The organism is Pseudomonas coleopterorum, from assembly GCF_900105555.1.
Lineage (GTDB): Bacteria > Pseudomonadota > Gammaproteobacteria > Pseudomonadales > Pseudomonadaceae > Aquipseudomonas > Aquipseudomonas coleopterorum.
In genome coordinates, this window is record NZ_FNTZ01000001.1 from 1,207,003 (window position 1) to 1,263,475 (window position 56,473).

Annotated in this window: 53 protein-coding genes, 5 tRNA genes and 1 pseudogene (2 of these 59 running past the window's edge); 31 read left to right on the forward strand and 28 right to left on the reverse strand. The window is 61.0% G+C overall.

The genetic code is table 11. The features are described 5' to 3' along the window. Positions 1-834: the final stretch of a Tc toxin subunit A-related protein gene (locus tag BLV18_RS05340; protein WP_090356816.1), read on the forward strand. The gene continues 3,261 nt to the left of window position 1, outside the view; the window shows 834 of its 4,095 coding nt (coding positions 3,262-4,095); the start codon falls outside the window, past its left edge; it ends in the stop codon at positions 832-834. Positions 835-916: 82 nt separating this feature from the next. Here BLV18_RS05340 and BLV18_RS05345 read toward each other — a convergent pair whose 3' ends face one another. Both BLV18_RS05345 and BLV18_RS05350 read right to left on the reverse strand, forming a co-directional pair. After that, on the reverse strand, positions 917-1,327 hold the full coding sequence (locus BLV18_RS05345) for a PA2817 family protein (RefSeq protein ID WP_090356818.1): 411 nt from the start codon (positions 1,325-1,327) through the stop codon (positions 917-919). A gap of 72 nt (positions 1,328-1,399) precedes the next feature. Next, positions 1,400-3,847 carry an acyl-CoA dehydrogenase gene (locus tag BLV18_RS05350; RefSeq protein WP_090356820.1) on the reverse strand — a complete coding sequence of 816 codons (2,448 nt, stop codon included), beginning with the start codon at positions 3,845-3,847 and terminating at the stop codon, positions 1,400-1,402. Positions 3,848-4,230: 383 nt separating this feature from the next. On the opposite strand from BLV18_RS05350, the gene BLV18_RS05355 reads away from it, so the two are divergent. The 5 genes from BLV18_RS05355 to BLV18_RS05375 all read left to right on the forward strand — a co-directional run bounded on the left by BLV18_RS05355 (position 4,231) and on the right by BLV18_RS05375 (position 9,075). Next, positions 4,231-5,163: an ABC transporter ATP-binding protein gene (locus tag BLV18_RS05355; protein WP_049861483.1), complete on the forward strand. Its 933-nt coding sequence runs from the start codon at positions 4,231-4,233 to the stop codon at positions 5,161-5,163. Next, positions 5,160-5,939: an ABC transporter permease gene (locus BLV18_RS05360; RefSeq protein ID WP_090356823.1), complete on the forward strand. Its 780-nt coding sequence runs from the start codon at positions 5,160-5,162 to the stop codon at positions 5,937-5,939. Before BLV18_RS05355 ends, BLV18_RS05360 begins: the two co-directional genes overlap by 4 nt. Positions 5,940-6,093: 154 nt before the next feature. Next, entirely contained in the window at positions 6,094-6,948 is an 855-nt protein-coding gene (locus tag BLV18_RS05365; RefSeq protein ID WP_090356825.1) for a glycine betaine ABC transporter substrate-binding protein, read from the forward strand. 160 nt (positions 6,949-7,108) lie between these two features. Beyond that, the gene (locus tag BLV18_RS05370) at positions 7,109-7,420 is read left to right on the forward strand and encodes a DUF485 domain-containing protein (protein ID WP_049861480.1); all 312 of its coding nucleotides are present in this window, start codon (positions 7,109-7,111) and stop codon (positions 7,418-7,420) included. Beyond that, complete coding sequence (locus tag BLV18_RS05375) at positions 7,417-9,075, forward strand: cation acetate symporter (protein WP_056843331.1); 1,659 nt, start codon at positions 7,417-7,419, stop codon at positions 9,073-9,075. Before BLV18_RS05370 ends, BLV18_RS05375 begins: the two co-directional genes overlap by 4 nt. A gap of 101 nt (positions 9,076-9,176) precedes the next feature. Here BLV18_RS05375 and BLV18_RS05380 read toward each other — a convergent pair whose 3' ends face one another. Beyond that, complete coding sequence (locus BLV18_RS05380; RefSeq protein WP_090356827.1) at positions 9,177-9,335, reverse strand: DUF3309 family protein; 159 nt, start codon at positions 9,333-9,335, stop codon at positions 9,177-9,179. 169 nt (positions 9,336-9,504) lie between these two features. Between BLV18_RS05380 and BLV18_RS05385 the strand changes: the two genes are divergently transcribed. After that, positions 9,505-9,837, forward strand: a complete 333-nt coding sequence (locus BLV18_RS05385; RefSeq protein ID WP_090356830.1) for a YnfA family protein — start codon at positions 9,505-9,507, stop codon at positions 9,835-9,837. Between the two features lie 227 nt (positions 9,838-10,064). Continuing rightward, entirely contained in the window at positions 10,065-10,262 is a 198-nt protein-coding gene (gene csrA, locus BLV18_RS05390; protein ID WP_049861478.1) for a carbon storage regulator CsrA, read from the forward strand. Positions 10,263-10,265: 3 nt separating this feature from the next. On the opposite strand, the gene BLV18_RS05395 is transcribed toward csrA, so the two are convergent. The 11 genes from BLV18_RS05395 to BLV18_RS05445 all read right to left on the reverse strand — a co-directional run bounded on the left by BLV18_RS05395 (position 10,266) and on the right by BLV18_RS05445 (position 22,752). Then, positions 10,266-10,493, reverse strand: a complete 228-nt coding sequence (locus tag BLV18_RS05395) for a YheU family protein (RefSeq protein ID WP_043187253.1) — start codon at positions 10,491-10,493, stop codon at positions 10,266-10,268. A gap of 111 nt (positions 10,494-10,604) precedes the next feature. Then, complete coding sequence (locus BLV18_RS05400; RefSeq protein ID WP_056843330.1) at positions 10,605-11,795, reverse strand: osmoprotectant NAGGN system M42 family peptidase; 1,191 nt, start codon at positions 11,793-11,795, stop codon at positions 10,605-10,607. 105 nt (positions 11,796-11,900) lie between these two features. After that, positions 11,901-13,643, reverse strand: a complete 1,743-nt coding sequence (gene ngg / locus BLV18_RS05405) for an N-acetylglutaminylglutamine synthetase (protein ID WP_090356833.1) — start codon at positions 13,641-13,643, stop codon at positions 11,901-11,903. Positions 13,644-13,646: 3 nt separating this feature from the next. After that, the gene (locus BLV18_RS05410; RefSeq protein WP_090356835.1) at positions 13,647-15,419 is read right to left on the reverse strand and encodes an N-acetylglutaminylglutamine amidotransferase; all 1,773 of its coding nucleotides are present in this window, start codon (positions 15,417-15,419) and stop codon (positions 13,647-13,649) included. A gap of 170 nt (positions 15,420-15,589) precedes the next feature. After that, complete coding sequence (locus BLV18_RS05415) at positions 15,590-16,354, reverse strand: ABC transporter ATP-binding protein (protein WP_049861474.1); 765 nt, start codon at positions 16,352-16,354, stop codon at positions 15,590-15,592. A gap of 13 nt (positions 16,355-16,367) precedes the next feature. Next, entirely contained in the window at positions 16,368-17,483 is a 1,116-nt protein-coding gene (locus BLV18_RS05420; RefSeq protein WP_090356837.1) for a succinylglutamate desuccinylase/aspartoacylase family protein, read from the reverse strand. 9 nt (positions 17,484-17,492) lie between these two features. Next, entirely contained in the window at positions 17,493-18,203 is a 711-nt protein-coding gene (locus tag BLV18_RS05425) for an ABC transporter permease (RefSeq protein ID WP_090356839.1), read from the reverse strand. After that, entirely contained in the window at positions 18,200-18,928 is a 729-nt protein-coding gene (locus BLV18_RS05430; RefSeq protein ID WP_090356840.1) for an ABC transporter permease, read from the reverse strand. The genes BLV18_RS05425 and BLV18_RS05430 overlap by 4 nt, the downstream gene beginning before the upstream one ends. Before the next feature lie 68 nt (positions 18,929-18,996). Continuing rightward, positions 18,997-19,779: a transporter substrate-binding domain-containing protein gene (locus tag BLV18_RS05435; protein ID WP_049861470.1), complete on the reverse strand. Its 783-nt coding sequence runs from the start codon at positions 19,777-19,779 to the stop codon at positions 18,997-18,999. Positions 19,780-20,035: 256 nt separating this feature from the next. Beyond that, positions 20,036-21,745, reverse strand: a complete 1,710-nt coding sequence (locus BLV18_RS05440) for an ATP-dependent DNA ligase (RefSeq protein ID WP_090356841.1) — start codon at positions 21,743-21,745, stop codon at positions 20,036-20,038. After that, positions 21,742-22,752 (reverse strand): ligase-associated DNA damage response exonuclease, encoded by a 1,011-nt coding sequence (locus tag BLV18_RS05445; RefSeq protein ID WP_090356843.1) that lies wholly within the window; start codon positions 22,750-22,752, stop codon positions 21,742-21,744. Before BLV18_RS05445 ends, BLV18_RS05440 begins: the two co-directional genes overlap by 4 nt. 285 nt (positions 22,753-23,037) lie before the next feature. On the opposite strand from BLV18_RS05445, the gene BLV18_RS05450 reads away from it, so the two are divergent. The 3 genes from BLV18_RS05450 to BLV18_RS05460 all read left to right on the forward strand — a co-directional run bounded on the left by BLV18_RS05450 (position 23,038) and on the right by BLV18_RS05460 (position 27,040). Next, positions 23,038-23,547 carry a sigma-70 family RNA polymerase sigma factor gene (locus BLV18_RS05450; protein ID WP_090356845.1) on the forward strand — a complete coding sequence of 170 codons (510 nt, stop codon included), beginning with the start codon at positions 23,038-23,040 and terminating at the stop codon, positions 23,545-23,547. A gap of 3 nt (positions 23,548-23,550) precedes the next feature. Beyond that, positions 23,551-24,489 (forward strand): FecR domain-containing protein, encoded by a 939-nt coding sequence (locus tag BLV18_RS05455; protein WP_090356847.1) that lies wholly within the window; start codon positions 23,551-23,553, stop codon positions 24,487-24,489. Positions 24,490-24,610: 121 nt separating this feature from the next. After that, positions 24,611-27,040 (forward strand): TonB-dependent siderophore receptor, encoded by a 2,430-nt coding sequence (locus BLV18_RS05460; RefSeq protein ID WP_090356849.1) that lies wholly within the window; start codon positions 24,611-24,613, stop codon positions 27,038-27,040. Between the two features lie 119 nt (positions 27,041-27,159). Here the strand turns inward: BLV18_RS05460 and BLV18_RS05465 are convergent. Further along, a tRNA-Asn gene (locus BLV18_RS05465) sits at positions 27,160-27,235 on the reverse strand. Positions 27,236-27,294: 59 nt separating this feature from the next. Beyond that, positions 27,295-28,491, reverse strand: a complete 1,197-nt coding sequence (locus tag BLV18_RS05470; protein WP_090356851.1) for an amino acid aminotransferase — start codon at positions 28,489-28,491, stop codon at positions 27,295-27,297. Positions 28,492-28,777: 286 nt separating this feature from the next. On the opposite strand from BLV18_RS05470, the gene uvrB reads away from it, so the two are divergent. The 9 genes from uvrB (at position 28,778) to BLV18_RS05515 (ending at position 35,635) form a co-directional block, all read left to right on the forward strand. Beyond that, complete coding sequence (uvrB, locus tag BLV18_RS05475) at positions 28,778-30,793, forward strand: excinuclease ABC subunit UvrB (protein ID WP_090356853.1); 2,016 nt, start codon at positions 28,778-28,780, stop codon at positions 30,791-30,793. Between the two features lie 202 nt (positions 30,794-30,995). Further along, positions 30,996-32,474 (forward strand): glutamate--tRNA ligase, encoded by a 1,479-nt coding sequence (gltX, locus tag BLV18_RS05480; protein ID WP_090356854.1) that lies wholly within the window; start codon positions 30,996-30,998, stop codon positions 32,472-32,474. 390 nt (positions 32,475-32,864) lie between these two features. After that, a tRNA-Ala gene (locus tag BLV18_RS05485) sits at positions 32,865-32,940 on the forward strand. A gap of 69 nt (positions 32,941-33,009) precedes the next feature. Continuing rightward, positions 33,010-33,085 (forward strand) — tRNA-Glu (locus BLV18_RS05490). Positions 33,086-33,138: 53 nt separating this feature from the next. After that, positions 33,139-33,214 (forward strand) — tRNA-Ala (locus BLV18_RS05495). Between the two features lie 43 nt (positions 33,215-33,257). After that, positions 33,258-33,333 (forward strand) — tRNA-Glu (locus tag BLV18_RS05500). A 107-nt stretch (positions 33,334-33,440) separates the two neighbouring features. Beyond that, positions 33,441-33,878, forward strand: a complete 438-nt coding sequence (locus BLV18_RS05505; RefSeq protein WP_090356856.1) for an acyl-CoA thioesterase — start codon at positions 33,441-33,443, stop codon at positions 33,876-33,878. Between the two features lie 213 nt (positions 33,879-34,091). After that, positions 34,092-35,036, forward strand: coding sequence for a tRNA dihydrouridine synthase (locus tag BLV18_RS05510; protein ID WP_090356858.1), 945 nt, complete (start codon positions 34,092-34,094; stop codon positions 35,034-35,036). Positions 35,037-35,188: 152 nt separating this feature from the next. Beyond that, the gene (locus BLV18_RS05515) at positions 35,189-35,635 is read left to right on the forward strand and encodes an Hsp20 family protein (protein ID WP_049861126.1); all 447 of its coding nucleotides are present in this window, start codon (positions 35,189-35,191) and stop codon (positions 35,633-35,635) included. Between the two features lie 70 nt (positions 35,636-35,705). On the opposite strand, the gene BLV18_RS05520 is transcribed toward BLV18_RS05515, so the two are convergent. Together BLV18_RS05520 and argF are read right to left on the reverse strand one after the other, a co-directional pair. Then, the gene (locus BLV18_RS05520; RefSeq protein WP_167375912.1) at positions 35,706-36,791 is read right to left on the reverse strand and encodes an ABC transporter ATP-binding protein; all 1,086 of its coding nucleotides are present in this window, start codon (positions 36,789-36,791) and stop codon (positions 35,706-35,708) included. Further along, on the reverse strand, positions 36,788-37,708 hold the full coding sequence (gene argF / locus BLV18_RS05525; RefSeq protein ID WP_056843315.1) for an ornithine carbamoyltransferase: 921 nt from the start codon (positions 37,706-37,708) through the stop codon (positions 36,788-36,790). The genes BLV18_RS05520 and argF overlap by 4 nt, the downstream gene beginning before the upstream one ends. Before the next feature lie 279 nt (positions 37,709-37,987). Between argF and BLV18_RS05530 the strand changes: the two genes are divergently transcribed. Together BLV18_RS05530 and grxD are read left to right on the forward strand one after the other, a co-directional pair. Beyond that, on the forward strand, positions 37,988-38,281 hold the full coding sequence (locus BLV18_RS05530) for a PlzR type 4 pili assembly inhibitor (protein ID WP_049861123.1): 294 nt from the start codon (positions 37,988-37,990) through the stop codon (positions 38,279-38,281). Between the two features lie 133 nt (positions 38,282-38,414). Beyond that, positions 38,415-38,756: a Grx4 family monothiol glutaredoxin gene (gene grxD, locus BLV18_RS05535; RefSeq protein WP_049861122.1), complete on the forward strand. Its 342-nt coding sequence runs from the start codon at positions 38,415-38,417 to the stop codon at positions 38,754-38,756. A gap of 104 nt (positions 38,757-38,860) precedes the next feature. Here grxD and bfr read toward each other — a convergent pair whose 3' ends face one another. The 4 genes from bfr to pyrC form a co-directional block, all read right to left on the reverse strand. Next, the gene (gene bfr, locus BLV18_RS05540) at positions 38,861-39,337 is read right to left on the reverse strand and encodes a bacterioferritin (protein ID WP_049861121.1); all 477 of its coding nucleotides are present in this window, start codon (positions 39,335-39,337) and stop codon (positions 38,861-38,863) included. A 198-nt stretch (positions 39,338-39,535) separates the two neighbouring features. Continuing rightward, a complete protein-coding gene (locus BLV18_RS05545) occupies positions 39,536-39,757 on the reverse strand; it encodes a bacterioferritin-associated ferredoxin (protein ID WP_043187308.1) in 222 nt (73 codons plus the stop codon). A gap of 147 nt (positions 39,758-39,904) precedes the next feature. After that, positions 39,905-40,579 (reverse strand): ribonuclease T, encoded by a 675-nt coding sequence (rnt, locus tag BLV18_RS05550; protein WP_049861119.1) that lies wholly within the window; start codon positions 40,577-40,579, stop codon positions 39,905-39,907. Continuing rightward, positions 40,576-41,622, reverse strand: a complete 1,047-nt coding sequence (gene pyrC, locus BLV18_RS05555) for a dihydroorotase (protein ID WP_090356860.1) — start codon at positions 41,620-41,622, stop codon at positions 40,576-40,578. Before pyrC ends, rnt begins: the two co-directional genes overlap by 4 nt. Before the next feature lie 130 nt (positions 41,623-41,752). Between pyrC and BLV18_RS05560 the strand changes: the two genes are divergently transcribed. Continuing rightward, the gene (locus BLV18_RS05560; RefSeq protein ID WP_090356862.1) at positions 41,753-42,673 is read left to right on the forward strand and encodes a flagellar protein MotY; all 921 of its coding nucleotides are present in this window, start codon (positions 41,753-41,755) and stop codon (positions 42,671-42,673) included. Between the two features lie 97 nt (positions 42,674-42,770). Beyond that, positions 42,771-43,988 carry an argininosuccinate synthase gene (locus BLV18_RS05565; RefSeq protein ID WP_090356864.1) on the forward strand — a complete coding sequence of 406 codons (1,218 nt, stop codon included), beginning with the start codon at positions 42,771-42,773 and terminating at the stop codon, positions 43,986-43,988. Between the two features lie 76 nt (positions 43,989-44,064). On the opposite strand, the gene BLV18_RS05570 is transcribed toward BLV18_RS05565, so the two are convergent. Beyond that, positions 44,065-44,613: a hypothetical protein gene (locus tag BLV18_RS05570; RefSeq protein ID WP_139211006.1), complete on the reverse strand. Its 549-nt coding sequence runs from the start codon at positions 44,611-44,613 to the stop codon at positions 44,065-44,067. Positions 44,614-45,084: 471 nt separating this feature from the next. Here BLV18_RS05570 and BLV18_RS05575 point away from each other — a divergent pair, with 471 nt between their 5' ends. Further along, positions 45,085-45,711, forward strand: a complete 627-nt coding sequence (locus BLV18_RS05575) for a response regulator transcription factor (RefSeq protein WP_049861113.1) — start codon at positions 45,085-45,087, stop codon at positions 45,709-45,711. A gap of 21 nt (positions 45,712-45,732) precedes the next feature. Here the strand turns inward: BLV18_RS05575 and BLV18_RS05580 are convergent, their stop codons facing one another. The 4 genes and pseudogenes from BLV18_RS05580 to metG all read right to left on the reverse strand — a co-directional run bounded on the left by BLV18_RS05580 (position 45,733) and on the right by metG (position 49,654). Continuing rightward, on the reverse strand, positions 45,733-45,912 hold the full coding sequence (locus BLV18_RS05580; protein ID WP_090356868.1) for a PA3496 family putative envelope integrity protein: 180 nt from the start codon (positions 45,910-45,912) through the stop codon (positions 45,733-45,735). 106 nt (positions 45,913-46,018) lie between these two features. After that, positions 46,019-46,657 carry an endonuclease III gene (nth, locus tag BLV18_RS05585; protein ID WP_090356870.1) on the reverse strand — a complete coding sequence of 213 codons (639 nt, stop codon included), beginning with the start codon at positions 46,655-46,657 and terminating at the stop codon, positions 46,019-46,021. A gap of 34 nt (positions 46,658-46,691) precedes the next feature. Next, a pseudogene (locus BLV18_RS05590) lies at positions 46,692-47,510 on the reverse strand (RnfABCDGE type electron transport complex subunit B); the annotation flags it as partial. A gap of 98 nt (positions 47,511-47,608) precedes the next feature. Beyond that, the gene (gene metG / locus BLV18_RS05595; protein WP_090356876.1) at positions 47,609-49,654 is read right to left on the reverse strand and encodes a methionine--tRNA ligase; all 2,046 of its coding nucleotides are present in this window, start codon (positions 49,652-49,654) and stop codon (positions 47,609-47,611) included. Positions 49,655-49,845: 191 nt separating this feature from the next. Between metG and BLV18_RS05600 the strand changes: the two genes are divergently transcribed. After that, positions 49,846-50,172 (forward strand): aspartate-semialdehyde dehydrogenase, encoded by a 327-nt coding sequence (locus BLV18_RS05600; RefSeq protein ID WP_090356878.1) that lies wholly within the window; start codon positions 49,846-49,848, stop codon positions 50,170-50,172. 24 nt (positions 50,173-50,196) lie between these two features. Then, a complete protein-coding gene (locus BLV18_RS05605; RefSeq protein WP_049861107.1) occupies positions 50,197-50,397 on the forward strand; it encodes a hypothetical protein in 201 nt (66 codons plus the stop codon). A 238-nt stretch (positions 50,398-50,635) separates the two neighbouring features. Here the strand turns inward: BLV18_RS05605 and BLV18_RS05610 are convergent, their stop codons facing one another. Continuing rightward, positions 50,636-51,106 carry a MaoC family dehydratase gene (locus BLV18_RS05610; protein WP_049861106.1) on the reverse strand — a complete coding sequence of 157 codons (471 nt, stop codon included), beginning with the start codon at positions 51,104-51,106 and terminating at the stop codon, positions 50,636-50,638. 165 nt (positions 51,107-51,271) lie between these two features. On the opposite strand from BLV18_RS05610, the gene fadD2 reads away from it, so the two are divergent. The 4 genes from fadD2 to hrpA form a co-directional block, all read left to right on the forward strand. Then, positions 51,272-52,957 carry a long-chain-fatty-acid--CoA ligase FadD2 gene (gene fadD2, locus BLV18_RS05615; RefSeq protein WP_090356881.1) on the forward strand — a complete coding sequence of 562 codons (1,686 nt, stop codon included), beginning with the start codon at positions 51,272-51,274 and terminating at the stop codon, positions 52,955-52,957. A 261-nt stretch (positions 52,958-53,218) separates the two neighbouring features. After that, on the forward strand, positions 53,219-54,916 hold the full coding sequence (fadD1, locus tag BLV18_RS05620) for a long-chain-fatty-acid--CoA ligase FadD1 (RefSeq protein WP_090356884.1): 1,698 nt from the start codon (positions 53,219-53,221) through the stop codon (positions 54,914-54,916). A gap of 155 nt (positions 54,917-55,071) precedes the next feature. Continuing rightward, a complete protein-coding gene (locus BLV18_RS05625) occupies positions 55,072-56,175 on the forward strand; it encodes a DmpA family aminopeptidase (protein ID WP_090356886.1) in 1,104 nt (367 codons plus the stop codon). Positions 56,176-56,311: 136 nt separating this feature from the next. Further along, positions 56,312-56,473: the beginning of an ATP-dependent RNA helicase HrpA gene (gene hrpA, locus BLV18_RS05630; RefSeq protein WP_090356888.1), read on the forward strand. It continues 3,750 nt past the right edge of the window; only the first 162 of its 3,912 coding nucleotides appear in the window; the start codon lies at positions 56,312-56,314; the stop codon falls past the right edge of the window.

Consider the following 56,473-nt stretch of genomic DNA (forward strand, 5'->3'; position numbering starts at 1 on the left):
CTGTACCAATGGCTGCTCAGTCAGCTGTCGACCTTTTACTTCCAGGCCTACGATGCGGTTGTCGCGCTGAGCCTGAATCTGGAAGCCTGCTGGCAGTATGAACTGGGTGATTTCCAGACTCGATTCATCCAGCCCAACGTGTGGTTCGAAAACTACTTCGGCCTCACCGCCGGCGACGCGCTGAAGCTGCAACTGCTGCGCATGGAGGCGGCCTACCTGAAGCGCAATGAACGGCGTCTGGAGCTGACCAAGACCGTTTCCCTCAAGTCTCTGTTCGAGAAGACAGGCAGCGAAGAGCGCTGGGAGATGGCACTGACCCAGCTCAAGGAGCGCGGGGAACTGACGTTCGACCTTCACTGCTCGTTGTTCGACGGCGATTACCCGGGGCATTACCTGCGGCAGTTGGTCAGCGTCTCGGTATCGCTGCCGGTTGTGGTCGGGCCCTATCAGCAGATCCATGGTGTGTTGACCCAAGTGTCCAGCAAGACCGTGACCAAGGCCGACCTGCGGGCGATGAATTCGCTGTACGGCCTGCCGGATGGGAACACCCAGCATATCCTGTTCAACCCCCGTGCCAGCCAAAGCATCGCGCTGTCCAGTGGCATGGACGATAATGGCCTGTTCATGCTCGACTTCAATGACGAGCGCTACCTGCCGTTCGAGGGGACGGGTGCGGTTTCCAGCTGGCAGCTGAAATTTCCACGCCATGATCGTTCGCCGCAGAAGGACATGCTCGAAACCTTGGTCGATGTCATCGTCACCCTGCGTTACACCGCAGTGGATGGCGGGCCAGGTTTTGCCAGCCAAGTGGAGGGCCTGCTGGATCAGATCTGATTCGAAATAGCAGAAATCAGCAGAAACGACAAAGGGGTCGCTCGATGAGCGACCCCTTTGTCGTTATACCTGCGGCGTCCTGTCAGTGGCGAGCTTGCTGCTCCGGCATCGCCATCAACTGCTTCTCCTGATTCCAATCGAACGGCTCGTCGTTCTCCTCGGCCTCGAAGCGGCGTTCTTCCAGTGCTTGATACAGCTCGATCTCTTCGTCGGGCATGTAGTGCAGGCAGTCACCGGCGAAGAACCACAGCAGGTCGCGTGGCACCAGATGGGCGATCTGCGGGTAGCGGGTGATCACCTGACACAGGATGTCCTGGCCCAGGTACTGGCTTTCCACGGGGTCGACCGGCAGCTGCGCGCGCAGTTCATCGAAGCGTTCGAGGAACAACGCGTGGCTTTCCTCGGGTACCTGCTCTGCCTCGCCCAGCGCCACGAGGATGCCGCGCAAGTGGTCCAGCAGGACGAGGTGGTGTTCGAGATGGGCAGTGGCCATGGTGGGGTCCTCTAGAGCGAAACGGGCGCGGGAGTATAAAGCTCCACGCGCCCGCTGTCTTATTGCAGATCCTCAGCGGACCTTGCCGGCGGTGGGCAGCAGTTCATCCTTGCTGAAGTCGTCGACGTCGATCACTTTGCGTCGCGCCGCTTCGGCCTCGTGCAGTGTCTGCGCCTCGGTCGGTTGCAGGACGCCCGCTTCGAGCGCCGCATCGATCAGCGATTGCCCGGGCGTGGCGCTGAACTGGCGTGCCTTGTAGGCCTGTTGCAGCTTCTTGTGCAACGGTTGGCTGTCACGCAGCAGGTCGAAGGCGACCTGCAGGGCGCCGACCGGATCGTCCGCGCCTTGTGGGCGGTAACAGCCGGCCAGCAACTCTTCCAGTGCCGGGTCGCCCTTGTGGCGACCGGTGATCGCGGCCACTTCGGCTTCCAGCTTGTCGGACGGACCAGTGTGACGGCGACCGAAGGGGAACACCACGCCGCGCAACAGGCAACCGATTAGCTTGCTGGGGAAGTTCTTCAGAATGGCGTCCAGTGCGTGTTCGGCCTTGCCCAGGCTTTCTTCCATGGCCCAGCGCAGCAGTGGCTCCAGGTATTCGGGCGAGTTCTGGTCATGGTAACGCTTGAGCGCCGCCGAACTCAGGTACAGGTAGCTGAGCACATCGCCCAGCCGCGCCGAGAGGCGTTCGCGACGTTTTAATTCGCCACCGAGTAGCATCATGCTCAAGTCCGCCAGCAGAGCGAAGGCGGCAGCCTGCCGGTTCAGGGCCCGGAAATACCCCTGGGCCAAACGGTCGCCCGGTGCCTGCTCGAAATGCCCGAATCCCAGGTTGAGAATGAAGGTGCTGGCCGCGTTGCCCACCGCAAACCCGATGTGCTTGAGCAACAGGGCATCGAATTCCAGCAGCGCTTGGCTCTGGTCTTCGCGTGCGGCCAGGGCCATTTCCTTGAGCACGAACGGATGGCAGCGGATGGCGCCCTGACCGAAGATCATCAGGTTGCGCGAGAGTATGTTTGCGCCTTCCACAGTGATGAAGATCGGTGCGCCTTGCCAGTTGCGACCCAGGTAGTTGTTGGGCCCCATGATGATGCCCTTGCCGCCGTGGACGTCCATGGCATGGGTGATGCAATCGCGTCCGCGCTCGGTCAGGTGGTACTTGAGAATGGCCGACAGCACCGAGGGCTTTTCTCCCAGGTCCACGGCGTTGGCCGTCAACATGCGCGCGCTGTCCATCAGCCAGGCGTTGCCACCGATGCGCGCCAGGGATTCCTGAATGCCTTCGAACGCCGCCAGCGGTACGTTGAACTGCTCGCGTACCTGGGCGTACTGACCGGTCACCAGGCTGGTGTACTTGGCCGCCCCGGTACCGACCGCTGGCAACGAGATCGAACGGCCTACCGACAGGCAGTTCATCAGCATCATCCAGCCTTTGCCCAGCATGGGCTGACCGCCAATCAGGTAGTCGAGGGGGATGAACACGTCCTTGCCCGAGTTCGGCCCGTTCATGAACGCGGCGCCCAGCGGCAGATGGCGACGACCGATCTCGACGCCGGGCGTGTCGGTCGGAATCAGCGCGAGGCTGATGCCCAGGTTTTCCTTGTCGCCCAGCAGGTGCTCAGGATCGTGCGCCTTGAAGGCCAAGCCGAGCAATGTGGCGACGGGGCCGAGTGTGATGTAGCGCTTTTCCCAGGTCAGGCGGATACCGATGACTTCTTCGCCTTGCCACTGGCCTTTGCAGATGACGCCGACGTCGGGCATCGCCCCTGCATCCGAACCCGCCTGGGGCCCGGTCAGGGCGAAGCAAGGAATGTCGTCGCCACGTGCCAGGCGTGGCAAGTAGTGGTTGCGTTGCTCGTCGGTGCCGTAGTGCAGCAGCAGTTCGGCAGGGCCCAGGGAATTCGGCACCATGACCGTGGAGGCCAGGTCGCCGCTGCGGGTGGCCAGTTTCATCGCTACCTGGGAGTGGGCATAGGCGGAAAAGCCTTTACCGCCATATTCCTTGGGAATGATCAGGGCGAAGAAGCCGTGTTCTTTGATATGCGTCCAGGCCGCTGGCGGAAGGTCCATGTCCTGGCCGATCTGCCAGTCGCTGACCATGGCGCAGAGCTGCTCGGTCGGGCCGTCGATGAACGCTTGTTCTTCTGCGCTCAGTTGCACCTTGGGGTAGGCCAGCAACGTGTTCCAGTCAGGCCGGCCGCTGAACAATTCGCCGTCCCACCAGACCGTGCCGGCGTCGATGGCATCGCGCTCGGTGTCGGACATCGGCGGCAGGGTCTTTTTGAACCAGCGGAACAACGGCGCGGTGAACCACTTGCGGCGCGCCTCTGGTAGCAGCAGGGGCAGAGCGCTGGCGATCAGCAGCAGCCAGAACACCGCCAGCAACCAGCCGGGCGCGCGACTGGCCGCGCCCATGACCAGCAGGAAGACGGCGACGATGCCCATGGCGGGCAACGCGGGAATGCGGCGGTGAGCCAGCCAGGCGATGCCGACCACAAGGGCGACGATCCACAACAACAGCATAGTGTTTTCTCCGTGAAAGCCAGGTGGGGCGAACCACCTGCGGACGCCGTCGAGAGAACGACGGCACACGGAAATAACGGTGGCCAGGCACGTAGCTTCGGTGTGACAGATCCAGGTCTTGCCTGGATAGTGACCGTTGCGGGGTAGGGGAGTTCGCACGGCGCACGGCGGTGGGCAGTTGCCCGGAACGTTCGCCAGCGGTTGTGGCCCTACTTCAATGGGCAGATGCGACACGCGTGAGACTGATGTCCACTATCGACAACGGTCACTTTACGACAGTGGAGACGGCGCCCATCATGGCGTCCGTTCGCACACATCTGGTTGCAAATCATCGCAGTCGCCCTCACTTCATTACCATTCTCAACACGGCGTATAGACCCCTTATGAGTTCTGCTCTGTCCATTCGACAGTTGACCAAAACCTACGGCAACGGGTTTCAGGCCCTCAGTGGCATCGATCTCGACGTAGCGGAAGGCGACTTCTTCGCACTGCTGGGCCCCAACGGCGCCGGTAAATCGACCACCATCGGCATCCTTTCCACCCTGGTCAACAAGACCAGCGGTACGGTCAACATCTTCGGTAACGACCTGGACCGCCAGCCGGCCGCGCTCAAGCGCAGCATCGGCGTGGTGCCCCAGGAGTTCAACTTCAACCAGTTCGAGAAGACCTTCGACATCGTCGTGACCCAGGCGGGCTACTACGGCATTCCGGCGAAGGTCGCCAAGGAGCGCGCCGAGCAATACCTGACCCAACTGGGGCTGTGGGACAAGCGCGATACGCCGTCGCGATCGTTGTCCGGTGGCATGAAGCGGCGCTTGATGATCGCGCGGGCGCTGATCCACGAGCCGCGCCTGCTGATTCTCGACGAGCCTACCGCAGGCGTCGACATCGAACTGCGCCGCTCGATGTGGAGCTTTCTCACCGAGCTCAACGAGAAAGGCATCACCATCATCCTCACCACTCATTACCTGGAAGAAGCCGAACAGCTGTGCCGCAACATCGGCATCATCGACCACGGCACCATCGTCCAGAACACCAGCATGCGCGATCTGCTTGGCACTCTGCACGTAGAGACCTTCCTGCTCGATCTGGGGCAGCCGCTCAAGGCCGCACCGCAGTTGCAGGGCTATCCCTGCACGCTGGTCAATCCGCAGACCCTGGAAGTGCAGGTCGACAAGGAGATTGGCATCACCTCGCTGTTCGGCCAGTTGGCATTGCTGAACATTCCGGTGCTGAGCCTGCGCAACAAGACCAATCGCCTGGAGGAGCTGTTCGTGTCCCTGGTGGAGAAAAATCTGAGGAAGGTTGCGGTATGAGTTCCGAATTTCAGGCCAACATGGTCGCCCTGCAGACCATCATCTACCGCGAAGTGCGCCGCTTCACGCGGATCTGGCCGCAGACGCTGCTGCCCCCGGCCATCACGATGGTGCTGTACTTCGTCATCTTCGGCAATTTGATCGGCAAGCAGATCGGCGGCATGGGTGGCTTCAGCTACATGGAGTACATCGTGCCGGGGCTGATCATGATGTCGGTGATCACCAACTCCTATGGCAACGTGGTTTCGAGTTTCTTCGGCGCCAAGTTCCAGCGCTCCATCGAGGAGCTGATGGTGTCACCGCTGTCGCCGCACACCATTCTGGTGGGCTATGTGGCGGGTGGTGTGCTGCGCGGACTGATGGTGGGGATCATCGTCACCGTCCTCTCGCTGTTCTTCACCGATCTGCAGGTGCATCACTTGGGTATCACCGTGCTGGTGGTGCTGCTGACGGCCACGATCTTCTCGATGCTCGGCTTCATCAACGCGGTGTTCGCGCGCAACTTCGATGACATCTCCATCGTGCCGACCTTCGTGCTCACGCCGTTGACCTACCTGGGCGGGGTGTTCTATTCCATCAGCCTGCTGCCGCCGTTCTGGCAGACGGTGTCGCTGGCCAACCCAGTGCTGCACATGGTCAACGCTTTCCGTTACGGCATCCTCGGCGTTTCGGATATCAGCATCGGCGTGGCGGTGGCGTTCATGCTGGTGGCCACGGTGGGGCTGTACTTCGCCTGCGTGAAGCTGCTGGTCAGCGGCCGTGGCATGCGCAGCTGAGTTCCCCCGGCCGGACCGCAAGGCCCGGCCATGTCGTTTCTCGACGGTTCAAGGTCGTAGGTGGAGCATGATCATCGGCGCGTGAAGTCGATGATCAGTACGCCAACATTTGCCGTGCGGCATTCGTCGCGCGCAGCCTTATCGGGGAAGCAGAATGAGCATGAAGAAAGTTCTCGGAGCCGGTGCTGCTCTGGTTCTGGCCATGGGCTGCAGCTGGGCCAGTGCTGCCGCCAAGGAAGTCACCATCGGCTACGTCGATGGTTGGTCGGACAGCGTCGCCACCACCCATGTCGCCGCCGAAGTCATCAAGCAGAAGCTGGGTTACGACGTGAAGCTGCAGGCGGTTGCCACCGGCATCATGTGGCAGGGCGTGGCCACCGGCAAACTCGATGCGATGCTGTCGGCCTGGCTACCGGTAACCCACGGCGAATACTGGAGCAAGAACCAGGACAAGGTGGTCGACTACGGCCCCAACTTCAAGGATGCCAAGATCGGCCTGATCGTGCCCGAATACGTCAAGGCCAAGAGCATCGAAGACCTCAAGACCGACGACACCTTCAAGAACCGCATCGTCGGTATCGATGCCGGCGCCGGCGTGATGCTCAAGACCGAACAGGCGATCAAGGATTACGGTCTATCGGGCTACAAGCTGCAGGCCAGCTCGGGTGCAGGCATGATTGCGGAACTGACGCGCGCTGAAAACGCCCAGCAGTCCATTGCCGTGACCGGCTGGGTTCCCCACTGGATGTTCGCCAAGTGGAAACTGCGCTTCCTGGAAGATCCGAAGGGCGTTTACGGTGCGGCGGAAACCGTCAACAGCATCGGCAGCAAGGGTCTGGACAAGAAGGCGCCTGAGGTCGCCGCCTTCCTGAAGAAATTCCAGTGGTCGTCCAAGGACGAGATCGGCGAAGTGATGCTGGCCATCCAGGACGGCGCCAAGCCTGACGCCGCCGCCAAGGACTGGGTCGCCAAGCACCCGGACCGTGTGGCCGAGTGGACCGCCAAGTAACACGTTCATCCAACTGAATGACAGAGAACCGAAAAGGTCGCCGATTGGCGACCTTTTCACGTTTATGCCCCCGATCTACTACTAAGGTCGTCTGGAGTGCGCCCCAGAGCAGCCTAAAGTGGAATACGTTCTATCCATCTATGCTGCGAGGACAAAAACAATGAACGACAGCATTTACCTCTCGATTCAAAACAGCCCGCGTTTCAAGGAGCTGGTGAGAAAGAGGGAGAAGTTTGCCTGGATACTTTCGGCGATCATGCTCGGACTGTATTCGGCCTTCATCCTGTTGATCGCCTATGGCCCCCACATTCTGGGCGCCAAGCTCAGTCCGGGATCGTCGATCACCTGGGGCATCCCCATCGGTGTCGGTCTCATCCTTTCCGCCTTCGTGTTGACCGCCATCTACGTCAAGCGCGCCAACGGCGAGTTCGACGACCTCAATCGTCTGATCCTGCAGGAGGCCAAGCAATGATGCGGCGTCTATTGGCAACAATGGGCGCACTCGCCCTGGCCCCAAGCGTGATGGCTGCCGAGGCGCTGACCGGCGCGGTGCAGAAGCAGCCCCTCAACGTCTCGGCGATCGTCATGTTCGTGCTGTTCGTGGGTGCCACGCTGTGCATCACCTACTGGGCGTCCAAGCGCAACAAGTCGGCGGCGGACTACTACGCGGCAGGCGGCAAGATCACCGGTTTTCAGAACGGCCTGGCGATCGCTGGCGACTACATGTCGGCGGCGTCCTTCCTGGGCATTTCCGCGCTGGTGTTCACCTCCGGCTACGATGGCCTGATCTATTCCATCGGCTTCCTGGTGGGCTGGCCGATCATCCTGTTCCTGATCGCCGAGCGCTTGCGCAACCTGGGCAAGTACACCTTTGCCGACGTCGCGTCCTATCGTTTGAAGCAGAAGGAAATCCGCACCCTGTCGGCCTGTGGTTCGCTGGTGGTGGTGGCGTTCTACCTGATCGCGCAAATGGTTGGTGCCGGCAAGCTGATCCAGCTGCTGTTCGGCCTCGACTATGCCGTGGCGGTGGTTCTGGTGGGCATCCTGATGTGCCTGTATGTACTGTTCGGCGGCATGCTGGCGACCACCTGGGTGCAGATCATCAAGGCGGTACTGCTGTTGTCCGGTGCGTCCTTCATGGCCCTGATGGTGATGAAGCACGTCAACTTCGACTTCAACATGCTGTTCTCCGAAGCGGTCAGGGTGCACGCCAAGGGTGAGGCCATCATGAGCCCGGGCGGGCTGGTTAAGGATCCGATCTCGGCGTTCTCGCTGGGGCTGGCGTTGATGTTCGGTACTGCCGGCCTGCCGCACATCCTCATGCGCTTCTTCACCGTGTCCGATGCCAAGGAAGCCCGCAAGTCGGTGCTCTACGCGACTGGTTTCATCGGCTACTTCTACATCCTCACCTTCATCATCGGTTTCGGCGCGATCCTGCTGGTCAGCACCAATCCGGCGTTCAAGGATGCCGCTGGCGCCTTGCTCGGCGGTAACAACATGGCCGCGGTGCACCTGGCCGATGCCGTGGGTGGCAGCATCTTCCTGGGCTTCATCTCGGCTGTAGCGTTCGCCACCATTCTGGCGGTCGTTGCCGGCCTGACCCTGGCCGGTGCTTCGGCGGTGTCCCACGACCTGTATGCCAGCGTCATCAAGAAGGGCAAGACCAACGACAAGGACGAGATCCGCGTTTCCAAGATCACCACCGTCTGCCTCGGTGTCCTGGCGATCGGCCTGGGTATCGCGTTCGAAAGCCAGAACATCGCCTTCATGGTGGGCCTGGCGTTCTCGATCGCGGCCAGCTGCAACTTCCCGGTGCTGCTGCTCTCCATGTACTGGAAGAAGCTGACCACCCGTGGCGCCATGATCGGTGGTTGGATGGGCCTGATCAGCGCGGTGACGCTGATGATCCTCGGTCCGACCATCTGGGTGCAGATCCTGCACCACGACAAGCCGATCTACCCCTACGAGTACCCAGCGTTGTTCTCGATGGCGATCGCTTTCGTCGGTATCTGGTTCTTCTCGATCACCGACAAGTCGGCAGCCGCCGACGAAGAGCGCGCATTGTTCTACCCGCAGTTCGTACGCTCGCAGACCGGTTTGGGTTCCAGCGGCGCAGTCTCGCACTGATACCCGCACCCATTGCCACGCAAAAAAAATCCGATGCCCGCAAGGGCATCGGATTTTTCATTTCTGGCGCGCTGCCCCTGAAGGCCCGCGCACCGACAACGCTATATCTTGCCGAGCAATACCAGAATCAGCAGGATGATCAGTACGGTACCGATGATACCCGACGGACCGTAGCCCCAACTTCTGGAGTGTGGGAATACTGGCAATCCGCCAATCAACAACAGAATCAGAACGATGATCAGTATGGTGCCCATGGCGATTTCCTTATGTGGACAATGAGATGATTCGTCAGTAAAGCCAGGCAGCGCTCGACTGCTTAATAGGTCGGACTGTGGCGCGCCATAAAAAGTCCCAAAGATTAAAAAATGTTTCTGCGATGAATGACCGCTGTCGTATGCTGGCGCTCTGATATTTAGCTGGATGCCTCAGATGCTCAATTATTGCTGGTTTCTACTGGCCGCGCTTTTCGAGATCGCCGGCTGCTACGCCTTTTACCTCTGGCTACGGCTGGATAAAAGCGCGTGGTGGGCAGTGGCCGGGCTGTTGAGCCTGACCTGTTTCGCACTGGTGCTCACCCGGGTCGAAGCAGCCTATGCCGGACGTGCCTATGCGGCCTACGGCGGCCTCTACATCGTCGCGTCGCTGGGATGGTTGGCAGTGGTCGAAAAGGTGCGTCCGCAGATGTTCGACTGGATGGGCGCATCGCTGTGCGTGCTGGGCGCGAGCCTTATCCTGTGGGGACCAAGATTGCAACAGGCCTAGACCTGTCGAGGGTTTGAAAGTATGTAAATATCCATACAAGATGATTGGAAGTGTATGGATTGATACAACTTGCTGACGCCTTACTCCTGACCAGCACGGATAAGTACGAAATATCTGACAGGGAATTTACTAACTTCCGTAGGCTTAAACTGTATTCCTCTGCTTGTCTTGTAGTGCGCGAAAACACAGTCCACCCTCAATAGGCATTCATTTGAGGGAACAAAGCCATGCTGGTATTGACGCGACATGTGGGCGAGCTCATCTCCATCGGCGATGACGTGTGGATCAAGGTACTGGACGTGCGCGGCAACACCGTGCGCTTCGGCATACAGGCACCCAAGGACGTGGAGGTGCACCGTGCCGAGGTCTATCGACGAATCCAGGAGAAACACGGCAAGCACGCCAAGCAGGTGCCTGTGGTGTAGGTCTCAGTCGAACAGCTCCGGCGCTATGTCGTGCTTGAGCATGAGCGTGCATTGCTGGCTTTCCGGGTCGAACACGATGAACGCCTGTTTCTTGCCCAGCGCATGACGCACGCGTTCGACGCGGGTCTGCAGCGGCGTTTCGTCGCCGTTGTCGGTCCCGTCCCGAGTCACGAAGTCTTCGATCAGGCGGGTCAGGGTGTCAGCTTCGAGATGGTCGTAGGGAATCAGCATGTTCGGTGCTCGCAGGGTAGGCGCACAGTGTAACAGTGCCGCGCCACCCGTTGCCCGAAGCCTGATGGCAAGGCTGAGGTGGCGCGGGCACTGACCAGCGCATCAGGCTTCTCAGCTACTGGTTTTCTGCCCCAGTACGTCTTCTACCGCGGGCACGCGAGTGTCCGACTCCATCTGCGCATCGTGCTCCAGTTGATGGCTGAAGCGCTCGAGCGATCCGGTGTTGGGCTTGGCATCGCTGGCGAACACCGGCGGGCTGAGCATGTAGGCCGTGAGAATTCGGCTGAGCGCACTCAGGCTGTCGATGTGGGTGCGTTCATAGCCGTGGGTGGCATCGCAGCCAAACGCCAACAGCGCCGTGCGGATGTCGTGGCCGGCGGTGACGGCGGAATGGGCGTCGCTGAAGTAGTAGCGAAACAGGTCGCGCCGTACCGGCAATTCGTTTTCATCGGCTAGGCGCAACAGGTGCCGCGACAGGTGATAGTCGTAGGGACCACCGGAGTCCATCATGGCCACGCTGACGGCATGCTCGCTCGACTGCTGGCCCGGGGCGACCGGCGCGATGTCGATGCCAACGAACTCACTGACGTCCCAAGGCAACGCAGCTGCCGCACCGGAGCCGGTTTCCTCGGTGATGGTGAACAGCGGGTGACAGTCGATCAGGGGCTCGTAGTCGCTCTCGACGATCGCCTTGAGCGATGCCAGTAGCGCCGCAACACCGGCCTTGTCGTCCAGATGGCGGGCGCTGATGTGGCCACTGTCGGTGAACTCGGGCAATGGATCGAACGCCACGTAGTCGCCGATATTCACGCCCAGCGATTCGCAATCGGCGCGGGTCGCGCAATAGGCATCCAGGCGCAGTTCGACATGATCCCAGCTCACCGGCATCTGGTCGATGGCAGTATTGAAGGCATGACCGGAGGCCATCAGTGGCAGCACGCTGCCTCGAATCACACCGTTGTCGGTGAATACACTGACCCGGCTGCCCTCGGCGAAACGGCTCGACCAGCAGCCCACCGGAGCCAGCGACAAGCGCCCGTTGTCCTGCACGGCGCGCACGCTGGCGCCGATGGTGTCCAGGTGCGCAGACACGGCACGGTCCGGCGAATTCTGCTTGCCCTTGAGCGTGGCGCGAATGGTGCCGCGGCGGGTCATTTCGAACGGAATGCCCAGTTCTTCGAGACGCTCGGCCACATAGCGCACGATGGTATCGGTGAACCCTGTAGGGCTGGGAATGGCGAGCATTTCCAACAGCACTTTCTGCAGATACTGAATATCCGGTTCGGGAATTTTGGAAGTCATGGAAACTCCTGAGGTGGATAGAGGTGACGGCGAGGGTGTCACGGGCCCGGTAAAACAGGGGCATGGTGCCTGCACGGTTGACCGGGCAGGCACCATGCACGGCCGCTACATCGGGCGGCTATGGGGGAACAGCAGGTCGACGAAGCGCTCTGCCGTGGGTTGCGGTTCGTGGTTGGCCAGTCCTACCCGCTCGTTGGCTTCGATGAACACGTACTCCGGCTGGTCGGCAGCCGGCACCAGCAGGTCCAGACCCACCACCGGGATGTCCAGTGCGCGGGCTGCGCGCACCGCTGCGTCGACCAACACCGGATGGAGGATCTGCGTGACGTCTTCCAGGTGCCCACCGGTGTGCAGGTTGGCGGCCTTGCGCACCGTCAACGCCTGGCCGCTGGGCAGGATGCTGTCCATGTCGAAACCGGCGGCCTGTACGGTACGCAGGGTTTCCTGGTCCATCGGAATGCGGCTTTCGCCCCCGGTGGCGGCCTGGCGACGGCGACTCTGCACCTCGATCAGGGTACCGATGTTGGTGTGCCCGTCACCGATGATCTGTGCGGGACGGCGGATGGCCGCAGCGACCACTTCGTAGCCGATGACCACGATGCGCAAGTCGACGCCCTCATGGAAGCTTTCGAGCAGCACTCGGCTGTCGAACTGGCGCGCGTGCTCGATGGCCTCCTGTACCTCCTCCAGCGTACTCAGGTCAACGGCCACACCGTTGCCCTGTTCACCGTCCAGCGGCTTGACGACCACGCGACTGTGTTCATCCAGAAAATCCTGGTTGTCGTCGGCGCTGCCCGCGAGCTGCTGCGACGGCAGGCTCAGGTCAGCCGCCCGCAGCACCTTGTGGGTCAGGCTCTTGTCCTGGCACAGGGTCATGCTCACCGAGCTGGTCAGGTCGCACAACGACTCGCGGCAGCGGATCCGCCGACCCCCATGGATCAGGGTGAACAGGCCGGCCTCGGCGTCGTCTACCTGCACGTCGATGCCGCGACGAAACGCTTCGTCGACGATGATCCGCGCATAGGGGTTGAGATCGGCCTGCGGGCCGGGCCCCATAAACAACTTCTGGTTAATCCCGTTCTTGCGCTTGATGGCGAAGGTGGGCAGGTTGCGAAAGCCCAGCTTGGCGTAGAGATTCTTCGCCAGACGGTTGTCATGCATGACCGACAGGTCCAGGTAGGCCAGACCACGGCTCATGAAATGCTCGACCAGATGCCGAACCAACACTTCGCCCACGCCCGGACGCGTGCAGCGCGGATCGACCGCCAGGCACCACAGGCTGCTGCCTTTTTCCGGATCACGAAAGGCCTTGGCATGGTTCAGTCCCATGACGCTGCCGATCACATGGCCGGTGTCTTCGTCTTCGGCCAGCCAGTAAACCGGACCGCCCTGGTGACGAGGTGTCAGCAGGCTTTGATCGATGGGGAGCATCTTGCGCTTGAGGTACAGCTGGTTGATGGCCTGCCAATCGTCTTCGGTTTGCGCCCGGCGAATGCGGAACCCACGGAAGACGCGCTGTGCCGGCCGATAATCACTGAACCACAGGCGCAGCGTGTCGGACGGATCGAGAAACAGCTGCTGCGGCGCTTGGGCCAACACCTGCTGGGGCGCGGCCACGTACAGAGCAATGTCGCGCTCGCCCTGCTGCTCGTTGAGCAGTTCGGCAGCCAGTGCTTCGGGGTCCGGATACGTATGGCCGACGAGCAGCCGTCCCCAGCCGCAGTGCAGCGGGCGCTGTTGCAGTTCGTCGCTGTTGCCGTCTTCGGCGAAGCGCGCCTGCAGCCGCTCGTACGACGGCGACTGGCCGCGCATCAGGCGCTGATTGAAGGCCGTGGCGTGAGCTTTCATCGATCAGAGTCCTTGTTCGCTGAGCCACAGATTCAACGCCGCCAACTGCCACAGCTTGGAGCCGCGCAGTGGCGTGAGCTGACCTTGCGGGTCGGTGAGCAGGCGGTCGAGCATGTTCGGGTTGAACAAGCCGCGGTCCTGGCTGGGGTCCAACAGCAGGTCCCTGACCCAGTTCAGCGTATCGCCCTCCAAATGCTTCAGGCCGGGCACCGGGAAATAACCTTTCTTGCGGTCGATAACCTCACTGGGAATCACCAGCCGCGCCGCTTCCTTGAGCACTTGCTTGCCGCCGTCAGGCAGCTTGAACTTGCCGGGAATCCTCGCCGAGAGCTCGACCAGGCGGTAGTCCAGAAACGGCGTACGCGCTTCCAGGCCCCAGGCCATGGTCATGTTGTCGACCCGCTTGACCGGGTCGTCGACCAGCATCACTGTGCTGTCCAGGCGCAACGCCTTGTCCACCGCCGCATCGGCACCGGGCATGGCGAAATGTTCGCGCACGAAATCGCCGGCTGCATCGTTGGCCGTCAGCCACTTGGGCGCGACGGTTGCGGCGTAGTCATCGTAGCTGCGGTCGAAGAAGGCATCGCGGTAGGCCTGGTACGGATCGCTGGCGCCGTCCACTTGCGGGTACCAGTGGTAGCCGGCGAACAGCTCGTCGGCGCCCTGGCCGCTCTGCACCACTTTGCAGTGCTTGGCAACTTCGCGTGACAACAGGTAGAAGGCGATGCAGTCGTGGCTCACCATCGGTTCGCTCATCGCGCGGAACGCGGCGGGCAGTTGCTCGATGATTTCGCGTTCTTCGATGCGCAGTTGGTGATGCTGAGTACCGTAGTGCTTGGCAATCAGGTCCGAATACTGGAACTCGTCGCCGCGCTCACCACCGGCGTCCTGGAAACCGATGGAGAAGGTCGACAGGTCCTTCACGCCCACTTCACGCAACAGGCCCACCAGCATGCTCGAATCGACACCGCCCGAGAGCAGCACGCCTACGTCCACGGCGGCCCGCTGGCGAATGGCAACCGCTTCACGGGTACTTTCCAGCACGCGGTCGCGCCAATCTTCCAGAGTCAGGTTGGCTTCATCGGCATGAGGGCCATAAGGCAGGGTCCACCAGGTCTGCTGTTCGGTCTTGCCGTTGGCGTCGATGCGCATCCAGGTCGCAGGCGGCAGCTTTTCGATGCCCGCGATCAATGTGCGCGGCGCAGGCACCACGGCGTGAAAATTCAGATAGTGATTCAGCGCCACCGGGTCGAGTATCGGGCTGATGTCGCCACCCTTGAGCAACGCTGGCAGGGCCGAGGCAAAACGCAGGCGCTTGTCGGTGCGCGACAGGTACAAGGGCTTCACGCCCAGCCGGTCGCGAGCGATGAACAGGCGCTGGCTGTCGCGCTCCCAAATGGCAAAGGCGAACATGCCGTTGAGCTTGGGCAGCAGCTTTTCGCCCCAGGCGTGGTAGCCCTTGAGCAATACTTCGGTGTCGCCACCGGAGTGAAAAGCATAACCCAGCGCTTCCAGTTCGGCGCGCAGTTCGGGGAAGTTGTAGATGGCGCCGTTGAAGGCCAGGCTCAAGCCGAGATGGGCATCGGTCATCGGCTGCGCGGAGCCGTCCGACAGGTCCATGATCTTCAGCCGACGGTGGCCCAGGGCAATCGGCCCTTGCGCCTGAAAGCCCCAGGCGTCCGGGCCGCGTGGGGCCAGGTCGTGGGTGATGCGTTCCACGGCCGCAAGGTCCGCAGGTTGAAAATCGAAGCGCAACTCACCAGCTAATCCGCACATAAGTCCTTACCGGTTTTTCCGTTGGGGAACGGCCGATGGAAGTTCGGCCAGGTATGAAACTGACCGAGGCAGGTAGCGAGAGTTTTAGATCGATCGGTTATAAGGGAGCTGTTCGCTGGGTAGCCATTCGCGGGTAGAACCTGCTCCCACAGGGGTGTGGTGCCTGAGGGTTACTTGAGATTGCCGCTGAGAAACTGCCGCAGGCGTTCGCTTTTCGGGCTGCCCAGTACCTGTGCAGGCGAGCCTTCTTCCTCGACCAGGCCCTGATGCAGGAACAGCACCTGGCTGGACACTTCACGGGCGAAACTCATTTCATGGGTGACCATGATCATGGTGCGGCCTTCCTCGGCGAGGCCCTTGATCACCTTCAACACTTCGCCCACCAGCTCCGGGTCCAGTGCCGAGGTCGGCTCGTCGAACAGCATCACCTCCGGCTCCATGGCCAGCGCGCGGGCAATGGCGACGCGCTGCTGCTGGCCACCGGACAGGAAGGCCGGGTACTGGCTGGCCACGCGCTCCGGCAGGCCGACCTTGTCCAGGTAGCGCAACGCCCGTTCCCGCGCTTCGTCCTTGTCGACGCCCAACACCCGGCGCGGGGCCATGGTGATGTTGTCGAGCACGGTCATGTGGCTCCACAGGTTGAAGTGCTGGAACACCATGGCCAGACGCGTGCGCAAGCGCTGCAGTTCTTCGGCATCGGCGACGCGCATGCCGCCGCTGTCGGTGGTCATGCGAATGGCCTTGCCATCCAGGCTCATGGCACCGTCGTCAGGCTGTTCGAGGAAGTTGATGCAGCGCAGGAAGGTGCTCTTGCCTGAGCCACTGGCGCCGATCAGGCTGATCACGTCACCCGTGCTGGCCTTGAGCGAAACACCCTTGAGCACCTTGTTGTCGCCATAGCTTTTGTGTAGGCCATCGATGGTCAGTTTGTACATGCGCTACAGGTCCTCAAGGTTGAAGTAGATAGCCGCTGCGGCAGGCCTGGGTGCCGGCGACATGGGCGACCAGCATGCCGGCGGTGGCCGTGCGACGCAGCGAGCGGGCATACATCAGCCCCGGTTGGCGGTTGCGCACAGGGGTGACCGTATTGCTCAGCGGATCGATGATTTCGGCGATCAACTGCCCGGCTTCCAGGTATTGGCCGGGCATTACGCTGAACACCAGCAGTCCACCCACCGGCGCGGTCACCGGCTCAACGCCGGCCAGCGGCGTGGCAGCGGCAAGCAGGGCAGGCAAGGGTGCCGGCGTGCGGTCGATGGCCCCGGTGCTGGCCAGGTAGTCGAGAATGGCCTGACAGTCGCCGCTGGCCATGGGGTGGTTGACGTCACCCTGGCCGCGCAACTCGACGGTCACCGAAAAGCTGCCCATGGCGATCGGGAAACGCTCGGCAAAGCGCTGCTGAAGTTGCCACCAGAACAGACTGAAGCACTCGTCGAACGATTGCCCGCCCGAGTCGGTGGCCAGCAGGCTGGCCTGCGCGCCCAGGTAGCGTGCCAACGGCTCTACCAGCGGCCAGGCTTCGGGTGTGGTGTATAAATGCTGCACGGCCTCGAAATCGCAGTGCAGGTCCAGCACCATGTCGGCATCGCATGCCAGGCGCTGCAGAGTCAGGCGCTGAGATTGCAGAGCTGTGGTCGGCTGCAACTGGTTCAGTGCCTGGCTCAGGTGCGTGCGGATCAACGCCGTATTGCGTGCCTCATCATCACCCAGCAGCGGCTCGACGGCGCAGCCAACCTGATCGGCCAGGTCGACGAAACGGCGATTGAAATTCTCGCCGGTTTCCAGCTCGTAGCGGCCCAGCGGCGTGTCCATGACGATCTGATCGAGCCCGGCGGGATTGGCGATCGGTACGATGACCACCTGCTGGCGCAGCAGCCCTGCGTCCTCCAGTTCGGCCAGGCGCTGGCGCAGGTGCCAGGCGACCAGCATCCCTGGCAACTCGTCGGCGTGCAGCGAGGCCTGGATATAGACTTTGCCGGCACCCGTCGGGCCGTAGCTGAAGCTGTGGATCTGGCGCGCGGTACCGGGCAGGCGAGCCAGCAATTCATGAATGTCGTGTTGCATGTTCAGGTCCTAGTGCGTCGGGCCGAGAAAGGCCAGCCAGCGGCGTTCGGCCAGGCGAAACAGTCCGACCAGGGCAAAGGTGATGGTCAGGTAGATCAGCGCGGCGATGCCGAAGGATTGGAAGGTCAGGAAGGTCGCCGAGTTGGCGTCCCGTGCGACCTTGAGGATGTCCGGGATGGTGGCTGTGAATGCCACCGTGGTCGAGTGCAGCATGAGGATCACTTCGTTGCTGTAGTAGGGCAGCGAACGGCGCAGGGCCGACGGCATGATCACGTAGGCATACAGCTTCCAGCCGCTCAGGCCATAGGCCTTGGCCGCCTCGACCTCGCCGTGGTTCATGCTGCGGATCGCCCCGGCAAAGATCTCCGTGGTGTAGGCGCAGGTGTTCAGGGCAAACGCCAGGATCGTGCAGTTCATCGCGTCGCGGAAGAAGTCGTTGAGCAGGGGCTGCCCCCGCACGGCTTCCAGGCTGTAGATGCCGGTGTAGCAGATCAGCAGCTGGATATAGAGCGGCGTTCCGCGGAACAGGTAGGTGTAGAACTGCACCGGCCAGCGCACCCAGCGCCGGCTCGAGACGCGGGCGATCGACAGCGGTACCGAAACCACGAAGCCGATCACCAGCGAGGCACTGAGCAGCCATAGGGTCATGGCCAGGCCGGTGATGTTCTGGCCGTCGGAATAGAGGAACGGCCGCCAGTATTCTTGAAGAAGTTCGATCATCGCAGCGCCTCCCGGGTGCCCGCGCTGTAGCGTCGTTCAAGCCAGCGCAGGGCGATGTTGGACGCACTGGTGATCAGCAGATAGATGAGCGCGGCCAGCACCAGAAAATAGAACAGTTGATAGGTGCTCTTGCCGGCGTCCTGGGCGGCCTTGACCAGATCGGCCAAGCCGATGATCGAGACCAGCGCCGTGGCCTTGAGCATGACCATCCAGTTGTTGCCGATGCCGGGCAGGGCATAACGCATCATTTGCGGGAAGACCACGTAGCGGAAACGCTGCGAGCGCTTGAGGCCGTAGGCCGTGGCCGCTTCGAGCTGGCCGCGCGGCACGGCGAGCATGGCGCCACGGAAGGTTTCGGTGAAATAGGCGCCATAGATGAAGCCCAGGGTAATGACCCCGGCGGCGAAAGGATCGATCTCGATATAGTCCCATTCAAGGGCTTCGGTCAGGCCGGTCAACCAGGTCTGCAGGCTGTAGAAAATCAGCAGCATCAGCACAAGGTCGGGTACGCCGCGGATCAGGGTCGTGTAGAGCTGGGCAGGGACGCGCAGCACTGCCGTACCGGACAGTTTGGCGCTGGCGCCGATCAGCCCCAGCACCACGCTGACCAGCAGCGACAGCAGGGACAGCTTGATGGTCATCCAGGTGCCTTCGAGCAGCAGCGGGCCAAAGCCCTTCAAACTGAACGCAGACAACCCGAGTTGCTGTAAAAGGTCGTCGAACATGAATCTGGCCTGTGCCGGTCAAAAAAACGCCCATCCCCGAGCGGGAATGGGCGCTGTCACAGCGGGATTTACTTGCCGCTGTACAGGTTCAGCTCACCGAAGTGTTTCTTCTGGATTTCGGTGTAGGTGCCATCATCGTGTAACGCTTTGATACCTTTATCGATCAATGCCTTGAGTTCCTTGTTACCTTTGGCGATACCCACGGCGGTCTTGGACGGCAACAGCTCGCTGTCGATCGGCTCGCTGACTTCATAGCCGGCGCCCTGTGGCGACTTCAGGAAGCCCAGCTCGGCCTGCAGCATGTCCTGGATCGAAGCGTCGAGGCGACCCGAGATCAAGTCGGCGTAGACCTGATCCTGGTTCTGGTAGGCCTGGGTCTTGATGCCTGCCTTGTCCAGCACGGCCTTGGCGTAGGCTTCCTGGATGGTGCCCTGTTCGTAGCCTACGGTCTTGCCCTTGAGCGAGGCCAGGTCGGTGCTCAGGCCTGCACCTTTCTTGAACACCAGCGAGGTCGGGCCGGAGAACAGTTCGTTGGAGAAGTCGATGACTTTCTCACGGGCAGGGGTCACGGTCATCGAGGAAATCACGCCGTCGAACTTCTTCGCCTTGAGGCCTGGAATCATGCCGTCGAAATCGCTTTCGACCCATTTGCAGGTGACCTTCAGCTCCTTGCAGATGGCATTGCCCAGATCGATGTCGAAGCCCACCAGGCTGCCATCGGCTGCCTTGGATTCGAACGGGGCGTAGGATGGATCGACCCCGAAACGCAACTCCTTGTATTCCTTGGCCATCGCGCTGCCGGCCGAGAACGCCAGGGCCAGAGCAGAAAGGGTCAGCAATGCTTTTTTCATCGTGCAGTCCTTAAAACCAGTTGAATGCGTTGGGTGAGGGCGATGTGCGTTACCGGCGAGTGCCAGACATCATTCTGATAGCAATTTCCGCACCATAGTCCCAGTGCAGACCGGCTTGAGTAAGGTTGTGTCGCGTCGCTGCAACTTTTCCGCGGGCTCGCACGCGTCGGCTCGCTCGAAGCGCGTGCCATTGGTACAGCAATGCCCCGAAATAATCCATGGCAAAAAAATGCACCGTGGCGGTGCATTCAATAGGTCAGGCCAGGAGGTCCTGCAGGGTTGCCAGACTGTCGGCTTCGGCCACCGGTTTGTCATGGCGCCAGCGCAACATGCGTGGAAAGCGTACAGCGATTCCGCTCTTGTGACGCTTGGACAGGGCGATGCCTTCGAACCCCAGTTCGAACACCAGCGTCGGCGTCACGCTACGCACCGGGCCGAATTTCTCCACGGTGGTCTTGCGCACGATCGCGTCGACCTTGCGCATCTCTTCGTCGGTCAATCCGGAATAGGCCTTGGCGAACGGCACCAAGGTACGCTCGGACGCTTCCGGCGGACCGTCCCACACGGCAAACGTGTAGTCGCTGTACAGGCTCGCCCGGCGCCCATGGCCGGCTTGGGCATAGATCAAAACTGCGTCGACGCTGAAGGGGTCCACCTTCCACTTCCACCAAGTGCCCATGTCCTTGGTCCGGCCCACCCCATAGAGTGAATCGCGCGCCTTGAGCATCATGCCCTCGACCCCCAGTGCCCGCGACGCCTCGCGCTGTCGGCTAAGGTCGAGCCAGTCGGCGCCGGTCAGTACCGGCGAGGGACGCAGTACCGGATCGGCCGCTTGCGCGATGACCTGTTCCATCTGTGTGCGACGTTCGTGTTGCGGACGGCTGCGCCAGTCTTCCCCGTGCCATTCGAGCAGGTCATAGGCGAGCACCACCACGGGAATCTCTTCGAGAATCTTCTTGCTCAAGGTCTTGCGACCGATGCGCTGTTGCAGCAGAGCGAACGGCTGCACCGCCGGTGCATCCGCCGAGGTGCTCGATGCATCGTCCAGGCTGAAATCCTCGGGCGCCACATCCGCCGGTGGCGGAGTCTTCCAGACCACGATCTCGCCGTCGATCACGGTGCCGTCGGGCAGGCTCGCGGTGAGGGAATGCAGCTCTGGAAAGCGATCCGACACCAGCTCTTCGCCTCGCGACCAGATCCACAGGCGTCCGTCCCGCTTGACCAGCTGCGCACGGATCCCGTCCCATTTCCACTCCACCTGCCAGTTACTGCTGGGACCTAGCAGGGTGTCGAACTGATCGACCGGTTGTTGCAGCGAATGAGCGAGAAAGAACGGGTACGGCTGGCCGCCACGCTGGGCATGCTCGTCCGAGGATTCCTCGGCGATCAGTTTGAGGTAGCTGTCGGCGACCGGACGGTGCGAAAGGTCGGTGTAGCCCACCAGGCGCTGGGCCACGCGTTTGCTGTCCAGCCCGGCCATCTGCGCCAGCGCTCGGGTCACCAGCAGTTTCGAAACGCCCACGCGGAAGCTGCCGGTGATCAGCTTCAGGCACAGCATCAGGCTGGCACGATCAAGCTGGGCCCACAGCGGCGGCAAGCGCTCGTGCAATTCTTCAGGGGGTAGCCCGCGCAGGGGCAGCAGGGCATTCTCCAGCCACCAGGCCAGGCCTTCGTCACTGGTCTGTTCGGCTTCGGGCAGCAGCAGCGAAAATGTCTCGGCCAGATCGCCTACCGCCTGATAACTTTCTTCGAACAGCCATTCGGGCACATTCGCCAGCTTGATGGCCAACTCGCGCAAGACCTTGGTCGGCACCAGTTGCCGGGGACGGCCGCCCGAGAGGAAATACACCGCCCAGGCGGCATCGGCCGGCTGCGCCTCACGGAAGTAGTCTTCCAGAAACTGACGCTTGGCATTGGTCGAAGTGGTCTCGTCGAGATTGGCATACAACTGGGCGAACGCTTTCAAGACGTGGCCTCCTGAGGTTCCTCTTCGTCACCGTATTCGGTGGTGAAGCCCTGGGCGTCCAGACCGATGTCGCGCAGGTAGCGCACCAGCACTTCCACCGAACCGTGGGTGACCATGACTCGCTCCGCCCCGGTCTGCTCGATGGCCCACAGCAGGCCCGGCCAGTCGGCGTGGTCGGACAGCACGAAGCCACGGTCCACGCCGCGACGCCGACGGGTACCGCGCAGACGCATCCAGCCACTGGCGAAAGCATCGCTGTAGTCGCCGAAACGGCGCATCCAGGTGCTGCCCCCAGCCGAAGGCGGCGCGATGATCAGAGCATTGCGCAACGCCGGGTCGGTTTTCTTGAAGTCGCCGGCGTACTGGGTTTCCGGGATGTAGACGCCGGCATCACGGTAGACCCTGTTTAGCGGCTCCACCGAACCGTGCGCCAGGATCGGCCCGATGCTGGCATCGATGCCGTGCAGCAAGCGCTGAGCCTTGCCGAACGCGTAGGCGAACAGAACGCTGGCTTTGCCTTGCTCGGCGTTGGCACGCCACCACTGATTCACTTCCTCGAAAATCTCCGCCTGCGGCTGCCAGCGATAGATCGGCAGGCCGAACGTCGATTCGGTAATGAAGGTGTGGCATTGCACGGGTTCGAACGGCGCACAGGTGCCGTCCGGCTCGACCTTGTAGTCGCCCGAAGCGACCCACACCTCGCCTTTGTATTCCAGGCGGACCTGGGCCGAGCCCAGCACGTGTCCGGCTGGATGAAAGCTCAGCGTCACGCCGTTGTGCTGCAGGACTTCCCCGTACTCGAGCAACTGCAGATTGATGTCCTGGCCAAGACGGGTGCGCAGGATGCCTTCGCCCGGCGCTGCCGCCAGATAATGTTCATTGCCGGTCCGCGCATGGTCGCCGTGACCATGGGTGATCACCGAACGCTCGACGGGCCGCCACGGGTCGATATAGAAATCCCCGGCGGTGCAATACAAACCTTCGGGACGCGCGACGACTAGGTCCATGGCAGGTGGCCAGGTGATGGGTGTGTTGTTATGAGCGAGGAGGGCGGGGGAAAGTTCGGGTGCGAAGGCTTGAGGATAGATAGCTTGCATGAAGTCGGACGTAAGAAATGATCCTCGCTTCGTCGACGACGTGGTCGGCGTTCACGACTAAAACCGGTCGTCCCATCGCTGTGACTGATTTACAGTCGAAATGACGCAGACCGGCCTGGTTTCCAGCATTGCAAAATAACCCGGCAAACACGAAAATGAGAGTCATTATCACATGAGCCTTCCCAGGTTTGAGCCATGTCTTGCGTCGACCCCCTGCATAAACAGACCGTACACACCCTGTACCTCGATCATCATCGCTGGTTGTGTGGTTGGCTGCGCCAGCGCCTGGGCTGCGTCGATCACGCGGCTGACATGGCGCAGGACACCTTCATGCGGGTACTGACCCAGCGCAAGGCCCACGAACTGCGTGAGCCGCGTGCGTATTTAAGCACCATCGCACGTAGCCTGATGATTGATATGTTCCGGCGCCGCACGGTGGAGCAGGCGTATCTGGAAACCCTGGCATCCCGACCCGAAGCGTTGGATATTTCGCCGGAAACACGCCTTCTGATCATTGAAACGCTATTGGAAATCGACCGAATTCTGCACGGCCTCGGTGCTCGAACTCGACAGATTTTCCTGATGGCCCACCTGGATGGCTTGAGCTATGTGGAAATCGGTCGGCAACTGCAGGTATCGGTCAACACCGTCAAGAAACACGCGGTGCGCGCTTTGATGCATTGTTTGTTAGCCACCGAGGATTAAAACGTGGCACTGGAGACCGCGATCCTTGAAGCCGCCGCGCGCTGGTACGTCGATTTGCGATGTGATGACGCCGATAACGCCACTCGGGAAGCGCATCTGCGCTGGCTTGAGAGTGCGCCCGGCCATCGCCAGGCCTGGGAAAGGCTGATCCGATTACAGGAACGCTTTGATCGGATCGGCCCTGGAATGGCCGAGCCAACGCTCAAAAGTGCTCGAATCAAACGCCGCGAAGCGCTCAAGGTGCTGTCGCTACTGCTCGCGGCCGGAGGGGCTGGCACGTTGGCCTGGCGTAACACTGCCCTGCCGTCATTGATAGCAGATGAGCACACCATGACGGGTGAAAGCAAAAGCCTGTCCCTGGAGGATGGCAGTCAGGTACGCCTCAATACCGCCACCGCGGTGAACATCCACTTCGGCCCAAGCCTTCGCGAGCTGCAACTGCTCAATGGAGAAATCCTCGTGGAAACGGCGCGCGATTCTCTGGCACGGCCGTTTGTGGTGCACACCCAAGAAGGCAGCATCCGCGCGCTGGGTACACGCTTTATCGTGCGCCGCCTGGACGCTGGAACCCAAGTCTGCGTGCTCGAACAGGCCGTGGAAGTGCGCAGCGCAATTCTCACGCCGACCGTGCGGGTGGAGGCGGGCCAGCAAATGTGGTTCAACCAGGACCGAATGGGCAACGTGCAGGCTGCAAGCCTCGACGCCGACGCCTGGACTCGCGGCATGCTGGTCGTCAACAACTGGCGGCTGGAAGATTTGATCCTCGAGCTCCAACGCTACCGTCCCGGGCATTTGGGCTGTCAGGCGCAGATCGCAGAGTTGCGCATCTCGGGGGCGTTTCAGTTGCGCAATATCGATACGATCCTGGAAAACCTTTCCTCGACCCTGCCCGTGCGTATTCGCCGATTCAGCCGTTATTGGACGCGCGTGGAGTCGGTCTGAACCTATACCACAAAATAAATAGCCGCTTGGGGTTGTCGATTCCAGTTTTCATTCGACTTGGTAGATAGAAGCGCATCACACGGCGCTGTCACTCTACTGCCACTGGGCGAAAGGAAACGGAATGTCCGGACACAAGCCAATCACTCAACGACCTCCGTCACTGACCCGCATCGTGCGCCGCACGTTGCTCGGCATCGCGTTGGGCGCACCGCTGACCTCGGTCATGAACGCTGCGCCCGCCTGGGGGCAGACGGCCGCGACCCGTCAGTTCGATATCCCTTCCGGCACGGTCAACGCCGCGCTGGCGCAGTTCGCGACTGCGGCGCAAATCAATGTGTCTTTCGATCCAGCCCAGGCACAAGGACAACGCTCGCCGGGTCTGCATGGCGTCCACACCGTGGACTCAGGCCTGCGCCAGTTGTTGTCCGGGAGCAAATTGCAAGCCGTGCTGCTGAGCAACGGCAGCTACTCGCTGATCCCTGTCATCGACGCAACGCTGCAATTGGACCCCACGAACATCACCGGCAGATCGGCTGACTCAGCTGCCAGCCCGGTGGAGGGTTACGTGGCCATTCGTAGCAGCGCAGGTACCAAGACCGATACACCTATCATCGAGATCCCGCAGTCGATCTCGGTAGTGACCCGTCAGCAAATGCAGGCTCAAGGCGTGCAGACCGTCACCGAAGCGTTGCGTTACGTGCCTGGCGTCAAAGTGGAAGCCTACGGCCTGGACCCCAAAGGTTTTGACTGGTTGTATATCCGCGGCTTCAACGGCCAGGCAAGCAGTGACTATCTCAACGGGCTGCGTCAGCAGAACAACAGCTACGCGTTTTTCCGCAGCGAACCCTATTCTCTGGAGCGCATAGACGTCGTACGAGGCCCGGTCTCCAGCCTGTTCGGTCAAGGGGACGCGGGTGGCATCGCCAACCGTGTGAGCAAGAGACCCGAGGCCAACCACGTCAACGAAGTGCAGTTGACCGGTGGCAACCATGATCGCCTGCAAGGCCAGTTCGATGTGGGCGGTGTGCTCAGCGACGACCAACATCTGATCTACCGTATGATTGGCCTCGCCCGCGAAGCCGATACCCAGGTGGATTATGCGGATGGCCACGCGCTGACGGACGACCGCTTGTACATAGCGCCGTCTCTGACCTGGGCGCCGGACGAAGACACCAGCCTGACCATGCTCAGCGACTTCATGCGCGATTCGAACGGCGGCTCGCTATTCGCCTACAGCACGCCGAGCGGTCATACCACCAACACGCTGATGGGCGATCACAGCTTCAACCATCTGGACCAGGAGCAATTCAGTCTGGGCTACGAATTCCGCCATTGGCTGAGCGATACTTGGGAGTTTCGCCAGAACGCCCGCTACGGACAGGTCGACTTGATCTTCCAGAACTTGCTACCGGCCGCTGTCGACACCACCACAGGCAATGTGACACGGATCGCCGACCGCTTCGATCAGCACCTGAACACGTTCAACCTCGACAACCAATTGCAAGCCGATTTTACCACCGGCCCACTGAGCCACACCCTTCTGATGGGCGTCGACTACACCTGGCAAGACGCCGATATCTCGCGCTGGCGCACCCGAGCGCCAAGCCTGAACCTGACTGCGCCACAGTATGGCCTGGCGATCGCTCGTCCCAGCGCGGGCAACAGTCTGAGCTCGATCGATTACGACCAGACCATCGAACAGGCGGGCGGTTACATTCAGGATCAGATCAAGTTCGACGATCGCTGGATTCTCACGGCCGGCGGGCGCTATGACTATGTTCGCAACGACCTGGACAACCATGTAGGTGCCTCATCGAACCAGAAGGACACTGCCTTTACCGGACGCCTGGGTTTGACCTATCTCACGGAGTTTGGTCTGGCGCCCTACGTCAGCTACGCCGAATCGTTCACGCCCAATACCGGCACCGACCGCAGCGGTAGTGCGTTCGACCCCAGCACGGCGCATCAATGGGAAGTGGGTGTGAAATACCAACTCAGCGATGCCATCCTGATGACCCTGTCTGCTTATGACCTGACCAAGACCAATGTGCTGACCACTGAAATCATTGGTGGTGTGAACACCGGCTTCACCGTTGCGTCGGGCGAGCAGCAATCGCGCGGCATCGAAGCCGAGATCAAGGCGCAGCTGGATCAGCACTGGGACCTGATTGCGTCCTACACCTACACCCACGCTGAAATCACCAGGAGCAATCGTGGCGACGAAGGCAACCGGCCAGCCAACGTGCCCAAGCACATGGCGTCCACCTGGTTGAACTACACGTTCGACGACAGCCCGCTCAAGGGGCTGAGCCTGGGTGGCGGTGTCCGGTACACCGGCGTGCTGTATGGTGACAACGGCAATACCTATCACATCGACAACTACACCCTGTTCGATGCCGGCGCCAGCTATCCGATCAACAAACACGTGACTGTCTCGGTCAACGCGCAAAACCTGTTGAATACCGAGTATGTGGCCACCTGTGACGACTCCTACGAGTGCTACCCTGGCATGCGACGCACGTTGCTGACCAGCGTCAAGTACGTGTGGTGATCGCCGAATTCGATCCGTTCATGCCCGTCTTCTTCAAGGTGCCAAAACGAAAAAACCCGCCATAAGGCGGGTTTTTTGGTGATGTCAGAGTGGGTAGGAACCCTCTCTGGCATCTAGTTTGGCTCCACGACCTGGACTCGAACCAGGGACCCAATGATTAACAGTCATTTGCTCTACCAACTGAGCTATCGCGGAATCTGCTGCGTATGTTACTGATTGCTAAGGGGAAGTCAAGCCTCCCCCAGGCAAAAAGGCTACAGCACCTGAACGATGGCCTTGATCACGCCATCGATGTTGCGCTGGTTCAGCGCGGCCACGCAGATACGTCCGGTGTCCAGTGCGTAGATGCCGAACTCGTTGCGCAGGCGAGCGACCTGCTCGGCGCTCAGCCCCGAATAGGAGAACATGCCGGCCTGACGGGCGACGAAACCGAAATCGCGGTTCGCACCCTGGGCCGCCAGCCCCTCGACCATTTGCAGACGCATGCCGCGAATGCGCTGGCGCATCTCGCCCAGCTCGTCCTCCCACATGGCGCGCAGTTCCGGGCTGTTCAACACGTTGGCCACGATCATTGCGCCATGGGTCGGCGGGTTGGAGTAGTTGGTACGAATGACGCGTTTGATCTGCGACAACACGCGAGAGGTCTCGTCGCTCGACTGGGTGACGATCGACAATGCGCCGACACGCTCGCCATACAGCGAGAACGATTTGGAGAACGAGCTGGAAACGAAGAAGCTCAAACCCGACTCGGCGAACAGGCGCACGGCGGCGGCGTCTTCATGGATGCCTTCGCCAAAACCCTGGTAGGCCATGTCCAGAAACGGCACGTGGCCCTTGCGCTTGACCACGTCCAGCACGTTGACCCAGTCGGATGCACTGAGGTCGACGCCGGTCGGGTTGTGGCAGCAGGCATGCAGCACGACGATGGAACCGGCGGGCAGGGCGTCGAGGTCTTCGAGCATGCCTGAACGGTTCACGTCGTTGCTGGTCGCATCATAGTAGCGATAGTTCTGCACGCTGAAACCGGCGGTCTCGAACAGGGCACGATGGTTTTCCCAGCTTGGGTCACTGATCGCGACCACGGCGTCAGGCGACAATTGCTTGAGGAAGTCGGCACCGATCTTCAGGGCGCCGGTGCCACCGACGGCCTGTGTGGTCACCACGCGACCTGCCGCCAGCAGCGGGGACTGGGCACCGAAGATCAGGGTCTGTACAGCCTTGTCGTAGGCGGCGATACCGTCGATGGGCAGATAGCCACGTGCGGCGTGCTGTGCAACGCGCTGGGTTTCGGCTTCGATGACCGCGCGCAGCAGGGGAATTCGCCCCTCTTCGTTGCAGTACACGCCAACGCCCAGATTCACCTTGTCGGTGCGGGTGTCGGCGTTGAATGCTTCGTTGAGGCCCAGGATAGGATCGCGGGGTGCCAATTCGACAGCGGAAAACAGGCTCATTTTTACCGTAGCTCTGATCGGGAGTGAAGAGGATGCACGCTTCATCCATGCGGCACGAAGCGATGCACGAGTGGGGAGTCAGTATAAAGACGCTTGGCCCATGGAGCGACAGGTTGCACTTGGTTTTACCGATTTTTGCCGATTATTTTTCGACCATTGGTCCTGTGCTTGCCGAAGGTCTTGGGCCATGCCCTTGAAACTTGCCGCAACAGGTGCCAATTAGGGTTAAGTACTGTCTATAAATACAGTCGGAAAAGTCCGGCTGTAGCGACTCATGAGGTGTGGCATGTCCGAGTTTCAACTGGTTACCCGTTTCGAGCCGGCTGGCGACCAGCCGGAAGCCATTCGCCTGATGGTGGAGGGTATCGAAGCGGGCCTGGCGCACCAGACCTTGCTGGGGGTAACCGGGTCGGGCAAGACGTTCAGCATCGCTAACGTGATCGCGCAGGTTCAACGCCCAACGCTGGTGCTAGCGCCGAACAAGACCTTGGCCGCTCAGCTGTACGGCGAGTTCAAGGCGTTCTTCCCGAATAATGCGGTCGAATACTTCGTCTCCTACTACGACTACTACCAGCCCGAGGCCTACGTGCCATCGTCGGACACCTTCATCGAGAAGGACTCCTCGATCAACGACCACATCGAACAGATGCGCCTGTCCGCGACCAAGGCACTACTCGAACGCAAGGACGCCATCATCGTCACTACGGTGTCCTGCATCTACGGTCTGGGCAGTCCCGAAACCTATCTGAAAATGGTCCTGCACGTCGACCGCGGCGACAAGCTCGACCAGCGCGCGCTGCTGCGCCGGCTGGCCGACCTGCAATACACACGCAACGAGATCGACTTCGCCCGCGCCACCTTCCGCGTGCGCGGCGACGTGATCGATGTATTTCCCGCCGAGTCCGATCTGGAAGCCATCCGTATCGAGCTGTTCGACGATGAGGTCGAGAACATCGCCGCGTTCGATCCGCTGACTGGCGAGGTCACGCGCAAGTTGCCACGGTTCACCTTCTACCCCAAGAGCCACTACGTCACCCCACGGGAAACCCTGCTGGGCGCCGTGGAAGGCATCAAGGAAGAACTCAAGGACCGCCTGGACTACTTCCGCGACAAGAACAAACTCGTCGAAGCCCAGCGGCTTGAACAGCGTACGCGCTTCGATCTGGAAATGATCCTGGAGCTGGGTTACTGCAACGGCATCGAAAACTATTCCCGCTACCTGTCCGGACGTCCCGCCGGCGCAGCGCCGCCCACCCTCTATGACTACCTGCCCCCTGACGCCTTGCTGGTGATCGACGAGTCCCACGTCAGCGTTCCCCAGGTGGGCGCCATGTACAAGGGCGACCGCTCGCGAAAGGAAACCCTGGTCGAGTACGGTTTCCGCCTGCCCTCGGCGCTGGACAACCGACCCATGCGTTTCGACGAATGGGAAGGGGTGAGCCCCCAGACCATTTTCGTCTCGGCCACCCCCGGCAACTATGAGGCCGAGCATGCCGGGAGAATCATCGAGCAGGTGGTACGGCCGACCGGTCTGGTCGATCCCCAGGTCGAGGTGCGGCCCGCATTGACCCAGGTCGACGATTTGCTGTCGGAGATTCGCAAGCGGGTGGCCAACGACGACCGCATACTGGTCACCGTACTCACCAAGCGCATGGCCGAGGACCTTACCGATTACCTCGCCGACCACGACGTGCGCGTGCGCTACCTGCACTCGGACATCGATACCGTGGAGCGAGTGGAGATCATCCGCGACCTGCGTCTGGGCGCCTACGACGTGATCGTGGGGATCAACCTGCTCCGCGAAGGCTTGGACATGCCCGAGGTTTCGCTGGTGGCCATCCTCGATGCCGACAAGGAAGGGTTCCTGCGTTCGGATCGCTCGCTGATCCAGACCATCGGCCGTGCCGCGCGAAACCTCAATGGCCGGGCCATCCTCTATGCCGATCGCATGACCGGCTCGATGGAGCGCGCCATCGGTGAGACGGAACGTCGTCGCGAGAAGCAGATCGCCTTCAACGAAGCCAACGGCATCGTGCCCAAGGGCGTGGTCAAGGACGTCGCCGATATCATGGAAGGCGCCACCGTGCCTGGGTCGCGCAGCAAGAAGCGCAAGGGCATGGCCAAGGCCGCCGAGGAAAATGCGCGCTACGAAAACGAGCTGCGTTCGCCCAGCGAAATCACCAAGCGCATCAAGCAACTGGAAGAGAAGATGTACCAATTGGCCCGCGACCTGGAATTCGAAGCCGCCGCGCAGATGCGCGACGAAATCGGCAAACTGCGCGAGCGCTTGCTCAAGGTCTGACGCCGAACCGCGAACACCACACCAGAGCCCACCCGCAACCACCCGACCTGTGGGAGCGGGGCGGGCGGCGAGCCCTCTGCCCGCGAAGGCCACGCCACCGTCCCACAGCCGAACGCCCATACCCCCCGCCACACGATTCTGGAGCCTGCCCCCCAAGCCCTGCTAACATCGGCGTTTCGATTCAACCTGCTCGAGACCCTCAATGACCGTTCGTACGCGTATCGCCCCATCGCCCACCGGCGACCCCCATGTCGGCACGGCCTACATCGCCCTGTTCAACTATTGCTTTGCCAAACAGCATGGCGGCGAGTTCATCCTGCGCATCGAAGACACCGACCAGTTGCGCTCGACCCGCGAATCCGAGCAGCAGATCTTCGACGCCCTGCGCTGGCTCGGCATCGAGTGGAGTGAAGGCCCCGACGTAGGCGGCCCACATGGTCCGTACCGGCAGAGCGAGCGGGGCGACATCTACAAGCAATATGCCCAGCAACTGGTCGACATGGGCCACGCATTCCCGTGCTTCTGCACCGCCGAAGAACTCGACCAGATGCGCGCCGAACAGACCGCCCGTGGCGAAACCCCTCGTTACGACGGCCGCGCCCTGTTGCTGTCGGCCGAGGAAGTCCAGCGCCGCCTGGCCGCCGGCGAACCCCACGTCATCCGCATGAAGGTTCCGACCGAAGGAGTCTGCGTGGTTCCCGACATGCTGCGTGGCGATGTAGAAATCCCATGGGACCGCATGGACATGCAGGTCCTGATGAAGACCGACGGCCTGCCTACCTACTTCCTGGCCAACGTGGTCGACGACCACCTGATGGGCATCACCCACGTGCTGCGCGGCGAAGAATGGCTGCCGTCGGCGCCCAAGCTGATGAAGCTCTACGAATACTTCGGCTGGGAACAACCGGCGCTGTGCTACATGCCGCTGCTGCGCAATCCGGACAAGAGCAAACTGTCCAAGCGCAAAAACCCGACCTCGGTGACCTTCTACGAGCGCATGGGCTTCATGCCCGAAGCCATGCTCAACTACCTGGGCCGCATGGGCTGGTCGATGCCGGACGAGCGCGAGAAGTTCTCCCTCGCCGAAATGGTCGAGCACTTCGATCTCTCCCGCGTTTCCCTGGGCGGTCCGATCTTCGATATCGAGAAGCTCTCGTGGCTCAACGGCCAGTGGTTGCGCGAGCTGCCGGTACAGGAGTTCGCCGCACGAGTGCAGCAGTGGGCGTTCAATCCTGACTACATGATGAAGATCGCCCCCCATGTGCAGGGCAGGGTAGAGACCTTCAGTCAGATCGTTCCGCTGGGTGGCTTCTTCTTCGCCGGCGGCCTGCAGCTGGATCCCCGCCTGTTCGAAAGCAAGAAGCTTTCTGCCGACCAGGTGCGGCAACTGATGCAGTTGATCCTCTGGAAGCTGGAAAGCCTGCGCCAGTGGGACAAGGAGCGCATCACTGTAACCATTCAGGCGGTGGTCGAGTCGCTCGGCCTGAAGCTGCGTGACGCCATGCCTCTGATGTTTGCCGCGATCACCGGGCAAGCCAGTTCGGTGTCGGTCCTGGACGCCATGGAAATCCTCGGCCCCGACCTGACCCGCTTCCGCCTGCGCCAGGCTCTCGATCTGCTCGGCGGTGTTTCCAAGAAAGAAAACAAGGAATGGGAAAAGCTCCTGGCCGCAATCGCCTGACCCCCGACGCGGCTCGCGCCGCTGCTACAGAAGACCGCGGGCCAGGGTGCATCCGGTGCACCACCATCCCTGTAGCAGCGGCGCAAGCCGTGTCCGAACGCGCCGCGTTCCGCCAGGCACACCCCATGCGCGCCGATGCACCACCAACCTGTAGCAGCGGCGCAAGCCGCGTCCGAATGCGCCGCGTTCCGCCAGGCACACCCCATGCGTGCCGATGCACCACCAACCTGTAGCAGCGGCGCAAGCCGCGTCGCTCTTCGCCCAAACCCAGCAAAACCGGTAAGTCCCTGTAATCGCGATAAAAAACTTCGAAATAATTCTGAAAATAAGTTTGACACCCTGGCGAGGTCGTCTTAATATGCGCCCCGTCCACACAGCAACACACTGTTTGGGGCTATAGCTCAGCTGGGAGAGCGCTTGCATGGCATGCAAGAGGTCAACGGTTCGATCCCGTTTAGCTCCACCAAATTCCAGGCTTGATGTCGCAGGTTGACAACGAGTCGATCAGTTCCAGACTGATCTTGGTAGAAGGTATGTCCCCTTCGTCTAGTGGCCTAGGACACCGCCCTTTCACGGCGGTAACAGGGGTTCGAGTCCCCTAGGGGACGCCAGTTGTACAGAAATATCGAGTGAAGTCGGTATTCCGCCGCAGGGCGATAAATTCGGGGCTATAGCTCAGCTGGGAGAGCGCTTGCATGGCATGCAAGAGGTCAACGGTTCGATCCCGTTTAGCTCCACCAATTTGCCAGAGTCCGCAATAGCGGGCTCGACTGAAGGTTTTGCGTCCCCTTCGTCTAGTGGCCTAGGACACCGCCCTTTCACGGCGGTAACAGGGGTTCGAGTCCCCTAGGGGACGCCACGATTACCCGCTCTGCGGGACTTATAAGGCTCATTCGATTATTGAATGAGCCTTTTGTTTTTCTGCCCTCGCCATATCCGCCTGTTCCTAATTCTCCAGGAGCGCCCATGAACTGGGATCGGCCCGCCCCCTTCGTCATAGCCCTGACAGTCCAGCCCGACGACATCGACGGCCTCGGACACGCCAACAACGCCGTCTACGTCACCTGGCTCGAACGTTGTGCCTGGCAGCATTCGCAGCATCTGGGTCTGGATCTTGCGACCTATCGACAGCTCGATCGCGCCATGGCCGTGGTCCGTCATGAAATCGACTATCTCGCGAGCGCCCACGAAGGCGATGAGCTGGAATTGGGCACTTGGATCCTCGACTGGGACCGACGTCTGAAGATGACGCGCCATTTCCAATTGCGGCGTCTCCGTGACGGCGCAGTTGTGCTCAGGGCTCGTACCACCTTCGTCTGCATCGAGCTGTCCAGCGGCAAGCCCAAACGCATGCCGGCCGAGTTTCTGGATGGGTATGGTCAAGCCATAGTCCTCCAATCCTAGGCTCTGTGTGAAAAGCCTTGATACTCGGTGATGCTGCGTTGAAATCAGCCTCGGAATGCTCATTTACAACCTGTAAACACCGCTTCCTCGGCTGTTTTCGCCTTGCCTGACCTTCGTCTCAAGACTTTTCACACAGACCCTAGAGAGCCCGCCCGTGCGCGGGCTTTCTGCTAGAATCCGCTCCCTTTCACGCCCCTGTCCGAGAAACACCTCATGCAATTAGCCTTGGCGCCCATGGAAGGCTTGGTCGACGATATCCTGCGCGACGTCCTGACCCAGGTCGGTGGCATCGACTGGTGCGTTACCGAATTCATTCGCGTCAACGAACGCGTGCTCACTGCGGCCTACTACCACAAGTTCGGACCTGAGCTGTTGGCCGGCGCCAAGACCCGAGCCGGCGTGCCGTTGCGTGTGCAGTTGCTGGGTTCGGATCCGGTGGCGCTCGCCGACAACGCCGCGTTCGCCTGTACTCTCGGTGCGCCAGTGATCGATCTGAATTTCGGCTGCCCGGCCAAGACGGTGAACAAGTCGCGTGGCGGGGCAGTGCTGCTCAAGGAGCCGGAACTGCTCCATCGCATCCTGCGTGAAGTGCGCGCGACGGTGCCTGCGCACATTCCCGTGACGGCCAAGATGCGCCTGGGTTTCGACACCCCCGACAGCGCCATCGAGTGCGCCACGGCACTGGCCGAAGGGGGCGCCGAGGTCCTGGTGGTGCATGCGCGGACCAAGGTCGACGGTTACAAGCCGCCAGCCCATTGGGAATGGGTCGCCAAGGTCCAGGACGTGGTGAAGGTGCCGGTCTATGCCAATGGCGACATCTGGACGGTCGCCGACTGGCAGCGCTGCCGTGAGGTCAGTGGCGCCAGGGACTTCATGCTCGGTCGTGGGCTGGTGTCCAAGCCCGACCTGGCGCGGCAGATCGCTGCGGCCCATCAGGGCATCGAGCTGCCCGACATGACCTGGGCCGAGCTGCTGCCGCTGATCCGCGAATTCTGGCGCCAGGCCCGTGCGCAGCTCACACCACGACAGGCACCGGGCCGGCTGAAGCAGTGGCTGTCCATGCTGACCCGCACCTACCCCGAGGCGACCGAGCTGTTCACCCTTGTGCGCCGCGAACAGGATTGTGACGCGGTCGAACGCCTGCTGCAGCCGGGCTAGCGAGTCAGCAGGTCACAAGAAAGATCGTCGCACTGCACAAGAAAATTTTCCTGGAAGCTCTTGAAAGCGTTTGGCTGGTCCCTATCTATGGGTTACGCGATGCCGAATTCGGGTCGCGGAGACAATCACTCGCTGAGATTCAGGAGAAACACATGGCTACTGCATTTTCCCTTGCTCCACTGTTCCGCCACTCCGTGGGCTTCGACCGTTTCAACGATCTGTTCGAGTCTGCCGCACGCAACGAGTCGGCCAGCAGCTACCCACCCTACAACGTCGAAAAGCACGCCGATGATCAGTACCGGATCGTCATCGCCGCTGCAGGCTTCCAGGAAGAAGACCTGGAACTGCAAGTCGAGAAGGGCGTTCTGACCGTCAGTGGTGGCAAGCGCGAGGCCGAGACCACCGGCGTGACCTACCTGCACCAAGGCATCGCCCAGCGCGCGTTCAAGCTGTCGTTCCGCCTCGCCGACCATATCGAGGTCAAGGCCGCGGCGTTGAACAACGGTTTGCTCAACATCGACCTGCTGCGTGTCGTGCCTGAAGAGGCCAAGGCCAAGCGCATCCCGATCAACGGATCTGCGCAGACCCGTCTGCAATAACGCTTGAGCTGTGGAAGAAAGGGCGCTTGGTGGAGCGCCCTTTTTTATTGCCCGTGATTTGCCAGGTGTGTCAGGCGTGTCGACGCGGCTCGCTCAGCACCGGCACGCTGCCTGCTGCGGGGAACAGCACCAGATGGTCGGCAGCGACTTGAATGCCGACCTCGGCGCCTGGCAGATAATCCAGGTGACTGGGAAACACGGCCTCGAGCTGGCTGCCGGTGGGCAGCTGCAATCGATACAGGGTTGCCGCACCCTGGAAGCTCTTGCCGACGATGCGCGCCTTGAGTGAGCTGTCGGGCGCATGCACGATGTCATCGGGACGCAGCAGCAGGTCGACGGCGCTGCCAGCAGGCCACGTGTAGGCGCGGTTGCCACGCAGGACGCCCAGCTCGGTGGTCACCGTTTCCGGATCCACCAACTGACCCCGAATGAAATAACCCTGGCCGATGAAGCTCGCCACGAATGGCGAGGCGGGTTCGTGATACAGGTTATACGGCGTATCCCACTGCTCCAGCCGACCCTCCTTGAACACTCCGACGTGGTCGCTGACGGCGAAAGCCTCTTCCTGATCGTGGGTGACCAGGATGGCGCTGGTGCCACGGCGCTTGAGAATGTCGCGCACCTCATGGCTCAGGCGACGGCGCAGCTCGACGTCGAGGTTGGAGAACGGCTCGTCCAGCAACAGCAGTTGCGGCTCCGGTGCCAGAGCCCGGGCAAGCGCGACACGCTGCTGCTGGCCTCCCGACAACTCATGGGGATAGCGCGCGTCCAGCCCGCCAAGGTTGACCAGTTCGAGCATGTCGCCGATCACCTGTGCCTGCCGGGGGTGCTTGCGAATGCCGAAGGCGATGTTCTGGGCCACGGTCAGATGGGGGAACAGTGCATAGTCCTGAAAGACCATGCCAATTCGACGCTTTTCCGGAGCCAGGGTATGGCCGGGCCGGGAAATGACCTCGCCATCGAGGGTGATCTCGCCTTCATGGACCGGCTCGAAGCCGGCGATGGCGCGCAGGGTCGTGGTCTTGCCGCACCCGGAGGAGCCGAGCAGGCAGCCGATGTCGCCCGCGTTGAGGTGCAGGTTGAGGTTCTGCACCACACGCTGAGCGCCATAGCCGCACGCCAGGTTGCGCAGTTCGAGCAGCAATGCGGTGCTCATTCAGGGCGATATCCCGGAGCGACGAGAAATTCCAGCAGCGCTTTCTGCGCATGCAGGCGGTTCTCCGCCTGGTCCCAGGCCACGGCGCGGGGATCGTCGAGCACATCGTGGCTGATCTCCTCGCCACGGTGGGCCGGCAGGCAGTGCATGAACAGCGCATCATCGGCCGCCAGATCGAGCAGTTCGCGGGTCACCTGGAAGGGCTTGAACAGTTTCAAACGCCGTGCGGTTTCCTCTTCCTGGCCCATGGAAGTCCAGACATCGGTGCTCACCAGATGGGCGCCACGCACGGCTTCGCGAGGATCGCGGACCACGCTGACGCGCTCCGGTGCCATGGCCACGAAGCGTGCGTCCGGCTCGAAACCTTCGGGGCAGGCGATGCGCAGCTGGAAATCGAACTGGATGGCCGCTTCTATATAGCTGTGGCACATGTTGTTGCCATCACCGATCCACGCCACGGTCTTGCCCTGGATGGCGCCGCGGTGTTCGAGAAACGTCTGCATGTCGGCCAGCAGCTGGCAGGGGTGCAGGTCATCGGACAGACCGTTGATCACCGGTACGCGCGAATTGGCCGCGAACTCGGTCAGTGTCTGGTGGGCGAAGGTGCGGATCATCACCGCATCGAGCATGCGCGACATGACGATGGCGCAATCGGCGATGGACTCGCCGCGGCCCAGCTGTGTGTCGCGCGGGGACAGGAATATGGCCTGGCCACCGAGCTGGATCATGCCGGCTTCGAAAGACAGGCGGGTGCGCGTCGACGACTTCTCGAAGATCATGCCCAGTACGCGGTTCTTCAAAGGCTCGAACAGCACGCTGCGCTGACGCAGGTCCTTGAGCTCGATGCCTCGACGAATGATGCTGATTAGCTCTTCGGGCGTGCAATCCATAAGGGAGAGAAAGTGCCTTGCGCTCATCATTGACTACCTTTTGCCACGGACCGCAGGTGCTCGAAAACAGGTTTTTCGGAAAAACGAGTGAGACCTGCGGCGAAAGCCGCACGGGGCGACGAAATAAGGGAAGGCGCCATCCTATAAGGAACTGTCGCCTTTTACCAATAGCCGCTGAAGTTTTAACCGGCGCGCACAAGTTTCCAGAGGTTTCCATCGCTGGATGTTTCTGCCGACCATCTGACGTTTCCTAAACATCGTCTGTGAGTTATAAATGCGTATTGAGAAGCACACGGAGTTTGCGGAATGGAATCGAAAGAACAACAACTGCTGGAGCTGCTGGGTCTGACCGCCCGCACCCTGACCCACCTGACGGCGTCCATGACCTCCATGTCGTTCGAGCTGCTGCGCAGTTCCGACGAGGTCACTCGCTCGGCCGGCAAACACATGATCGATCGCATGGCGACCATCAGTACCGGACTGGACGACCACTGGCGACTCATCGGCGAACTGACCGGCGTGCATGTTGCCCAGGAAGAAGTCGAGACGGTGCTGGAAATCCAGATGCAGGCATTGCCTTCTTCTGTGCCGATGAACTGAATCGGTCGACCACCGCAAGCTTTTGTCCCAACGCCCCGCGCTGCAAGAGCCCGAGCGTTGCGCTCGGCTTTCCGTTACAATGCCTCACCGTGCCGACGACAGTGTCGGATAGACAAGCCGAGCGAGGTGCTCCATGGATATTATCGAAACGATCAAAGAGCAGATTGCCAACAACACAATCCTGCTTTACATGAAAGGCTCGCCGAACGCGCCTCAGTGCGGTTTCTCGGCCAAGGCTTCGCAGGCGATCATGGCCTGTGGCGAGAAATTCGCCTACGTCGACATCCTGCAGAACCCTGAAATTCGCGCCAACCTGCCCAAGTACGCCAACTGGCCGACTTTCCCGCAGCTGTGGGTGGCCGGTGAACTGGTAGGCGGCAGTGACATCGTGGCCGAGATGGCTGCCAACGGTGAATTGCAGACCCTGGTCAAGGAAGCTTCGGCCAAGGCCGCTCAGCCAAAAGCCGACGCCTGATCCCGTGAGTGGCCGACATTCAAGTCGGCCAGGAACGAAAAAAGCCCCGCCTGTTCACACAGCGCGGGGCTTTTTCATGGTGCCGCTTCGGCAGCGCAGTGGGATCAGTCTTCTTCGCCCATGCTCGACTGCAGGTAGTTCTCGATTCCAACCTTGTCGATGAGGCTCAGCTGGGTTTCCAGCCAATCGATCTGCTCTTCCTTGCCTTCGAGGATGTCTTCGAGCATTTCACGGCTACCGAAGTCACCGGCAGTCTCGCAGTGGGCGATGGCGCCTTTCAGATCGGCCAGACCCTTGTATTCGATTTTCAGGTCGCAGCCGAGCATTTCGCTGGCGTGTTCACCGATCAGGATCTTGCCCAGTTCCTGAAGGTTGGGAATCCCTTCGAGGAAGAGAATGCGCTTGATCAGCTTGTCGGCGTACTTCATGGCATCGATGGATGCCTTGTACTCGTGTTTGCCCAGCTTGTTCAGACCCCAATCTTCGTACATGCGGGCATGCAGAAAGTATTGGTTGATGGCGACCAGCTCGTTTCCGAGGATTCTGTTGAGATGCTGGATGACGCTGATTTCGCCTTTCATGGTCGGAGAGCCTGCGCGGGAATAGGAGTAATAGCGCGAAGTTTGGCCTCAGGAAGTTGCCATGTCAAACCTAAGTTATTGAATACTATATGAAAATTAATCGGAATAAGAATGACTGAGTTCCGCGTTTGTTGCTAAGTCATTGTATTTCAGACATAAAAAAACCGGGCATGGCCCGGTTTCTCGAATGGGGTTGCTTCAGGCAGGTGTAAATTCCACAGGGTAGGGCAGGGTGGATGCCTGGGCAGTCTGGATTTGCGTCAGCGTATCGCGTACCACTTCCTTGGCAAGGCAGGCACATTTACCGCATTGAGTGGCAACGCCAAGGGTTTCGCGGACATCACGATAGCTGCAGCAGCCTTCGTAGATTGCATCGCGAATCTGACCATCGGTGACACCCTGGCAAAGACAGACATACATACGTAAGAACCGCCGCTGTGTTGGTTTCAGTGCGGACGATCCTAATGTTAATGAGAATGCTTGTCAAAACAACTCGCGACTACGCTTGTGACAAGCGATGAACGGTGCAGGAGTGCCGGCCGTTGCCGGCAGCTCCTGCGCAGGTGCTCAATCGTTGAAGTCCTGCCAGCCGCCCATCTGCTTCCAGCGGTTGACGATGCCGCAGAACAACTCGGCAGTCTTTTCCGTGTCGTAGCGCGCAGAGTGGGCTTCGCGACCATCGAAGTCGATATCCGCAGCCTGGCAGGCTTTTGCCAGAACGGTCTGACCGTAGGCAAGGCCTGCCAGGGTGGCGGTGTCGAAGCTTGAGAAGGGATGGAACGGGTTGCGCTTCATGTCGGTTCGCGCGACGGCAGCATTGAGAAAGCCGAGGTCGAAGCTGCTGTTGTGGCCCACCAGGATCGCGCGCTTGCAGCCGTTGGCTTTGAGCGCCTTGCGGATGCCGCGGAAGATGTCGGTCAGCGCTGTCTCCTCGCTGACGGCCATGCGCAGGGGGTGATCCAGCTTGATACCGGTGAACTCCAGCGCTGCGGCCTCGATATTGGCCCCTTCGAACGGTTCGACGCGGAAGAAATAGGTGTGGTCGGGAAACACGAAGCCTTTCTCGTCCATGCCGATGGTCGTCGCGGCGATCTCGAGCAGGGCATCGGTGGCGCTATTGAAGCCGCCAGTCTCCACGTCCACGACTACCGGCAGGTAGCCACGAAAACGGGCGGCCATGGGATGGCGCGAGCCCGTGCCAGCATTGCCCGTGTCTTCGTCGTCGTAGTTGTCTTCACTCACGCATCTTTCTCCAGCAGGCGCCAGCGCAGTTTTTCACCGGCGCGCAGCGGAATGACGACCTGCTCACCGAAGGGCAGGCTGGTTGGGGCGGTCCACTCGTCGCGGACCAGGGTAATGGTGTCGGTGTTGCGGGGCAGGCCGTAGAAGTCCGGGCCGTGCAGGCTGGCGAAGCCCTCGAGCTTGTCCAGGGCATTGCGCTGCTCGAACGCCTCGGCGTACAGCTCGATGCCAGCGTAGGCACTGTAGCAACCGGCGCAGCCGCAAGCGGTTTCTTTCGCATGCTGGGCATGGGGCGCCGAATCGGTACCCAGGAAGAACTTGCCGCTGCCGCTGGTGGCGGCGTCTAGCAAGGCGACCTGATGGGTGTTGCGCTTGAGGATCGGCAGGCAATAGAAGTGCGGCCGAATTCCGCCCACCAGCATGTGATTGCGGTTGTACAGCAGGTGCTGAGGTGTGATGGTCGCGGCGACATTGGCCGGAGCCGCCTTGACGAACTCGGCGGCCTCGGCGGTGGTGATGTGCTCGAAGACGACCTTGAGCGTGGGAAAGCGCTCCACCAACCGGCGCATGTGCTCGTCGATGAAGATTTTCTCGCGGTCGAACACGTCGACGTCACCGCGGGTGACTTCGCCGTGGATCAGCAGGGGCATCCCGGCATCGCTGAGCGCTTCGAGCGCCTCGGTGATGTTGTCCAGGCTCGTGACCCCGGAATCGGAATTGGTGGTGGCCCCGGCCGGGTACATCTTGGCCGCCTTGACGAATCCGCAAGCGGCGGCGGCACGGATGTCGGCGGCGCTGGTGCGGTCGGTCAGGTACAGGGTCATCAGCGGTTCGAAGGCGCTGCCTGCGGGGCGTGCGGCAAGGATGCGCTGGCGATAGGCATCGGCGTCGACGGCGGTGCGCACCGGCGGTACCAGGTTGGGCATGACGATGGCGCGGGCGAAGGTCCGCGATACATCGGCCACGGTATGCGGCAGCACGGCACCATCACGAAGATGTATGTGCCAGTCGTCGGGACGCAGAAGGGTCAGGCGGTCGGACATTGGGGATTCCAGGCGGTTCGAACTCGCCGCGAATGCTACCGGAAAACGCCGCCCACGGCATCCGCTATCAAGTTTTGCAGGCCATGTCCGATACCTTGGAAGTACCCCGTTCGAACCCGTGGAGCCTGTCGTGCGCCAGCGTTATCTTGCCCTGCTCAGTGTGTTTGCCAGCCTTCCGGCCCTGGCGATGAATTTCCAGACGCGTCTGGAGAACGTCGAGTGGAAAGTGGCGGGCGATCAGTTCGAGTGCCGGTTGGGCCAGCCGGTTGCCAATTTCGGCTCGGCGGAATTCGTGCGGCGTGCGGGTGAGCAGGCGGTATTTCGCCTCAACTCGGCCAGCCGTCTGCTGGGCACAGGCTCTGCGACTCTTCTGGCTGCTGCAGCACCCTGGCAGCCGGGCCGCGGCGACATCAACCTGGGCAGCGTCCGGCTGGGCCATGGCGAAGCCCTGCTGACCAGCTCCCAAAGCCAGGCCAGTGGTCTGATGAATGGGCTGCTGGAAGGGCGCATGACCCTGATACGCAGCCAGTCCGGCGGACAGCCGGTAGAGATCCGCCTGCTGTCGGCACGCTTCGGCCAGGCTTTCGGCGAGTACCAGGCCTGTGCGGCGAAGCTGTTGCCGATGAACTACGACCAGATTCGCCTGAGCGAAGTGGGCTTTCCCCGCGGTCTCGAACTCGACGCGCCGGCCAAGGCGCGTCTGGACAAGCTGCTGGCCTTCATGAAAGCCGATCCCAGCGTCAATCACGTGCAGCTCGACGGCCATTCGGACAACAGCGGCAACCGCCTGGTGAACCGCGACCTGTCCAGGCGCCGGGCGCTGGCCGTTCAGGACTACCTGCTGGCCCATGGCCTGAGCGAAAGCCAGATCACCTTGCGCTTTCACGGCGAAAGCTATCCGCTGGTGGCCAACAGCAATGCTGCCAACCGGGCCCGAAACCGTCGCGTGAGCATCGAGTTGTCTCGTGTGGAGGCGCCGCCAAGCGCTGTCCCGGCCGCCGATTCGCCCGCCGTTCTGGCCACCGACAAGCCGCCAGCGAAGCCATTGTGACTGTCGCTTGTTCAACCAAAGCTGTCGCGCCCCTGTAAATTCGTAGCCTTGGGCGGTAGAATCGACGGCTTTCCGTAGAACCCCGTGGAGTGATGGCATGGCGGACGTAAACAAGGTCGTTCTGGCGTATTCCGGCGGCCTGGACACTTCGGTGATCCTCAAGTGGCTGCAGGACACTTATAACTGTGAAGTAGTGACCTTCACTGCCGATCTCGGCCAGGGCGAAGAGGTCGAGCCGGCACGCGCCAAGGCGCAGGCCATGGGCGTCAAGGAAATCTACATCGACGACCTGCGCGAGGAGTTCGTGCGCGACTTCGTGTTCCCGATGTTCCGTGCCAACACCGTGTACGAAGGCGAATACCTGCTGGGCACTTCCATCGCGCGGCCGTTGATCGCCAAGCGCTTGATCGAAATCGCCAACGAAACCGGTGCAGATGCCATCTCCCACGGCGCCACCGGCAAGGGCAACGACCAGGTGCGGTTCGAACTGGGCGCCTACGCGCTCAAGCCGGGCGTCAAGGTTATCGCGCCATGGCGCGAGTGGGACCTGCTCTCGCGTGAAAAACTGATGGATTACGCCGAGAAGCACAACATTCCGATCGAGCGCCACGGCAAGAAGAAGTCGCCGTACTCGATGGACGCCAACCTTTTGCACATCTCCTATGAAGGCGGCGTGCTGGAAGACACCTGGACCGAGCACGAAGAAGACATGTGGCGTTGGACCGTCTCGCCGGAGAACGCCCCGGATACCCCGCAGTATCTGGAGCTGACCTATCGCAATGGCGACATCGTCGCGCTGGACGGCGTCGACATGACACCTGCCACCGTTCTGGCCACCTTGAACCGCATTGGCGGCGAGCACGGCATCGGCCGGCTGGACATTGTCGAGAACCGCTATGTGGGGATGAAGTCCCGGGGTTGCTACGAAACCCCAGGCGGCACCATCATGCTGCGCGCCCACCGTGCCATCGAATCCATTACCCTGGATCGCGAAGTGGCGCACCTCAAGGACGAGCTGATGCCCAAGTACGCCAGCTTGATCTACACCGGCTACTGGTGGAGCCCTGAGCGCGTGATGCTGCAACAGATGATCGACGCCTCGCAGGTCAACGTGAACGGTGTGGTCCGGCTCAAGCTGTACAAGGGCAACGTGATCGTCACTGGCCGCAAGTCCGATGACTCGCTGTTCGATGCCAACATCGCAACCTTCGAGGAAGACGGTGGCGCCTATAACCAGGCCGACGCGGCGGGCTTCATCAAGCTCAACGCCTTGCGTATGCGGATTGCCGCGAACAAGGGTCGCACGTTGTTCTGACAGCCGTTTTCATAGCAGCGGTCGCGACACCCGCCAGGCGTGTCTCGAAAACCCTGGTTTCGACCGGGGTTTTTTATTATCCCAACAGCACGGTCCACTTCAGCCGGTTCGGTTGCAACGCCGCGACCTGGCAATTGAGCCTGGCCAGTCGCGCCGCCAGCGCATTGGACAAGGGTGGCGGGGGACAATGTCCTACCAGCACGATCAGCAGAGGTCTGGCGTGTTTGCGCGTCTCGAGCGCAGCTGCCAGCCGTTCAAGATTGGCGGTCATGCGCGCCCGCGTTGGCAGAGTACTGGTGTCGATGATGTGCAAGTCGTTATGCGCCAGCGTCACCCGATTGTCGATATTAAGTTTATGAAAATCCACTTCGGTATCCAGACTTTCCAGAAAGTACGCCGAACTTTCAAAGTCCGATGGAGAGTAAAGCGCTCGGCGATTGAAGTTGAGCGTGGCGAAGAAAAGAATGGCCAGAAACGTTGGAAAGCCCACCAGAAACCATATATAGATCGTCTGGCTGGTTTCATCCAGAAAGGGCAGGCTGGCCAAGGCGGATGCCTCGACCATCGCCGTGAACAGGGCGATGATGCCGAGCGGGTTGGGGCGGGTGATTTTCTTGTGGGCCACGAATGCCTCGCAGGGCCGCATGCGGCCGATGGTTGCTTGTCCACCGATAGTAGTAGGCCCGCAGGGCTGCGTAGGATGCATAGTTACCCAACCGCCAAAGCCGCACGACGCAGAGCAGGGAGAAAGCGTCTACCCATCGTGATGGCTCTAGCCTGGCGGTTTTCGTCCAAATACCGAGGGTTTGAAGGCGGTATTTATCCTGCAACAGCTTGGTCGGTTTACAGGGCACGGCTCAATTGAAGCGGCAGGGCAATTATGCAATGCTCCTGCTCCTTAGTTTCATAAGCAGAGCTCGAAGCCGTCAGGCACTGTACAAGAATTTTCACAAGCTCAGTATGTAGGAATATTCTCCTAGCATTGTAGGAAGTGTCTTAGTTATTGCTTGCCCAGATTCTGAATCGTCGAAGACGACAGGTCTCTGGGGTAATGTGCGGGCTCTAGAATTCGAACCGCAAAAAATTGGATCCTCCCATGAATAAAGTGCTGATCGTGGACGATCATCCGGTCATCCGCCTCGCCGTGCGGCTGCTGATGGAGCGCCATGGCTACGAGGTGGTGGCCGAGACCGACAACGGTGTCGATGCGCTGCAACTGGCCCGTGACCATGCGCCTGACATCGTCATCCTCGACATCGGGATTCCCAAGCTCGACGGGCTGGAAGTGATCAGTCGGCTGACGGTGAGCGAACCCCAGCTCAAGGTGATGGTGCTGACCTCGCAGGCGCCGGGGCATTTTTCCATGCGCTGCATGCAGGCGGGCGCGGCGGGTTATGTGTGCAAGCAGCAGGATCTCACCGAGTTGCTCAGCGCGATCAAGGCGGTGCTTTCCGGCTACAGCTATTTCCCCAACCAGGCCTTGCACTCGGTGCGAGCGAGCCTGGGCAATGCCTCCGAGGCCGACATGGTAGATCGCCTGTCCGGCCGAGAAATGATGGTGTTGCAGCAGTTGGCCAAGGGCAAATCGAACAAGCAGATCGCCGATGGCATGTTTCTCAGCAATAAGACCGTGAGCACTTACAAGACGCGCTTGCTGCAAAAGCTCAATGCCCGGTCGCTCGTGGATCTGATCGAATTGGCCCAGCGCAACGGCCTGGCCTGATCTGCAGGCAAGCGGTGTGCCCTAGAGATCGAAATCGTAGTCGGCCAACTGCCGTTGCAGACGCCTTTCCTCGAGCAGGTTGTCGATCGTACGGCGCTTGCTCAGATTGCTCTTGACGGGTTCAACGACAGGCTCGGCTTCTTCACTGTCTGCAGTGATGAAGTCGTCTTCCGTTTCCAATGCTTCTTTATCGCTACTCATGACGTCAGCTCCAGGCATGTGCTGCCAATGGCGGACCTTATAGCGATATTCGAAGACGGCGTAAAAAAGATTTTTTCAATCAAGAGATCGGCTCTTACAGGCAACCTCAATCGTCGCTTGTCTTGTGCTTGTATTCACACAGGTCTTCGATGCGACAACTGCCGCAGCGGGGCTTGCGTGCCTGGCAGACGTAGCGACCGTGCAGGATCAGCCAGTGATGCGAGTCGAGCAGGTAAGTCCGAGGTACGAACTTCATCAGTTTCTGTTCAACTTCCACCACGTTCTTGCCGGGGGCGATTCCGGTCCGGTTGCTGACGCGGAATATGTGCGTGTCGACGGCCATGGTTAGTTGTCGAAACGCCGTATTGAGCACCACGTTGGCGGTCTTGCGGCCGACCCCTGGAAGCGCTTCGAGGGCCTCGCGGGTTTGTGGCACCTCGCCGCCATGCCGTTCGACGAGCAGGCGACACGTCTCGATCACGTTGCGGGCCTTGCTGTTGTAGAGACCGATGGTCTTGATGTAGCTCGACAGTCCTTCGACACCCAGCGCATGCATTGCCTCAGGCGTCGGTGCGACGGGAAACAACTTCGCAGTCGCCTTGTTCACACCGACGTCGGTGGATTGCGCGGAAAGAATGACCGCGATCAGCAATTCGAAGGGTGAGCCGTAGGCCAGTTCCGTCTTGGGCTCCGGGTTGTCTTCGTGAAGCCGGCGGAAGATTTCCTGGCGTTTCGTGGCGTTCATCGGGCAGATAAATCCTTCGCGGGCAAGACTAGTGTGATTGAAGTGCAGCCAGGTGACGTTCGGCGGATTCGTGTTCGCGGCTCAAGGCGTCGAGTATGAGGTACTGCTCGAACGTGGGCGGTGTCACGAAAGCCTTCTGGGTTTTCGCCAACTGCGCACGGCTCATGGCCACGGCGATTTTCGCCTGTTTCAGGGCTGCGTCGCCAGTGCTCGCCTTGGCCGCCTTCGCTGCCTTGATCCGCTCGATCGCCGACAAGGCCGGGGACGACGGCCCCGCGAGGGTAGCCGGTCGCTGCGGCCTGTGTGATCGCTCGGCCTGCCGTGCCGCCTGGACCTGCTGTAGTCGCAGGTTGCGGGCCTCGTAGCGTTGCCGGGCCCGATCGCGCTTGTGCAGACGCACACGTTGCTGTTCCGTGCTGCAAGCGGGATCGCTCGCCAACGAAGTGAACGCCGATGCCGGTGCGTCACGCATTTCGATGCAATCGACAGGGCAGGGCGCGACGCACAGGTCGCAACCGGTGCATTCGTCGACCAGCACGCTGTGCATCAACTTCGGGGCGCCGAGAATGGCGTCCACTGGACACGCCTGGATGCACTTGGTGCAGCCGATGCATTCGGCTTCGCGTATATAGGCGATCTGGGCGGGGGCCGTACCAAGGGTCAGGTCAGGCGCCAGCACCGGTACCTCAAGTAGCTGCGCCAAGGCGGCGATGGTCGCCGCCCCCCCCGGCGGGCAACGGTTGATCGGCTCGCCGGCCACGATGCCGGCTGCGTAGGGCCGGCAGCCAGCATGGCCACATTTGCCGCACTGAGTCTGTGGCAACAATGCGTCGATGCGTTCGATCAGGTTCATGGGCGGCCGGATTGCGGAGGAAGCAGGTGGTGAGGTGGGCAGCGATCCTGCCGCTTGTCTTGCGATGAAGACAAGCGGCAGGGCGTGTGAACCTGAACCTATTTGATGCGCTGGCCCGGCTTGGCACCGCTGTCGGGGCTGAGCAGGTAGATTTCTTCGCCGCCAGGGCCTGCGGCCATGACCATGCCTTCGGAGATGCCGAAGCGCATCTTGCGAGGCTTTAGGTTGGCAATCATCATCGTCAGTCGACCCTCAAGGGCAGCCGGGTCCGGATAGGCGCTCTTGATCCCGGAGAAGACGTTGCGTTGTTCATCACCGATGTCCAGGGTCAGACGCAGCAGCTTGTCCGCGCCTTCGACCGCCTCGGCCTTGAGGATCAGGGCAACGCGCAGATCGACTGCGGCGAACGCATCGAAATCGATTTCGGCAGCCAATGGCTCCTTGGCCAGCTCACCGTTGCCAGTGGCAGCTACGGCAGGATCCTGAGCAGCGGCCAGGTCCTGCTTGGAAGCGTCGGTCATGGCCTGCACCTTGACCGGGTCGATGCGGGTCATCAATGCCTGGAACGGGTTGAGCGAGTGCTCGGCGAGCCAGGTAGTGTGGTCGTTCCAGGTCAGTGGCTCGACATTGAGAAAGCGTTCGGCTTCCCGTGCGAGCTCGGGCAGGACCGGCTTGAGGAAGATGATCAGCTGGCGGAACAGGTTGATACCCACTGCGCAGACGGCCTGCACTTCGTCGGCGCGGCCTTCCTGCTTGGCCAGCGACCAAGGTGCTTTCTCGGCAATCCAGGCATTGGCACGGTCGGCCAGGGCCATGATTTCGCGCATGGCGCGGGCGAAGTCGCGCACTTCGTAGGCTTCGGCGATGCTGGGCGTTGCGTCCAGGAATGCCTGGGTCAGCTCCGGTGCGGCATTCGCGGCGACCAATACGCCGTTGTTGCCCTTGTGGACGAAACCGGCACAACGGCTGGCGATGTTGACCACCTTGCCGACGAGGTCGGAATTGACCTTCTGCACGAAGTCGTCGAGGTTGACGTCCAGATCGTCCACGCCACGGCCCAGCTTGGACGCGAAGTAGTAGCGCAGGTACTCGGGCGCGAGGTGATCCAGGTAGGTACGGGCCTTGATGAACGTGCCACGGGACTTGGACATCTTTTCGCCGTTGACCGTCAGGAAACCGTGCACGTTGAGCGCGGTCGGCTTGCGGTAGCCGGCGCCTTCGAGCATGGCTGGCCAGAACAGCGCATGGAAATTGATGATGTCCTTGCCGATGAAGTGGTACAGCTCGGCCGTGGAATCCTTGGCCCAGTAAGCATCGAAGTTCAGTTCCGGACGGCGGGCGCAGAGGTTCTTGAAGCTGGCCATGTAGCCGATCGGCGCATCCAGCCACACATAGAAGTATTTGCCGGGTTCGCCTGGAATCTCGAAGCCAAAATACGGTGCATCGCGGGAAATGTCCCACTCCTGCAGGCCCGCATCGAGCCATTCGGCGATCTTGTTGGCCACAGCGTCCTGCAAGGTGCCACTGCGGGTCCAGCCTTCCAGCATCTGCTGGAAGTCGGGCAGCTTGAAGAAGAAGTGCTGGGAGTCCTTGAGCACAGGCGTGGCGCCCGAGATCGCCGATTTCGGATCCTTGAGCTCGGTGGGCGCGTAGGTAGCGCCGCACTTTTCGCAGTTGTCACCGTACTGGTCGGGCGCTGCGCACTTGGGGCAGGTGCCTTTGATGAAACGGTCGGCGAGGAACATCTGCTTCTGCGGGTCGAAATACTGGGTGACCGAGCGCTGGGCGATATGGCCGGCATCGCGCAGCTTCAGGTAGACCTCGCTGGACAGCTCGCGGTTTTCTTCACTGTGGGTGGAGTGAAAATTGTCGAAGTCCACCAGGAAGTCGGCGAAGTCGGCGCTGTGCTCGGCCTTGACGTTGGCGATCAGTTGCTCGGGCGTGATGCCTTCCTTTTCTGCACGCAGCATGATGGCCGAGCCATGGGCGTCGTCTGCGCAGACATAGACGCACTGATTGCCGCGATGCTTCTGGAAGCGCACCCACATATCGGTCTGGATGTACTCCAGCATATGGCCAAGGTGGATGGAACCGTTGGCATAGGGCAGGGCGCTGGTGACGAGAATCTTGCGTGGCTCGGACATGGGGCTCGGCTACTGGAAGTGAAACGAAGACCGAACACTATAAAGGCGCGAAGGGATTTTTTCACCTCTTGTCACGAGCTGCGATGCCGCCAGCCAGTGGAGGGCGCTTTGTCATGGTCTGCATGACTGCGACAAAATGTCTCAAGTTGCCGCCGCGGCTGCCGACAACCTGGGATTAGGAGACCTCTCTCATGATTCCGCCCCTGATTCCGATCAGCGTCGTGCCGGTGACTTCGCAACTCGACCCGGTCAAGCCGACGCCCAGCATCGCACCTGTGGCGCCGGCTCAGCCAGGCTCCAATGAAACCGCCATCGACCTGCGTCATCACGATGCCGATCAAGCAGCGCTGGTGCTGCGCGAGGAGCAGCGACGGCGTCAGCGCGAAGGCCGACCACCGGATCCGGACGAGCACGCGCCGGTGCCGGGCGACTCGCTCAACGCCGACAACACGGTACCGGTGGCCCCCTTGGTCGAGGGCCCGCCGCGCCAGGGACTATGGGTCGACATCCAGGTCTAGTCAGGGCCGTTCGCGCGCTGCATCATGAACGATCCTTTTCGCCACCGATTCGACACCGCCATGAGCCAAGACGACAACCTGATCGATTTCGCCAGCGAACGCGGCAAGCGTATCCACGACCTCAAGGACAAGCGCCTCAACGAGATGCGTCAGGCCTTCGAACAGGCGCTGCCTCTGGATCCGGCCAAGTCCAGGAAAAAGACCAAGAAGCCGAAGAAGCGTTGACCCAGGTCAATCCAGGCAACGGCGCGCCCGCGTAGGGTGACGTTTCGAGTGGATGCGGGAACGACCAGCGATGATGTTCGATGACATTTTTTTTGCCGGGGCACTGACCTTCGGCCTCGCGACCTTGCTCACGGTCGGCGTTGCGCTGTACATCTGGAGAGATTCCTACAGTGACCGGTGAGCGGTGGCGGATCAACGAAAGGGGCGACCAGGGTCGCCCCTTTTTTGTGGGTCGCGTTCAGCCGATGGTGATGGGTGGCGGGCTGACTAGGGTGACGGTCTGCTGCTTGCGTGGGGCAAGGATTTCAGCTTCGCCGTCGACGACCAGCTCATCGCGCTGATTGAACACGCGAGTGGCGATGCGGACACGGAACTTGGGCAGCTTTTCGAGGATTTCCAGGCGCACGGTCAAGGTGTCGCCCAGTTTCACCGGTTTCTGGAAGCTCATCTGCTGACCCAGGTAGATGGTGCCCGGTCCGGGCAGCTCGCAAGCCACAGCGGCGCTGATCAGGGCACCACTGAACATGCCATGGGCGATGCGCTCCTTGAACATGCTGGCGGCGGCGAACTCGGCGTCCAGGTGAATCGGGTTGTGATCTCCCGACATCGCGGCGAACAGCTGGATGTCGCGCTCCTGCACGGTCTTGCTGAAGCTGGCGGTCTGGCCGACTTCGAGCGCTTCGTACGGAGTATTGCTGACTTGGGTCATGGGTGTGCGGGTTCCTTAGCTTGACGGGGTTAGTGCCGCGTCAAATAGATTCACGATGTTAACAGGAGGGTGGTGCGCATTTGCGTCGGTTGCGGCAGCTGCTAACGTCGGCAGCATACCGCAGGCGCAATGGCCGGGCGGGCTTCGAATCAGAGGACAATAATAATGCATCCTGATTTCTGGAACGACAAGCGCCCGCCGGGCGTGCCCCACACTCTTGCGGTCGGTGAATTCACCTCCATTGTCGATGTGTTCGACCGCTCCTGTACCACCTTCGCCCAACGTCCGGCCTTCAGCAACATGGGCGTGACCCTGAGCTATGCCGAGCTCGACCGGCACTGCGCCGCTTTCGCCAGCTGGTTGCAGCAGCACACCGACCTGGTCCCCGGCGACCGTATCGCGGTGCAGTTGCCCAACGTCCTGCAATACCCCATTGCGGTGTTCGGTGCATTGCGCGCCGGCCTGGTGGTGGTCAATACCAACCCTTTATACACCGTGCGCGAAATGCGCCATCAGTTCTCCGATTCCGGAGCACGGGCGCTGGTCTACCTCAACCTGTTCGGCGACAAGGTCGAGCAGGTGCTGCAGGACACGAAGCTGGAGTACCTGATCGAAGCCCGCCTGGGCGACCTGATGCCCGCTGCCAAGGGCTGGCTGGTCAACACGCTGGTGAGCAAGGTCAAGAAGCGCGTCCCTGCCTACCATCTGCCCCAGGCGATACCCTTCAAGACGATTCTGGCGCAAGGCGCGGGGTCGTCACCCCGTCCGGTGGCGCCGACCCTCGATGACCTCGCGGTGCTGCAATACACTGGCGGCACCACCGGGCTGGCCAAGGGCGCCATGCTCACTCATGGCAATCTGGTCGCCAACATGCTGCAGGTGAGGGCCTGTTTCCGCCAGCTCGACGAACAGGGCCAGACGATCCTGCGCGAAGGCCACGAGGTGATGATCGCGCCGCTGCCGCTCTACCACGTGTATGCGTTCACGGCCAACTGCCTGTGCATGATGGTCACCGGCAACCATAACGTACTGATCACCAACCCCCGTGACATCGGCGCCTTCATCAAGGAGCTGAAAAAGTGGAAGTTCACCGCCTTGCTGGGGCTGAACACGCTGTTTGTGGCATTGATGGAGCATGCCGAGTTTCGCTCCCTGGATTTTTCCCATCTCAAGGTCACCAACTCCGGTGGTACGGCGCTGGTCAAGGCCACGGCCGAGCGCTGGGAAAGTCTGACCGGCTGTCGTATCGTCGAAGGCTACGGCCTGACCGAGACCTCGCCGGTGGCCTGCACGAACCCCTATGGTCAGTGCGCGCGCATCGGCAGCGTGGGCATTCCCGTGGTCGGCACGGGACTGAAGGTGATCGACGATCAAGGCGTCGAGCTGCCGCTGGGTGAGCGCGGCGAGCTGTGCATCCAGGGTCCGCAGGTGATGCGCGGCTATTGGCAGCAGCCCGAGGCGACCGCCGAGGCGCTGGACACGCACGGCTGGTTCAAGACCGGCGACATCGCCGTCATCGATCCCGACGGCTATGTGCGCATCGTCGACCGCAAGAAGGACCTGATCATCGTTTCGGGTTTCAACGTCTATCCGAACGAAATCGAGGACGTGGTCATGGCGCATCCTCAGGTGGCCAATTGCGCGGCCATCGGGGTAGCGGACGAGCGCGCCGGCGAGGCGGTCAAGCTGTTCGTGGTGGCCCGTGATCCACAGCTGACCACGGCTGAGCTGATGGCCTACTGCAAGGCCAACTTCACCGGCTACAAGCTGCCACGGGAAATCGTCCTGCGCGACGCCTTGCCGATGACACCCGTGGGCAAGATCCTGCGACGTGAACTGCGCGACGGTTGATGCACCGAACAGGGGTCGTGGCGGGCGTTGCAGAGGGGCGCCAGCGAGCCCGGATACAAGCTGGATCCACTGTGACTGGAACTGTCAATCCGGTCACAATGGTTACCGTCTGGCCACCTTCAGCCTCTAGTCGCCTCATGGCAAAGCTGCTACTCTCGGCGCGCTTTTCGGCATTCGGACCTGTATGGGTCGTGCTGACATATCAATAATAATCGCATCGAATGCGGTGAAGATTCGCTGGCGCTGGAGGAGTGGGCTTCCATGATCGAAAATTTCTGGAAGGATAAGTATCCGGCTGGAATCGCGGCGGATATCGATCCAGACATGTATCCCAATATCCAGGCAGTGCTCAAGCAGTCCTGCCAGCGCTTCGCCGACAAGCCGGCGTTCAGCAACCTGGGCAAGACCCTCACCTACGGTGAGCTTTACGAGCTATCGGGAGCTTTCGCCGCCTATCTGCAGCAGAACACCGACCTGGTGCCGGGTGATCGCATTGCGGTGCAGTTGCCCAACGTCCTGCAGTATCCGGTGGCGGTCTTCGGTGCGATTCGCGCAGGCCTGGTGGTGGTCAACACCAACCCGCTGTATACCGCGCGGGAAATGGAGCACCAGTTCAAGGACTCCGGCGCCAAGGCCCTGGTGTGCCTGGCCAACATGGCGCACCTGGCGGAAAAGGTCGTCCCCAAGACGTCCGTCCGCCATGTCATCGTCACTGAAGTCGCCGACCTGCTGCCGCCGCTCAAGCGTCTGCTGGTCAACAGCGTGATCAAGTACGTGAAGAAAATGGTCCCGGCCTATCACCTGCCACGGGCAGTGAAGTTCAACGATGTGTTGAGCAAGGGACGCGGCCAAGCCGTCAACGAAGCCAACCCGGCCAGCTCGGAAGTGGCCGTGTTGCAGTACACCGGCGGCACCACCGGCGTGGCGAAGGGGGCGATGCTCACCCATCGCAACCTGGTGGCCAACATGCTGCAGTGCAAGGCCTTGATGGGGTCCAACCTCGACGAAGGCTGCGAAATACTGATCACGCCGCTGCCGCTCTACCATATCTATGCTTTCACCTTTCACTGCATGGCCATGATGCTGATCGGCAACCACAATGTGCTGATCAGCAACCCGCGCGACCTGCAGGCGATGGTCAAGGAGCTGTCGAAGTGGAAGTTCAGCGGCTTCGTCGGGCTCAACACACTGTTCGTGGCCCTTTGCAACAACGAGGCGTTTCGCAAGCTGGACTTCTCGGCGCTGAAAGTCACGCTGTCGGGCGGCATGGCCCTGCAACTGGCCGCCGCCGAGCGCTGGAAAGAAGTGACCGGCTGCGCCATCTGCGAAGGCTACGGCATGACCGAAACCAGCCCGGTGGCGACGGTCAACCCCAACCAGCGCATCCAGATCGGCACCATCGGCATTCCGGTGCCGTCCACGCTGGCCAAGATCATCAACGATGCAGGCGAAGAACTGCCATTGGGTGAGATCGGCGAGTTGTGCATCAAGGGCCCGCAGGTCATGAAGGGCTACTGGCAGCGCCAGGAGGCCACCGCCGAGATCCTCGACGCGCAGGGCTGGCTGAAGACCGGCGACATTGCGCTGATCCAGCCCGACGGCTACATGCGTATCGTCGATCGCAAGAAGGACATGATCCTGGTCTCGGGCTTCAACGTGTACCCCAACGAGCTCGAAGACGTCCTTGCCACTTTGCCGGGCGTGCTGCAATGCGCAGCCATCGGCATACCGGACGAGAAGTCCGGCGAGTCGATCAAGATTTTCGTCGTGGCCAAACCTGGTGTCACCCTGACCAAGGAAAAGGTCATGGAGCATATGCGCGCCAACGTCACTGCCTACAAGGTGCCGCGCACGGTTGAATTCCGTGATGTGCTGCCGACCACCAACGTGGGCAAGATCCTGCGCCGCGAGCTGCGCGATGAAGAGCTCAAGAAGCTGGGTTTGAAAAAAAACGTTTGAAGACAAGCGCGCGCGTGCAGCTTCTTTTTCGACCGCGAGGTGTGAGCAGCCCCCTTACACAGGGTGCCATTTGTGAGGCGTCGTCATTGTTCTTAGCATTTGATCAACGCGGCAGATGCCGTGGAGCGATCAACCTCTATGAATAAGGATTATTTATGCGCGCACGTGAACTTGGCATCACCCTGGGGCACGGTACTCCGGGCCCTTTGAATGCGATCACCGATGTGGACGGCGTTCGCGTTGGTCATGCCACCTTGATCGCCGAAGGCGAGTCAGGCCAGATCAGAACCGGTGTCAGCATCGTTCAGCCACGCGCTGAACATGCTCGCCTGCAACCCTGTTTTGCCGGCTGTCACGTTCTCAACGGGAATGGCGATGCCACTGGACTTGAGTGGATCCGTGAGAATGGGATGTTGACCACGCCGATTGGCATTACCAACACCCACAGCGTGGGCGTGGTGAGGGATACATTGATCGCCTTGGAGCGAGAGCAACTGGCCACTGATTCGACGTATTGGTGCATGCCCGTGGTCATGGAAACGTTCGATGGCAGGCTGAGTGACATCTGGGGTCAGCATGTCAGTGTGCAGCTGGTGCGCGAAGCCGTTGACGACGCCAAGGCCGGTGAGGTTGCCGAAGGTGCGGTTGGCGGTGGCACAGGCATGATCTGTCATGAGTTCAAAGGCGGAATCGGCACATCGTCCAGGGTGGTTGCTGACGCAAAAGGCGGCTGGACTGTGGGCGCGCTGGTTCAGGCCAACCATGGCACGCGTCAGAACCTGCGGGTGGATGGTTATCCGGTAGGCCGCCAGCTGATGGATATCGGTTCACCCTTCGCCTCTGGCGGCACCCCTGGCATGGGGTCCATCGTCGTGATTCTGGCTACCGATGCCCCCCTTCTGCCTCACCAATGCCAGCGGCTGGCTCAGCGAGCATCGCTTGGCATTGCTCGAACCGGTGGGGGTACGGAGGATTCAAGCGGAGATATCTTCCTGGCGTTTTCCACCGCCAACAGAGACCTGCCCATCGCCGACTATGCCCGTGAGGAGAGTGAGCTAACCGTGCCTCTGACGATGATCAGCAATGATCATATTTCTGCCCTGTTCGAAGCTGCTGGAGAGGCGGTGGAAGAAGCGATCATCAATGCCCTGCTGGCCGGCGAAGATATGGATACCGAGGATGGTGTGACCGTCCATGGCCTGAGCGGCGATACGCTGCTTGAGGCGCTGCACAACGTAGGCTGGAAGCCCGCCGAGTAACGACCATCGACGCGAGGGGTCTGTCGGTCAGCTCCTCGCGTTGCCAATCGCTTACAGAAAGCAGTGTTCCTCCAAATCTGCGACAATCTGCTGCAATAGCCCCGCCGTAGCCCAAAAGAAGACCTCTGCGTACCTGATGACCGACCAAACCGCTTCGATTGACCAGCTTCTGAAAAACCTCGACCAGGCCATGATCGGCGATCGTCACCGCCTGCGCCGGCAGTTGCATGAACTGCGCAAGCGGCCCGACGAGGCAAAGCTTGGTCAGTGGGTCGAGAAAGCCCAGGCTTCGTTCGCC

Bases quoted from the DNA above. Each gene is read 5' to 3' on its own strand.
- BLV18_RS05345 (WP_090356818.1), bottom strand. From the start codon at position 1,327: ATGGCCACTGCCCATCTCGAACACCACCTCGTCCTGCTGGACCACTTG.
- BLV18_RS05350 (WP_090356820.1), bottom strand. From the start codon at position 3,847: ATGCTGTTGTTGTGGATCGTCGCCCTTGTGGTCGGCATCGCCTGGCTG.
- BLV18_RS05355 (WP_049861483.1), top strand. From the start codon at position 4,231: ATGAGTTCTGCTCTGTCCATTCGACAGTTGACCAAAACCTACGGCAAC.
- BLV18_RS05360 (WP_090356823.1), top strand. From the start codon at position 5,160: ATGAGTTCCGAATTTCAGGCCAACATGGTCGCCCTGCAGACCATCATC.
- BLV18_RS05365 (WP_090356825.1), top strand. From the start codon at position 6,094: ATGAGCATGAAGAAAGTTCTCGGAGCCGGTGCTGCTCTGGTTCTGGCC.
- BLV18_RS05370 (WP_049861480.1), top strand. From the start codon at position 7,109: ATGAACGACAGCATTTACCTCTCGATTCAAAACAGCCCGCGTTTCAAG.
- BLV18_RS05375 (WP_056843331.1), top strand. From the start codon at position 7,417: ATGATGCGGCGTCTATTGGCAACAATGGGCGCACTCGCCCTGGCCCCA.
- BLV18_RS05385 (WP_090356830.1), top strand. From the start codon at position 9,505: ATGCTCAATTATTGCTGGTTTCTACTGGCCGCGCTTTTCGAGATCGCC.
- csrA (WP_049861478.1), top strand. From the start codon at position 10,065: ATGCTGGTATTGACGCGACATGTGGGCGAGCTCATCTCCATCGGCGAT.
- BLV18_RS05395 (WP_043187253.1), bottom strand. From the start codon at position 10,493: ATGCTGATTCCCTACGACCATCTCGAAGCTGACACCCTGACCCGCCTG.
- BLV18_RS05400 (WP_056843330.1), bottom strand. From the start codon at position 11,795: ATGACTTCCAAAATTCCCGAACCGGATATTCAGTATCTGCAGAAAGTG.
- ngg (WP_090356833.1), bottom strand. From the start codon at position 13,643: ATGAAAGCTCACGCCACGGCCTTCAATCAGCGCCTGATGCGCGGCCAG.
- BLV18_RS05410 (WP_090356835.1), bottom strand. From the start codon at position 15,419: ATGTGCGGATTAGCTGGTGAGTTGCGCTTCGATTTTCAACCTGCGGAC.
- BLV18_RS05415 (WP_049861474.1), bottom strand. From the start codon at position 16,354: ATGTACAAACTGACCATCGATGGCCTACACAAAAGCTATGGCGACAAC.
- BLV18_RS05420 (WP_090356837.1), bottom strand. From the start codon at position 17,483: ATGCAACACGACATTCATGAATTGCTGGCTCGCCTGCCCGGTACCGCG.
- BLV18_RS05425 (WP_090356839.1), bottom strand. From the start codon at position 18,203: ATGATCGAACTTCTTCAAGAATACTGGCGGCCGTTCCTCTATTCCGAC.
- BLV18_RS05430 (WP_090356840.1), bottom strand. From the start codon at position 18,928: ATGTTCGACGACCTTTTACAGCAACTCGGGTTGTCTGCGTTCAGTTTG.
- BLV18_RS05435 (WP_049861470.1), bottom strand. From the start codon at position 19,779: ATGAAAAAAGCATTGCTGACCCTTTCTGCTCTGGCCCTGGCGTTCTCG.
- BLV18_RS05445 (WP_090356843.1), bottom strand. From the start codon at position 22,752: ATGGACCTAGTCGTCGCGCGTCCCGAAGGTTTGTATTGCACCGCCGGG.
- BLV18_RS05450 (WP_090356845.1), top strand. From the start codon at position 23,038: ATGTCTTGCGTCGACCCCCTGCATAAACAGACCGTACACACCCTGTAC.
- BLV18_RS05460 (WP_090356849.1), top strand. From the start codon at position 24,611: ATGTCCGGACACAAGCCAATCACTCAACGACCTCCGTCACTGACCCGC.
- BLV18_RS05470 (WP_090356851.1), bottom strand. From the start codon at position 28,491: ATGAGCCTGTTTTCCGCTGTCGAATTGGCACCCCGCGATCCTATCCTG.
- uvrB (WP_090356853.1), top strand. From the start codon at position 28,778: ATGTCCGAGTTTCAACTGGTTACCCGTTTCGAGCCGGCTGGCGACCAG.
- gltX (WP_090356854.1), top strand. From the start codon at position 30,996: ATGACCGTTCGTACGCGTATCGCCCCATCGCCCACCGGCGACCCCCAT.
- BLV18_RS05505 (WP_090356856.1), top strand. From the start codon at position 33,441: ATGAACTGGGATCGGCCCGCCCCCTTCGTCATAGCCCTGACAGTCCAG.
- BLV18_RS05510 (WP_090356858.1), top strand. From the start codon at position 34,092: ATGCAATTAGCCTTGGCGCCCATGGAAGGCTTGGTCGACGATATCCTG.
- BLV18_RS05515 (WP_049861126.1), top strand. From the start codon at position 35,189: ATGGCTACTGCATTTTCCCTTGCTCCACTGTTCCGCCACTCCGTGGGC.
- BLV18_RS05520 (WP_167375912.1), bottom strand. From the start codon at position 36,791: ATGAGCACCGCATTGCTGCTCGAACTGCGCAACCTGGCGTGCGGCTAT.
- argF (WP_056843315.1), bottom strand. From the start codon at position 37,708: ATGAGCGCAAGGCACTTTCTCTCCCTTATGGATTGCACGCCCGAAGAG.
- BLV18_RS05530 (WP_049861123.1), top strand. From the start codon at position 37,988: ATGGAATCGAAAGAACAACAACTGCTGGAGCTGCTGGGTCTGACCGCC.
- grxD (WP_049861122.1), top strand. From the start codon at position 38,415: ATGGATATTATCGAAACGATCAAAGAGCAGATTGCCAACAACACAATC.
- bfr (WP_049861121.1), bottom strand. From the start codon at position 39,337: ATGAAAGGCGAAATCAGCGTCATCCAGCATCTCAACAGAATCCTCGGA.
- BLV18_RS05545 (WP_043187308.1), bottom strand. From the start codon at position 39,757: ATGTATGTCTGTCTTTGCCAGGGTGTCACCGATGGTCAGATTCGCGAT.
- pyrC (WP_090356860.1), bottom strand. From the start codon at position 41,622: ATGTCCGACCGCCTGACCCTTCTGCGTCCCGACGACTGGCACATACAT.
- BLV18_RS05565 (WP_090356864.1), top strand. From the start codon at position 42,771: ATGGCGGACGTAAACAAGGTCGTTCTGGCGTATTCCGGCGGCCTGGAC.
- BLV18_RS05575 (WP_049861113.1), top strand. From the start codon at position 45,085: ATGAATAAAGTGCTGATCGTGGACGATCATCCGGTCATCCGCCTCGCC.
- BLV18_RS05580 (WP_090356868.1), bottom strand. From the start codon at position 45,912: ATGAGTAGCGATAAAGAAGCATTGGAAACGGAAGACGACTTCATCACT.
- nth (WP_090356870.1), bottom strand. From the start codon at position 46,657: ATGAACGCCACGAAACGCCAGGAAATCTTCCGCCGGCTTCACGAAGAC.
- metG (WP_090356876.1), bottom strand. From the start codon at position 49,654: ATGTCCGAGCCACGCAAGATTCTCGTCACCAGCGCCCTGCCCTATGCC.
- BLV18_RS05600 (WP_090356878.1), top strand. From the start codon at position 49,846: ATGATTCCGCCCCTGATTCCGATCAGCGTCGTGCCGGTGACTTCGCAA.
- BLV18_RS05605 (WP_049861107.1), top strand. From the start codon at position 50,197: ATGAACGATCCTTTTCGCCACCGATTCGACACCGCCATGAGCCAAGAC.
- BLV18_RS05610 (WP_049861106.1), bottom strand. From the start codon at position 51,106: ATGACCCAAGTCAGCAATACTCCGTACGAAGCGCTCGAAGTCGGCCAG.
- fadD2 (WP_090356881.1), top strand. From the start codon at position 51,272: ATGCATCCTGATTTCTGGAACGACAAGCGCCCGCCGGGCGTGCCCCAC.
- fadD1 (WP_090356884.1), top strand. From the start codon at position 53,219: ATGATCGAAAATTTCTGGAAGGATAAGTATCCGGCTGGAATCGCGGCG.
- BLV18_RS05625 (WP_090356886.1), top strand. From the start codon at position 55,072: ATGCGCGCACGTGAACTTGGCATCACCCTGGGGCACGGTACTCCGGGC.